The organism is Paenibacillus sp. BSR1-1 (genome assembly GCF_030403775.1).
Classification (GTDB): Bacteria; Bacillota; Bacilli; order Bacillales; family Cytobacillaceae; genus Neobacillus.
The window spans coordinates 1-52749 of the sequence record NZ_JAQMWQ010000035.1; the positions used below are offsets into that span (position 1 = coordinate 1).

General features: G+C 39.7%; 51 protein-coding genes and 1 pseudogene. 8 read left to right on the forward strand and 44 right to left on the reverse strand.

Annotation, left to right across the window (positions count from 1 at the left end; translation table 11 throughout):
* Window positions 1–96: 96 nt before the first annotated feature.
* Together PH210_RS28130 and PH210_RS28135 are read right to left on the reverse strand one after the other, a co-directional pair.
* Window positions 97–213: pseudogene (locus PH210_RS28130) on the reverse strand (NUDIX hydrolase); the annotation flags it as partial.
* A 34-nt stretch (window positions 214–247) separates the two neighbouring features.
* Entirely contained in the window at window positions 248–1042 is a 795-nt protein-coding gene (locus PH210_RS28135; protein ID WP_289989799.1) for a carbon-nitrogen hydrolase family protein, read from the reverse strand.
* Window positions 1043–1207: 165 nt separating this feature from the next.
* Here PH210_RS28135 and PH210_RS28140 point away from each other — a divergent pair, with 165 nt between their 5' ends.
* The 4 genes from PH210_RS28140 (at window position 1208) to tatC (ending at window position 3135) form a co-directional block, all read left to right on the forward strand.
* Window positions 1208–1462, forward strand: coding sequence for a sigma factor (locus PH210_RS28140; RefSeq protein ID WP_289989801.1), 255 nt, complete (start codon window positions 1208–1210; stop codon window positions 1460–1462).
* Entirely contained in the window at window positions 1459–1971 is a 513-nt protein-coding gene (locus PH210_RS28145; protein WP_289989803.1) for a sigma factor-like helix-turn-helix DNA-binding protein, read from the forward strand. The genes PH210_RS28140 and PH210_RS28145 overlap by 4 nt, the downstream gene beginning before the upstream one ends.
* 182 nt (window positions 1972–2153) lie before the next feature.
* Complete coding sequence (locus PH210_RS28150; RefSeq protein ID WP_289989806.1) at window positions 2154–2351, forward strand: twin-arginine translocase TatA/TatE family subunit; 198 nt, start codon at window positions 2154–2156, stop codon at window positions 2349–2351.
* Between the two features lie 61 nt (window positions 2352–2412).
* Window positions 2413–3135, forward strand: coding sequence for a twin-arginine translocase subunit TatC (gene tatC, locus PH210_RS28155; protein WP_289989807.1), 723 nt, complete (start codon window positions 2413–2415; stop codon window positions 3133–3135).
* Between the two features lie 143 nt (window positions 3136–3278).
* Here tatC and PH210_RS28160 read toward each other — a convergent pair whose 3' ends face one another.
* From PH210_RS28160 to PH210_RS28270, 23 genes are all read right to left on the reverse strand, one after another.
* Window positions 3279–4712, reverse strand: a complete 1434-nt coding sequence (locus PH210_RS28160) for an alkaline phosphatase PhoX (RefSeq protein WP_289989810.1) — start codon at window positions 4710–4712, stop codon at window positions 3279–3281.
* Between the two features lie 274 nt (window positions 4713–4986).
* On the reverse strand, window positions 4987–5634 hold the full coding sequence (locus tag PH210_RS28165; RefSeq protein ID WP_289989812.1) for a copper homeostasis protein CutC: 648 nt from the start codon (window positions 5632–5634) through the stop codon (window positions 4987–4989).
* Entirely contained in the window at window positions 5631–6665 is a 1035-nt protein-coding gene (locus PH210_RS28170) for an asparaginase (protein ID WP_289989814.1), read from the reverse strand. Before PH210_RS28170 ends, PH210_RS28165 begins: the two co-directional genes overlap by 4 nt.
* A gap of 27 nt (window positions 6666–6692) precedes the next feature.
* Window positions 6693–7847: an ROK family transcriptional regulator gene (locus tag PH210_RS28175; protein WP_289989816.1), complete on the reverse strand. Its 1155-nt coding sequence runs from the start codon at window positions 7845–7847 to the stop codon at window positions 6693–6695.
* Window positions 7848–7985: 138 nt separating this feature from the next.
* A complete protein-coding gene (locus PH210_RS28180; protein WP_289989819.1) occupies window positions 7986–8867 on the reverse strand; it encodes a sugar phosphate isomerase/epimerase family protein in 882 nt (293 codons plus the stop codon).
* A 3-nt stretch (window positions 8868–8870) separates the two neighbouring features.
* Entirely contained in the window at window positions 8871–9929 is a 1059-nt protein-coding gene (locus PH210_RS28185; protein ID WP_289989820.1) for a Gfo/Idh/MocA family protein, read from the reverse strand.
* A gap of 31 nt (window positions 9930–9960) precedes the next feature.
* Window positions 9961–10836 (reverse strand): sugar phosphate isomerase/epimerase family protein, encoded by an 876-nt coding sequence (locus tag PH210_RS28190; RefSeq protein ID WP_289989822.1) that lies wholly within the window; start codon window positions 10834–10836, stop codon window positions 9961–9963.
* Between the two features lie 35 nt (window positions 10837–10871).
* Complete coding sequence (locus PH210_RS28195; RefSeq protein WP_289989824.1) at window positions 10872–11840, reverse strand: ABC transporter ATP-binding protein; 969 nt, start codon at window positions 11838–11840, stop codon at window positions 10872–10874.
* Entirely contained in the window at window positions 11833–12825 is a 993-nt protein-coding gene (locus tag PH210_RS28200) for an ABC transporter ATP-binding protein (RefSeq protein WP_289989826.1), read from the reverse strand. The genes PH210_RS28195 and PH210_RS28200 overlap by 8 nt, the downstream gene beginning before the upstream one ends.
* Before the next feature lie 15 nt (window positions 12826–12840).
* Window positions 12841–13737, reverse strand: a complete 897-nt coding sequence (locus tag PH210_RS28205; protein ID WP_289989827.1) for an ABC transporter permease — start codon at window positions 13735–13737, stop codon at window positions 12841–12843.
* A 16-nt stretch (window positions 13738–13753) separates the two neighbouring features.
* Complete coding sequence (nikB, locus tag PH210_RS28210; protein ID WP_289989830.1) at window positions 13754–14677, reverse strand: nickel ABC transporter permease; 924 nt, start codon at window positions 14675–14677, stop codon at window positions 13754–13756.
* Between the two features lie 179 nt (window positions 14678–14856).
* On the reverse strand, window positions 14857–16425 hold the full coding sequence (locus tag PH210_RS28215; protein WP_289989833.1) for a glutathione ABC transporter substrate-binding protein: 1569 nt from the start codon (window positions 16423–16425) through the stop codon (window positions 14857–14859).
* A gap of 447 nt (window positions 16426–16872) precedes the next feature.
* Window positions 16873–18150: an alpha-L-fucosidase gene (locus PH210_RS28220; protein WP_289989835.1), complete on the reverse strand. Its 1278-nt coding sequence runs from the start codon at window positions 18148–18150 to the stop codon at window positions 16873–16875.
* Window positions 18151–18203: 53 nt separating this feature from the next.
* Window positions 18204–18632 carry an RbsD/FucU family protein gene (locus PH210_RS28225; RefSeq protein WP_289989837.1) on the reverse strand — a complete coding sequence of 143 codons (429 nt, stop codon included), beginning with the start codon at window positions 18630–18632 and terminating at the stop codon, window positions 18204–18206.
* 20 nt (window positions 18633–18652) lie between these two features.
* Window positions 18653–19543 (reverse strand): fumarylacetoacetate hydrolase family protein, encoded by an 891-nt coding sequence (locus PH210_RS28230; RefSeq protein ID WP_289989839.1) that lies wholly within the window; start codon window positions 19541–19543, stop codon window positions 18653–18655.
* Window positions 19544–19567: 24 nt separating this feature from the next.
* Complete coding sequence (locus PH210_RS28235; protein WP_289989842.1) at window positions 19568–20341, reverse strand: SDR family NAD(P)-dependent oxidoreductase; 774 nt, start codon at window positions 20339–20341, stop codon at window positions 19568–19570.
* Window positions 20338–21150 (reverse strand): SDR family NAD(P)-dependent oxidoreductase, encoded by an 813-nt coding sequence (locus PH210_RS28240; RefSeq protein WP_289989844.1) that lies wholly within the window; start codon window positions 21148–21150, stop codon window positions 20338–20340. The genes PH210_RS28235 and PH210_RS28240 overlap by 4 nt, the downstream gene beginning before the upstream one ends.
* A 41-nt stretch (window positions 21151–21191) precedes the next feature.
* On the reverse strand, window positions 21192–22352 hold the full coding sequence (locus tag PH210_RS28245; protein WP_289989846.1) for a UxaA family hydrolase: 1161 nt from the start codon (window positions 22350–22352) through the stop codon (window positions 21192–21194).
* Window positions 22339–22662, reverse strand: coding sequence for a UxaA family hydrolase (locus PH210_RS28250; protein ID WP_289989849.1), 324 nt, complete (start codon window positions 22660–22662; stop codon window positions 22339–22341). The genes PH210_RS28245 and PH210_RS28250 overlap by 14 nt, the downstream gene beginning before the upstream one ends.
* Before the next feature lie 61 nt (window positions 22663–22723).
* Window positions 22724–23557 carry an amidohydrolase family protein gene (locus tag PH210_RS28255; RefSeq protein WP_289989851.1) on the reverse strand — a complete coding sequence of 278 codons (834 nt, stop codon included), beginning with the start codon at window positions 23555–23557 and terminating at the stop codon, window positions 22724–22726.
* Window positions 23558–23619: 62 nt separating this feature from the next.
* Window positions 23620–24441: a carbohydrate ABC transporter permease gene (locus PH210_RS28260; protein ID WP_289989853.1), complete on the reverse strand. Its 822-nt coding sequence runs from the start codon at window positions 24439–24441 to the stop codon at window positions 23620–23622.
* Window positions 24442–24467: 26 nt separating this feature from the next.
* The gene (locus tag PH210_RS28265) at window positions 24468–25358 is read right to left on the reverse strand and encodes a carbohydrate ABC transporter permease (RefSeq protein WP_289989854.1); all 891 of its coding nucleotides are present in this window, start codon (window positions 25356–25358) and stop codon (window positions 24468–24470) included.
* Window positions 25359–25418: 60 nt separating this feature from the next.
* Complete coding sequence (locus PH210_RS28270; protein ID WP_289989856.1) at window positions 25419–26726, reverse strand: ABC transporter substrate-binding protein; 1308 nt, start codon at window positions 26724–26726, stop codon at window positions 25419–25421.
* A 204-nt stretch (window positions 26727–26930) separates the two neighbouring features.
* On the opposite strand from PH210_RS28270, the gene PH210_RS28275 reads away from it, so the two are divergent.
* Window positions 26931–28730 carry a cache domain-containing sensor histidine kinase gene (locus tag PH210_RS28275; RefSeq protein WP_289989859.1) on the forward strand — a complete coding sequence of 600 codons (1800 nt, stop codon included), beginning with the start codon at window positions 26931–26933 and terminating at the stop codon, window positions 28728–28730.
* Window positions 28723–30219: a response regulator gene (locus tag PH210_RS28280; protein ID WP_289989861.1), complete on the forward strand. Its 1497-nt coding sequence runs from the start codon at window positions 28723–28725 to the stop codon at window positions 30217–30219. Before PH210_RS28275 ends, PH210_RS28280 begins: the two co-directional genes overlap by 8 nt.
* A gap of 109 nt (window positions 30220–30328) precedes the next feature.
* On the opposite strand, the gene PH210_RS28285 is transcribed toward PH210_RS28280, so the two are convergent.
* From PH210_RS28285 to PH210_RS28375, 19 genes are all read right to left on the reverse strand, one after another.
* Window positions 30329–30895 (reverse strand): MOSC domain-containing protein, encoded by a 567-nt coding sequence (locus PH210_RS28285; RefSeq protein ID WP_289989862.1) that lies wholly within the window; start codon window positions 30893–30895, stop codon window positions 30329–30331.
* Between the two features lie 50 nt (window positions 30896–30945).
* Window positions 30946–31251 carry an ArsR/SmtB family transcription factor gene (locus tag PH210_RS28290; RefSeq protein WP_289989864.1) on the reverse strand — a complete coding sequence of 102 codons (306 nt, stop codon included), beginning with the start codon at window positions 31249–31251 and terminating at the stop codon, window positions 30946–30948.
* A 24-nt stretch (window positions 31252–31275) separates the two neighbouring features.
* A complete protein-coding gene (locus PH210_RS28295; protein WP_289989866.1) occupies window positions 31276–32040 on the reverse strand; it encodes an SDR family NAD(P)-dependent oxidoreductase in 765 nt (254 codons plus the stop codon).
* A gap of 371 nt (window positions 32041–32411) precedes the next feature.
* Complete coding sequence (kynU, locus tag PH210_RS28300) at window positions 32412–33698, reverse strand: kynureninase (protein WP_289989868.1); 1287 nt, start codon at window positions 33696–33698, stop codon at window positions 32412–32414.
* Between the two features lie 144 nt (window positions 33699–33842).
* Complete coding sequence (locus tag PH210_RS28305) at window positions 33843–34619, reverse strand: serine hydrolase (RefSeq protein ID WP_289989870.1); 777 nt, start codon at window positions 34617–34619, stop codon at window positions 33843–33845.
* Window positions 34620–34622: 3 nt separating this feature from the next.
* Window positions 34623–35627 carry an ABC transporter ATP-binding protein gene (locus PH210_RS28310; RefSeq protein ID WP_483312152.1) on the reverse strand — a complete coding sequence of 335 codons (1005 nt, stop codon included), beginning with the start codon at window positions 35625–35627 and terminating at the stop codon, window positions 34623–34625.
* A gap of 2 nt (window positions 35628–35629) precedes the next feature.
* On the reverse strand, window positions 35630–36544 hold the full coding sequence (locus tag PH210_RS28315; RefSeq protein ID WP_289989873.1) for a C40 family peptidase: 915 nt from the start codon (window positions 36542–36544) through the stop codon (window positions 35630–35632).
* A complete protein-coding gene (locus PH210_RS28320) occupies window positions 36537–37637 on the reverse strand; it encodes a mandelate racemase/muconate lactonizing enzyme family protein (RefSeq protein ID WP_289989875.1) in 1101 nt (366 codons plus the stop codon). Before PH210_RS28320 ends, PH210_RS28315 begins: the two co-directional genes overlap by 8 nt.
* A gap of 14 nt (window positions 37638–37651) precedes the next feature.
* Complete coding sequence (locus PH210_RS28325) at window positions 37652–38575, reverse strand: S66 peptidase family protein (protein WP_289989877.1); 924 nt, start codon at window positions 38573–38575, stop codon at window positions 37652–37654.
* A gap of 97 nt (window positions 38576–38672) precedes the next feature.
* Window positions 38673–40307, reverse strand: a complete 1635-nt coding sequence (locus tag PH210_RS28330) for a peptide ABC transporter substrate-binding protein (protein ID WP_289989879.1) — start codon at window positions 40305–40307, stop codon at window positions 38673–38675.
* Between the two features lie 27 nt (window positions 40308–40334).
* On the reverse strand, window positions 40335–41333 hold the full coding sequence (locus PH210_RS28335; protein WP_289989881.1) for an ABC transporter ATP-binding protein: 999 nt from the start codon (window positions 41331–41333) through the stop codon (window positions 40335–40337).
* Between the two features lie 4 nt (window positions 41334–41337).
* On the reverse strand, window positions 41338–42291 hold the full coding sequence (locus PH210_RS28340; protein ID WP_289989882.1) for an ABC transporter permease: 954 nt from the start codon (window positions 42289–42291) through the stop codon (window positions 41338–41340).
* The gene (locus PH210_RS28345; protein WP_289989883.1) at window positions 42291–43223 is read right to left on the reverse strand and encodes an ABC transporter permease; all 933 of its coding nucleotides are present in this window, start codon (window positions 43221–43223) and stop codon (window positions 42291–42293) included. Before PH210_RS28345 ends, PH210_RS28340 begins: the two co-directional genes overlap by 1 nt.
* Before the next feature lie 13 nt (window positions 43224–43236).
* On the reverse strand, window positions 43237–44061 hold the full coding sequence (gene dppA / locus PH210_RS28350) for a D-aminopeptidase DppA (protein ID WP_289989884.1): 825 nt from the start codon (window positions 44059–44061) through the stop codon (window positions 43237–43239).
* Between the two features lie 192 nt (window positions 44062–44253).
* Window positions 44254–45408 carry a Ger(x)C family spore germination protein gene (locus tag PH210_RS28355; RefSeq protein WP_289989885.1) on the reverse strand — a complete coding sequence of 385 codons (1155 nt, stop codon included), beginning with the start codon at window positions 45406–45408 and terminating at the stop codon, window positions 44254–44256.
* Window positions 45409–46821, reverse strand: a complete 1413-nt coding sequence (locus PH210_RS28360; RefSeq protein WP_289989887.1) for a spore germination protein — start codon at window positions 46819–46821, stop codon at window positions 45409–45411.
* Window positions 46818–47906 (reverse strand): GerAB/ArcD/ProY family transporter, encoded by a 1089-nt coding sequence (locus PH210_RS28365; RefSeq protein ID WP_289989889.1) that lies wholly within the window; start codon window positions 47904–47906, stop codon window positions 46818–46820. Before PH210_RS28365 ends, PH210_RS28360 begins: the two co-directional genes overlap by 4 nt.
* Window positions 47907–48045: 139 nt before the next feature.
* Window positions 48046–48417, reverse strand: coding sequence for a hypothetical protein (locus tag PH210_RS28370; protein WP_289989891.1), 372 nt, complete (start codon window positions 48415–48417; stop codon window positions 48046–48048).
* A gap of 93 nt (window positions 48418–48510) precedes the next feature.
* Window positions 48511–49077: an N-acetyltransferase gene (locus PH210_RS28375; protein WP_289989893.1), complete on the reverse strand. Its 567-nt coding sequence runs from the start codon at window positions 49075–49077 to the stop codon at window positions 48511–48513.
* Between the two features lie 208 nt (window positions 49078–49285).
* Here PH210_RS28375 and PH210_RS28380 point away from each other — a divergent pair, with 208 nt between their 5' ends.
* Both PH210_RS28380 and PH210_RS28385 read left to right on the forward strand, forming a co-directional pair.
* Window positions 49286–50506, forward strand: coding sequence for an ATP-grasp domain-containing protein (locus tag PH210_RS28380; protein WP_289989895.1), 1221 nt, complete (start codon window positions 49286–49288; stop codon window positions 50504–50506).
* A gap of 18 nt (window positions 50507–50524) precedes the next feature.
* Window positions 50525–52516, forward strand: a complete 1992-nt coding sequence (locus PH210_RS28385) for a hypothetical protein (RefSeq protein ID WP_289989897.1) — start codon at window positions 50525–50527, stop codon at window positions 52514–52516.
* The last annotated feature ends 233 nt before the right edge of the window (window positions 52517–52749 follow it).

Genomic DNA, 52749 nt, shown 5'->3' on the forward strand with positions numbered 1-52749 from the left:
TTAGCCATTAAAAATCCCCTCCAAGTAGTAGTGTATCATTCCCGCCAAATTAGCGGGCTTTTTTACACTGTCTACTTAAAGGGGATAATATCATCCCTCTGGTCTTTTTTGTAAGAGGATTTTGCCATCCTCATCTATACCTGCCACGACAGCGCCTACTAAAATAAGCGGCCGGGTTCCGATTAATTCCCGCAACTCTTCAATATAGCCCATTTAATGCCTCCCAAAAAATCGCATCAGATGCTTGTCACTGGTAAAATTCCGGCTTTCTGTGTTTTACGCTGGGCAGCTTTTCTCTGACTCGTTCGATCCGCTCTAAATCCAAATCGGCGAGAATAAGGGTTTCTTCTTCTCCTCCGCTTGCAATAACAACCCCCATCGGGTCAACGACCAAACTCCGGCCGGAAAACTCAGGACCAACTAGGTCTGCTCCAAGGACGAACATCGTGTTTTCAATCGCTCTTGCGCGAATAAGCGTCTGCCAGTGATCCTCTTTCATCGGACCCGACATCCATCCTGCCGGAACAAGCAGGACATCCGCCTCCTGAAGCGCAAACTGTCTTGCGATTTCTGGAAACCTCAACTCGTAGCAGACCATTAAACCAATTTTTCCAAACTCTGTTTCTACTACTTTATATTTGTTTTCACCAGGGATAATGGTATCAGACTCTTTAAAGCTAAATGCATCATATAAATGTGTCTTTCGATAGGAATGTAAGAGTTTGCCCGAACGATCAATAAATACAGTTGTATTATAAGCTCGCCAGTCATCACCCGCTTTCGATTCATACATTCCACAAACAACATAGATTTCGTTTGTTCGTGCGGCATCTTTAAGAGCAGAAACAAATGGGCCATCCAATGGTTCAGCTGCTTCCGCTGGCAGCACGCCAGTCTTCGGAGTTGCCAGTACCATATAAAATTCCGGTAAAACCACAAAATCTGCGCCCATTCCTTTTGCCTTCGCAATGTATTGGATCGCTTTCTCTAAATTAGAGGCTTTATCAACGCTGGTAGATAATTGTGCAATAGCTACTTTCATGGCAGGTTCCTCCTAAATTTCACATTTTCATTTATTTTAATATATTTTGGCATGGTCTGACGAACTTTTTATTATTAAATACCCTGTCACATCTATTCCCCCTTAGTCGTCTCGAACGAAGATTACCAACTATATAAACCATTGCTCTTTTCATTAGGGTATCGGATGTTAGGTTCAGTAGCGGAAGCAGAAGATATTGTCCATGATACTTATCTAAAAGCTTATCAAATCAGTGAGGAGAACATAACGAATAAGAAAGCGTATCTCTGCAAAATGCTGACGAACCGTTGTCTTGATGTATTAAAGTCTGCAAGATCCAGACGAGAACAGTATGTGGGACCTTGTAACCCAGAGCCATTATTACTAGAGAAATTACATGCCTTTGATCCATCTGAAATGATTATCCAAAAGAAGGATTGAGTATTGCCTATTTACGAATGATGGAGCATTTGGCACCTGATGAACGAGCAGTTCTCCCTTTAAGAGAGGCATTTGATTTCTCATACTCAGAGATTGCTAACATCATTGAAAAGAAAGAAGAAAACTGCAGGAAAATTTTTAGCAGGGCTAAACAAAAGGTCTTACTTGTGGAAGGTGAAAGCATAAGCTATGAAAGGAATAAGTTAATCATTAATCGCTTTTTAGCAGCGTTTCAAATGCAAAATACAGCCGTCTTATTAGAACTACTTTCGGATAATGTCACCCTATATTCAGACGGCGGAGGAAAAGTCACGGCTGCGGTACGTCCAATAGTATCTGTATCCAACGTTCTAGCCTTATTATATGGGGTTATAAAAAAGGCCCCTGAAGACACTTATTTTGAAGTTAAAAATATCAATCGACAACCAGCAATCGTGATATACATGAATAATAAGATTCAAAGTATCCTTAGCTTTTATATTTCTAATGAAACAATAAATGAAATCTAATCACAATGAATCCTGAGAAATTACCTTTTCATTAAGAATTATTCAATACAAAACCTCCATAAATTAAATTAATAGCTTATTAACAATTCTTTACATTCCCTTAATTAACATAGTGAAGGTAGTTACCTATAATCATAGTTAAGGGAAAGAAAAAAGAATCCATTTATGAGGAGGAATAAAACATGTTTCAAAATATTGGGGTTCCGGGCCTGATCCTTATTCTTGTAATCGCCTTAATCATTTTCGGCCCTTCAAAACTGCCGGAATTAGGAAAAGCAGTAGGCTCAACATTAAAGGAATTCAAAAAATCTACAAGAGATTTAGTTTCTGACGAAGAGCCGACAAAAACACAGCCCGAAAAAGAGGAAAAAGCCATTTAATTCATATTATTTTTTAAGAGGATGTAAGAGGCTTGCATCTTCTTTTTTATAAGGAGGCCCAATGAAAACCCACGATATGGACCTTATTGGTCATTTTGAAGAACTTCGCAAACGTCTCATTTTCGTATTAGGAACCTTTATCCTGCTCTTCATCGCTTCCTTTATCTATGCACAAGACCTTTATCACTGGCTAGTGAAGGACCTGGAAGTAAAACTTGCCATTTTAGGACCGAGCGATATTTTATGGGTCTATATGATCCTTTCAAGTATCGCGGCTATTGCTGGAACGATTCCAATGGCCGCCTATCAAACTTGGCTATTTGTCCGGCCGGCATTGAAAGAAAAGGAACGTAAAATAACGCTGGCTTATATTCCAGCCCTATTCCTTCTATTTTTTACGGGAGTTTGCTTCGGATATTTTGTCATTTTTCCAATGGTTTTTCAATTCCTCCTTTCCATGTCAGAGGACATGTTTATGACCTTTTTTACCACGGAAAAGTACTTTAAATTTTTAATTAATATGACACTGCCATTTGGTTTTTTATTTGAACTTCCGGTGATTATCATGTTCCTGACAAGCGTCGGAGTTTTGAACCCTTATCGATTGCAAAAGATTCGAAAATACGCCTACTTTATACTAATTTTAATCGCAATCTTTATCACTCCTCCGGATTTTCTGTCTGACATTTTGGTAGTCATTCCGCTGATCTTCCTGTATGAGTGCAGCGTTCTATTATCCAGAGTGGTTTATCGGCGAAAGCAAGAAACGAGTCTGGCTGTATAAATGAAGAAAGAAGTCTTAGCTCCTTTGCTAAGACTTCTTTTTCTTAGAAAAAAATTATAATCGATTATAAAACATAAGAGAAAAAGAAAAGATGTAAACCCGATAAGGTACGGGTTACATCTTTTAATAGATTCATATAATGATTAAATCTTAAGTCCGTGGCGCTCAAATGCAGCCGCTTCAAGAATGGACATTCCGTTACGCTCAGCAAAAGCAGCCACCTTGTCTGAAACTTGTGGTGCAAATTGCTTTGACGGAACAGCGTAGGACATTTCCCTAGCACGTGCAGCGTTATGGCGTTGGAATGGACCCCAGATGGCAAAAGTTTTGCCCGGGCTTTGAATATTAACAAAAAGTGTGTTTCCGTCAGGCGAGAAGGTAGGCCCTGCCATTTCAGATCCATTTAGACGATTGTGGGCAAAAGGATAGATTTTGCCTTCGGGGGTAATCCCCATAAGTCGATCGTCTCCTGCTCCATCTTCTACGAACCAAAGATCGCCCCAAGGAGTCATGGCAATATTATCCGGCGACTCCATGTCTTTTGCATCTGTTGCCTCATAGAAAAGCTCCAAGGTATTGGTAGCAGGAATGTAGCGGTAAATGCGTCCAAGATTTTTTGCCCCAGCAGAACTGTCATCAAACCAGAACACACCCGCTTGGAAGAACGCCCCTTCCAGCTTTTTAAACTTTATGCAGTTTTGTGCAGCAGCATCCTCGCGGCATAAATGAGGGTTTAGTTCCTTCCAAACAATCTTAAATGTTTGTCCAGTTTTAAATGTGCTTGCTGATGGGTCCGTTACTTCTTCAATCGCAGCCGCATAAAGCTTGCCGCCTTTTTGCAGGGCACCTGGCTTTTGGCTGGTGTCATTCGGGATAAAACGGTAGAAATAACTTGGAGATGCATCCTCAGTCAGGTATAAATATCCTGTCGCCGGGTCGATGGCACATGCTTCGTGTGAAAAGCGTCCCATATCCTTGATAGGGGTTCTGGACAATTCGTTCTCCGGCTGTGTCGGATCCACTTCGAATACATAACCGTGTGTTTCGGAACGTGTTTCTTCACAAGTCAGCCAGGTCCCCCATGGTGTAGCCCCGCCCGCACAATTTCGGATTGTACCTGAAGAGGTTACATATTCCATGATAACTTCACGATTTGGAGCTACAACCAAAGCCGTTGTACCCCCGGCAGCCGCCGCATCAAAAGGCTTGGTTCCGACTACCGGATTTGCGGCACCTGGACTCAATTCATGATTCCGAACAAGAATCGTCGTATTATTAGGACCTTCAAAAGCAGCCATTCCATCAAAGGCACCTGGAATTTTTCCGCCGTTTGTCAGTTGACCGCCCTCTTCGGAGATAATTTTATAATGGAACCCTTTTGGAAGATCGAGAATTCCATTTGGATCAGGAACTAGTGGACCATATCCGCCAAAGCCGCTGGTTGGATTACTAGCAGTATCCGCAAATGCTTTTGAACCGAGTGTTAAGACCCCAGTTGTTCCAAGAGTAAGTGCAAGTGTGCTCATACCTCCCGCTTTTAAAAAATCGCGTCGATTTATACCGTTTTGATTTTCCATAAAGTAAAATTCCTCCCATTTATTTTTTTCTATCTATTGATAGTTTAATTGGCAAACATTAAGTATTAATGGAGCTATTGTATGGATTGGGTAAAAGAAATGTAAAAATAATTTGAATAAACTAAAAAAAGAGTGGAATATAGGAATTTGCTCTTCAGCATTTCCTATATTCCACTCTTACTTATCGATCAATTTATTTCTTCAGATTGATAAAATCATTAATCAAGGTCTAATGTTCATCTTAAAATATTCCTCACAGTTGAACTGTATGATTTTACTTACTTCCAAGTTCACCAACAATTTTTGTTCCATGAACCTCTCTTACGTTTACTTTACTGATAATAGCCTCCAGGTTTCTATCAGTAATTCCTCCTCCGGGAAGGATGATTATTCGACCGCCTGCAAAATTGACATATTCTTTCAATCGGGTAAGGTTGTTTTCAATTGCTGTATCGCTTGGCCCTCCATGGGTTAATATCCGCTGAACACCATGGCCTGCCAACCAATTAATAGCATCCAACTGGTATTTCGGCTTAATCTGATCAAACGCCATATGAAAGGTGATATCCAGACCACTAGCGGCTTGCAGCAATGTATGCATATTCCTCTCATCAATCCAGCCTGATTCTTCTAAGCAGCCCATCACCACTCCGTCTGTTCCCAGGTGTTTTAAATGAACAATATCTTCGTGCATAATGTCTATTTCCATCTTGTTATAAACGAAGTTTCCACCCCTTGGCCTGATAATGGACATAACCTTAATATTTTTACTGTGACAATATTTAATTGTTCTTGCAGCTACACCATGACTGACGGTTGTTCCGCCGACCGCTAAGTTATCACAAAGCTCTATCCGGCTAGCACCTCGCTCGATTGCCTCAGGTACAAGAGTGAAATTTTCTACACAGACTTCTTTAATCATAAAGCACGTTTTTCTGTCATTTCTTGTGATTTGATAAGTGAAAACGTCTCTTTAACCGCTCCTGCCTCAACCCCTGCATCATTCCTTACAATCGACGGCTTTAACTCTCTTATTCTGGCGATTGTTTCTTTGTTGTCGTAGTTAATTTGCTCAAGGATAGATGCAACAATATTTGGCCAAACCTCTTCAGAGCCATTTAATACTTTTAAGGCAAAGCCTAGTCTTTCCTTTTTCAATCCAAAGCAATAAACACCTTGTGCTCCGCCCTTTGCGACGACATTTGGATCTTGCAGCAAAACGGAGCAAATAAATTTTTCCGAAGCCACCATCATTGGATGTTCATTCATCACGCTGATCATTTCCTTCACCGCTTTTTGCAATAATGGATCTTTAATAGTGTCAGGACATGCCAATTTTAAATAGGTAATCGCCATATTTTTCAGCGGAATCGCGAACACCGGTACACCGCAGCCATCTGTACCGATCTTAATTTCTGAAACGGGTACTTCCGATAAAGTGGAGAGGATGATCAAAATTTGCTGCTGAAGTGGATGATCTGCTTCCCAGTATCCTTCAACTGGATAGCCCAATTCGCGGCAAACCGTGACAAATCCCATATGCTTGCCTGAGCAGTTGTGAAAAAGCCGTCTTTTTTCTTTATGGTTCCACAACATTTCCTCACGCGGCTTGACGTTTAATGGATAGGAGGGCGGACAGAATAATTCTTCTTCTCTAACAGGCAGCTTGCTCAACATGGATTCAAGAGCTTTAACATGGTAGGTTTCCCCTCTGTGAGAAGCAGTAAACAGGGCTGCTTCTTCTCTTGTAAGACCATATTTCGCTACGATATTAGATAAAAATACAGGGAGCGCTTGGATGGGCTTTGCGGCAGACCGATAATAGGTATAATGATCCTGATTCCCGGCATGATACACCGTTTCCAATTGATCGTTAACACCACCTATCATGCCTAAATGTACATTTTCCAACAATCCTGCTCTTGTTTCTTCCACTAATGTTACATAATTCATACAATACTCCTCTCCTTAGAAAAAATATCACTGTAATTCCAACAAGGAATTTTGAGCTTGAATAGCTGCACCAAGTACGACTCCTTGATCTCCTAACTGTGAGTAGACAATTTTTACACGTTCTTTTAACGGCTCCCAAACATACAGCTCACATTTTTGCTTAATAGAACCTTTTATTTCAGGAAGTTTTTCAATGGTATTCCCGCTTAGAATAATCATTTCCGGGTTATACAGACAAAGGATATTGCTTAAAGCGAGGGCGATGTAGGTGGCGGTTCGGTCCATAATATTAATGGCCCAAGATTCCCGCTTTCGATAGGCATCGAAAACCTCATCGATGGTCTGAATGTCCTTTACCTTCCTGCTGTCGGCAATAATTGATCCTTCAGAAATATAAGTAGCAAGGCAGCCGATTTTTCCGCAATTGCATACATTCCCCGTCGGGTCAATGACGGTATGGCCAATCTCCCCTGCATCGTTGGAATCACCGCGGTATATTTCTCCTTTAAGAATGATCGCAGCACCAATTCCGGATCCAATACCCATGAGAACAGCATTTTGCGAATCCCTTGCCCTTCCCTTGAAATTTTCTGCGATGATTTTCATTTTTAGTTCATTATCAATGATGACCCCAAAGCCAGTGAGTTGTTGAAGATCCTTAGCCAGGTTTTCATTCTTCCATTTCAGCTGTTCCGATATCTTTACCACGCCATTCATATAATCGATGGAACCAGGAAGACCTACTCCAATTCCAAGGATCTTTTCGACAGGTACTTGATTTTTATTAATTAATTCCCTTATATTCTTCCTTACTTTTTTAAGCGTTTCTTCATAACCCTCCCTCTCATCTCTGGGAGTAGTCTGCCATGCAACAATTTCTCCGACATAATTAACGATACCAATGTTGATGATTAATTTATCGATTTCTACTCCAACGGAATAAAGAACATCACCGCAAACATCCAATAAAGCTGCCTTTCTTCCTACGCCGGATGTGACTAATTCGGTTTCTCTCACAAATCCCTGTAAATGTAGTTCATTGACAATTCGCGTAATAGATGTTGGGCTCATTCCTGTTACTTTCGCAATTTCCATTCTGGAAATGGGCGATTGGTTTTTGATAATTTCAAGGACTAGATTTTTATTTTGTTTTTTCATTAAAAGTTGATCTTGCTTCTCCATTATTTACATTCCTTTTTAAAATAATTTTTTAAAGAATGGTTAAAAAATCATGTCAGCTCTCACTTTTGAAAGAACTAACATCATTTTTTAATAGGAAGGGAATCTTAAAGTAGATTCCCCTCAAATGAAGTTTGTCCTTTAGTAAAATGTTCTAATAAATTGGATTGCCGCAGAAATATCTTTAACCGGATTCGTGTCAACCTCACGTTCGATCGTTAAATACCCCTCATACTGAATTTGTTTTAATGCCTCAAAGTAATTTGGAAAGTCTACAGCTCCCTTTCCAAGGGGCAATTCCCTGAAATACTTCCCGGAAGCCACCATTTGAGCTATTTTTTCATGATCCGTACCGCCGCCATAGCCAAGTGCTCCATAAACATCACGAGGGTCTACCAGTTTCAGCTGAACCCCATCTTTCACATGCGTATGGACGATATAATCTTTGAGCAGCTTCACTCCAGCCACAGGGTCATCTCCGGTTACCATCACCATATTGGCCGGATCAAAATTAATGGAAACGCCATTAGTACTTAAACTATCCAAAAAGGATTTTAATCGTGAGGCTGTTTCAGGACCTGTTTCAATCGCAAAGTACGCATTCATACTTTTAGCATAAATCCCCAATTCCTCACAGGCCGATTGCATCGCATCATATATATAACTATCCTTTTCCTCCGGTACAATGCCGATATGAGTAGTGACAATATTTGTCCCCAGTTCAACTGCCAGATCCAAAATTCGTTTTGATTTTTCAATTTTCTCCTTGTTTTGCCGGGCATCCTGAAACCCATGACCGCCTAAATCCCCGCAAAGCGCCGAGATTTCTAATCCTAATGATTCAATATAGGCTTTTAACTCTTTACGGGAAGCCGGGCTTAAGTTTTCTGGCGCCATTTCCCCGCTGACCGCATAAATTTGGACACCGTCAGCTCCCATTTCTTTTGCAGCTTTTAACCCTTCCCTTAGAGGTAAGCAAAGACTATCGACTATCACTCCAATTTTATTGGTCACCTTTAACATAGGTTAAAAAACCACCTCGCACTTCTTTTCAGCAGCCTCGTAGATTCCGGCCAACATTTTCATGATTTCAACCCCATCTTCAACAGGGGCGATTGGTTTAGTACCTGATAAGCAAGAAGATATAAATGAATCGATTTCATTTTGAAAGGCATTGGTAAAATCAAAAGTCAAATGGTCAATCTGGGGGTGAATATTGATAATCGTATCATTTTCTTCACTAATCAAGACTAATTCCGGCTCAAGCTCCGCCCCGCCCTTTGTTCCAAACAATTTCACCTGTATTTCATCTTTCTTTGTGTGTAAAGTGAATGAAACATCTACCAGTAAAGAAGCACCATTCTCAAATGTAATGAGGGCATTGGCTAAATCTTCGACTGTATTTCTCCCTTTATCAAAATCGGCCGCTTTATAAAAACGTAGATTCTCTACGTTCCCCCGGTTTCCAAGTTGATGATAGGTGTTCCCGGTGATGGATTTTACTTTTGGACGCCCCATTAAATACCAGCATATATCAATGATATGAACCCCAAGATCGATTAATGGTCCGCCGCCAGAGCATTCTTTATCCGCAAACCATCCGCCTGGATTCCCTAAACGGCGTAAGCATGAGGCCTTTGCGTAATAGATCTCTCCTAATTTCCCATGATCAATAAACGATTTTAATACCTTCGTATTCGTGGCAAATCGTCTAACAAAGCCAACCTGTAATAGCTTGTTATATTTATGTACCGCTTCCTCTATCTTTAACGCTTCTTCTACCGACATAGAAAGAGGTTTTTCTACTAAAACGTGCTTTCCTCCTTTCAAGGCACTTATGGAGATCTCAGCATGGGTATTATTCCAAGTACAAATGCTGACAGCATCTATATAAGGGTCATTATAAACCTCCTCTAATGAGGAATACACCTTTTCTATTCCATATTTCTTTGCCTTTTCTTCCGCTCTTTCTCTTGAATAATCATAAATACCATGTAAAATGGCATTTGGATTGTTCTGATAGGATTGAAAATGCATATCAGAAATCGAACCAGCACCAATTACACAAACTCGTAAACTCTCCAAATTGATTCTCCTTTCTGCAAGCGTGTTATCGTTACTGAACTTCATCCCAAAATCTCTTTACATTATCCATTCCAATCTTGGATCCCACTTTGCAATCTTCCATACCTTCAAATTCCACGGTTAAATACCCATCGTATCCTGAGTTTTTGACTAATCTTAAAATCTCGCGAATGTTTAAATCTCCATGACCAACAATGGCCCCGCGCAAATAGTTTTCGTTGACCGTCCTGAACCAATCCCCGCCGCCCGGGTTATCATAATAAGGACGAATATAGAAATCTTTTAGATGAACAGTTGCTGCATATTTTAGATTTTTCTTTACCCCTACTAGCGGATCTTCATCAATACAAAGGAAATTCCCAACATCAAGGGAGGTTTTAAAATTGTCACGGTTCACCACATGGATGACTCGCTGGACACGGTCACTCGACTGAACATTAAACCCATGATTTTCAATTGTGGTGGTTATGTCGTATTGTGCAGCATAATCGGCAATCAGCTGACTGCCTTTAACAAATTTTGAAAAATGCTCCTCAAAATAATGGATAGTCATTTCTTCCGGCTTTAAAGTAAAGGCTGTTACATCATGACGCAAAATCCTGATACCTAAGCGATTCGCGATATCAACATGTTTTTTAATCCGTTCTACTTCTTCAAGGAATGCTTCCTCTGTCTCTTGGACAAAGTTTGCCGGCATTGAATAGGCAGATAACTCAATCCCAACCGATTCTGCTTTTTCCCTAATTTGATCAGCTAATTCCACATTATCAACAACGGAAAAACCGTATGGTACAATTTCCATATGCTCCCCGCCATGATCAGCGATCCACTGGATAACATCCAACACTGTCATCGTTTCTGCTCGTAATTCTCTCACTAAACTATACGTACTTAAACCGACTTTCATAAATAAATCCCTCCTGTTTAATGGTTAAAAAACTACTATTCTACTAAATGACAGGAAACAAAATGACCTGCCGTTTCCCCCGGTTTGACGGGAGGCTCTGTTCCTTTACAAATGTCCATGGCAACAGGACAGCGCGTATGGAAGCGACATCCAGCCGGCGGATTCACCGGACTTGGTAAATCCCCTTGCAAAATTATTCGTTCTCTTCTTAACTTTGGGTCTGGAATGGGAATCGACGACAATAATGCTTTCGTATAAGGATGCTGCGGGTTAGAGAAGATCACTTCTTTTGGACCAGACTCTACAATCGTTCCCAAGTACATGACCCCAATATGGTCACTAATGTGCTCGACAACACTTAAATCATGGGAAATAAATAAATAGGTTAAATCAAATTCAGCCTGCAATTCTTTTAATAGATTTAAGATTTGAGCTTGGATAGAAACATCTAATGCAGACACCGGTTCATCCGCAATAATGAGCTTTGGTTTCATAATAAGGGCTCGTGCGATACCAATCCGCTGCCGCTGACCTCCGCTGAACTCATGGGCGTATCGATTCGCATGATAATCACTTAAACCGACGACTTCCAATATTTCGGATACCTGTTTATACCGTTCTGCTCGGGATAGATTCGTATGAATCGTAAGGGGTTCGGCTACAATATCACGCACTTTCATCCTAGGATTTAACGAGGCGTATGGATCCTGAAAAATCATTTGGACTTTTTTTCTCATTCCTTTTAATTGAGCTTCCTTCTTTTGCGAAATTTCTTCTCCATCAAGCCAAATTTCTCCATCACCTGGTTCAATCAGTCGGGAAATTAGCCTCCCTGTTGTGGATTTCCCGCAGCCGCTTTCCCCTACAAGGCTGAACGTCTTTCCTTCCGGAATCATAAAGGACACGTCATGAACAGCTTTTAACAATTTTTTTTTCTCAAACATGCCAGCAGGAATGGAAAATGATTTTTTTAATCCAGTTACTTTTAAAAGAGTTTTAGACACGAATGCCCCCCCTCTCCTCTTTATACAGCCAGCAGCTGCAAGAACGAGCATTTTCAAGGTTCAATTCAGGCGGTTCTTGTTCATAACAAATTGGCATGACATCATTACATCTCGGAGCAAACTTGCAGCCTTTTGGCAGCTCACTTGGATTCGGGACATTTCCTTTAATAGAGTCCAATTTCTCCTTTTTTTGACCCAGCTTTGGAACGGAGGCAATTAATCCTTTTGTATAAGGATGTTTTGGACTTTCAAATAAATCAAAGACATCTGCCTCCTCAACGACTCTTCCAGCGTACATAACAACTACTCTTTCACACATTTCTGCAACAACACCTAAGTCATGTGTAATCAAAAGAACAGACATTTTTTCTTTTTGCTGCAGCTGTTTCATTAAATCCAATATTTGTGCTTGAATGGTGACATCCAGAGCAGTACTCGGCTCATCTGCGATTAAAAGCTGAGGATTGCAGGAAATGGCCATGGCAATCATAATTCGTTGACGCATACCACCAGATAATTGATGAGGAAATTCATTCATGATTTCCTCCGCTCTTGGAATGCCTACCTTTTTTAAAATAGAGACTGCATGTTCCTTCGCTTTTTTCTCCTCTAATCCCAAATGAAGGCGAATGGGCTCCAACAGCTGCTCCCCAATTTTCATAACTGGATTTAATGAAGTCATCGGTTCCTGAAAGATCATTGCGATTTGTTTTCCGCGAATCTTCCTCATCTCTGTCTCCGATTTATTAATTAAATCCTCATCACCATTAAATAGGATCCTTCCGGAGTTTATTTCGCCGCTCGTCCCTTTAAATAGTTTCATAATCGATAGGGAAGTAATGCTTTTTCCACTTCCGGATTCACCGACTAGACCCAGAACCTCACCTTGATGAATGTGAAAGTTAACACCGTGTAAAATTTTTATTTTTTGTTTATCCTTCGTAAATTGCGTTTCGAGCTTTTCTACCTGCAGAAGCTTCTCCATCCTCTTCAAACTCCCTTATTCATTCTTCGTTTTGGGATCCAGTACATCCCGCAGCCCATCACCAACAATATTGAAGGCCAACACGGTTAAAAAGATGGCAATACCAGGCATCATGACGACATGTGTAGATGTGCCTAAATAATCCCGTCCGAGACTCAGCATTGCTCCCCAATCTGGTGTTTCCGGACTTGCGCCTAAACCAAGGAAGCTTAAACTAGAGGCAGCCAGTATCGCTGTTCCAATTCTCATTGATATAAAAACAATTAAACTGCCAAGTGTTTCAGGTAAAATATGTTGAAACATGATCCGAAAATGGGAGGCCCCCATCGATTTTGCCGCCTCAACAAAAACCGTTTCTTTTGCCTCAAGAGTGGAACTTCTTACCAGCCTTGCGAAGGATGGGATACTGAAAATAGATACTGCTATCACCACATTCGTCAAACCCGGCCCCAAAATGGCAACAATGGCAATTGCCAATAAAATATCCGGAAACGCAAACATAACGTCACTTGATCTCATGATGAGCCGGTCTAACCAGCCGCCGAAATAACCGCTAAGAAGCCCTAAAATCGTTCCGCCAATCGCTCCCAAAAATACAGAGAGAAAGCTTACAGTTAATGAAATTCTGGCACCGAATAATAAGCGGCTAAAAATATCACGCCCATATTCATCTGTACCAGCTATGTGGTCTATACCGGGACCTTGTAACATGGCATTATAATCAGGTTTATAGGGATCATAGGGAGCTATAAAAGGGCCGATTATCGCAACTGTAATTAATAATAGAATAAAAAGGCTTGCCCATAACGCATTCTTTTGCTTTTTCCAATTCTTCAATAATTCTCTTAACGGGGAATACTTCTTTTCTTTTTTAATGGTGGTACTTGAATTTACTGCTTTGGATAACTCCATGATTAACCTCCTTTCTTTAAGCTGTATACCGGATTTTTGGATTAAGATAACTATATAAAATATCTACGACTAAATTGACCATAATAAATTCAATGGAGAAAAGTAATAATTCAGCTTGTATAACCGGGTAATCCCGAAATGAAATGGAATCAATCAACAAACGGCCCATTCCCGGAAAACTAAAAACCGTTTCCACCACAACTGATCCACCTAATAGAAATCCAAACTGCAGACCTGCAATAGTAACAACTGGAATTAGGGAGTTTCTTAGAGCATGTTTTGGAATAACAATGGACTCTTTTAGTCCTTTTGCACGTCCCGTTCGAATAAAGTCAGCTTTAAGTGTTTCTAGAAGAGATGACCTCGTAAAGCGGGCAAGCATGGACATAATTCCTGCTCCCAAGGTTAAGGATGGTAATACATAACTTTTCCATCCATCCGCTCCGCCGGTTGGAAACCATCCCAGCTGTACCGAGAAAATTTGAATGAGGATTAGTCCTAACCAAAAACCAGGTAACGAAATTCCGGAAACAGCTGAAACCATTCCGAGATAATCCGGCCATTTATTTTTAAATACAGCCGATAAAGTACCAATTAGTAAGCCAATGACTAATGCCCACACCATACTGAATAGGGTTAAATAGATGGAGGGCATAAAGCGGTCAACAAACATATCCATGATAGGCAGCCCTGTTTTTAACGAGGTCCCTAAATCTCCTTGGAATAAATTACCCATATAGGTAACATATTGTTCCCAAATAGGTTTATCGAGCCCAAGCTCTTCCCTAATCGTAGCAACCTCTTCGAAGGTAGCATCCTTGCCTGCAACTAAGCGAGCAGGGTCTCCCGGAATTAAGTGGGTAAAAAAGAAGATTAAGATTGAAACAATGAAAAGAATAGGAATCATTTCAAAGATTCGTTTGATAATATATTGGAGCACTGTCAATAACCCCTTTCTAAAAAAACCTTTGGCTCTATAAGACTTTAGCATTAATTTCCATAGCTCTCTTAACGATAGTTTTGCTAATAGTACTTAAGCTAAGTTGAAATTTAAGAAGAAGGGAAGAACTTTAGGAATCTTCCCTCCGCTTCTTTTAAACAACACTTCATAGTTTCTACTTACTTTAGATTTGCGTTAGTAACGTCAATCCCACCGCCTGGTTCAATGACTACACCTTCTACATTTGTTCTTTTACCCGCTAGGATTTCATCCACACCTAGAAAAATCCACGGCGTATCTTTGTAAATAGTTGACTGAATGTTACTGTAAATTTCTGCTTGTTTAGCCGGATCTACGGTTTTGCCCACTTCCTCTATCCATTTATCTACTTGCTCATTTTTATAATAAGCTGTGTTTGCCCCATTTGGCGGGAAGGAGCCTCCATAGAATAATGGTCTTGTTGCATTGGTCGTATCAGATGGATAGGCAGACCAGCTTACATACCACATTTGCAATTTTGTATCCTCAGGTTTTTGAGCACCGTAAATCTCGTCTGATAATGTACCCTCTTCCATTGATTTGATTTCGACATCAATACCTATTGCTTTTAATTGTTGTTGGATGAACTGCATTCCTTTCATCGTATCAGAGTTGGTGTTGCCCCAGATTTCAGCTTTAAAGCCTTTTTCAAGTCCTGCTTCTTTTAACAATTGTTTTGCCTTTTCAATATTTTGCTCATACACTCCCTGCTTTACATAATGAAGCGTTTTGCTAGGAATAATCGAATCTAGCGGAAGGCCAAATCCAGCATTAACAACATTGATAAACGCATTTTTATCTACCGCATAGTTCATTGCCTGGCGGACTCGAGGATCATCAAATGGTTTTTTCATAGTATTAATCGATACATAACGAGCAATAGTAGATGGGATTTTTTCAATCTTTATATCCTTATTGCTTTCAAGTTCTTTAATATTTTGACTTGGCAGCGGATAGATGACATGCGCCTCACCTGTTTTTAACATCGCAGTACGCGATCCATTTTCTGGGACTGGTTTATAAGTGATTTTTTGGACGCGATCCTTTTTATCCCAATAATCAGCAAAACGCTCCACTGTTAAGTGGTCTCCCTGTACCCATTCGACAAATTTAAATGGACCTGTTCCAACAGGCTTTTTCGCAATATTGTTATTTCCTTCTTTTAGTAACTTAGGGCTAAGAATCTTAGCGGATACAAATCTTGTTAACATACTAGGATAAGGTTCTTTTAATGTAATCTTTAGTTCGTAATCATTTATAACATCAATTTGGGTAATTAAGCTAAAACCTCGGCTGTTTAAACGTAAGCTGTCATCCTTCATAATTCTTTCATAGTTGGCCTTTACTGCTTCTGCATTGAAGGCTTCCCCGTCATGGAACTTAACACCTTGGCGTAGTTTAAAGGTATATTCCAAGGCATTGTCACTAACACTATAATCTACCGCAAGTTTTTTAATAATTTTTCCATCTTGGTCAAACCCCAATAGTCCTTCAAGCATAGCTGATTGTACGGAGTTAGAATTGGTATCCCCTGTATTGTGCGGATCCATTGAAATAAAATTTTCATTTACAGCAATAACCATTTCCTTGCTCTCCGTTTTACTTCCTGCACTCTTTTCCCCTGAACTTTCTTTGCTGGAGCATCCAACAACTAATACTGCCGAGATGATAACTAATAGCAGTATTTTCCAATAACGTGCCTTTCTCAATTGATTTCCCCCTTTGATTATTTTTTACCTAGGATATTTTAGTCCTGTTGTCACTTTTTTTTCAGCAATACCCTTGAAGTATATGATTTTGATTACTTCTGGCTATTATTTAATTGGATATTAATAGAAAAAAGTAATCTTAAATCCGCGCTAATATTTTTCATCATATTAATAATGATTTAATAATTAATCTAAAAATCTATGTATTATGGTCATTTACCCATTTAATTTCTCCACTGGTGAAATTAAATGGGTAAAAAAAATGAATATTAACTTTTGGGAATACTGGTTTTTTCTAGATTTCAGATTTAAATCTAATTATAACTTCCTTATAATTCCTAATCAACATTTTTGTAAAATTTTAAATTTTTTAATTACTAACCTCCACTTTTCTTGGTTAATGTTAATTTTTCTCACATTTCCAATCTACCAGTTATATGAAAATGCTTAGTCTATTAACTCTAGTTCAATAACCGTATCCTTCTCATCCGGCAATTCAGCACCGGTTAACGTGATAAAGGCACCATTCTCAATATCAGAATACTGCTCCGCCATCCACGGAACCTCCACTTTTAGCTCACTTCCATCCGCTAACAGCCTTGCCTTTTTGATTCTGTCTTTTAACCCCGCAAAATAAATCGGACCAATGCCGCGGTCAAACACATGGGCATATAAAAACTTGCCCTTTTGGGTATACCGGCCCCATTCCGGCTTTGGCAGATCAGCAGCTGTACAGCCATAAATACTTTCCCCATTCTGCCCCATCCATTTACCGACTTCTTGTAAAATCACAAGCGACTGCGGAGGAATGATTCCCTTTACATTCGGACCAACATTTAACAGCAGGTTCCCGCCTTTACTTACACATTCTACTAATGTGCGAATCACTTGTTTCGGAGATTTATAGTTTAAATCCTTTGAATGATAACCCCAGTGATCATTTAAGGTAATACACGCTTCCCACGGAATCGGCTGATGATTTGCATTGACAATCCCTCCAGGCGGAATAATTTGTTCCGGAGAAAAGAAATCACCCGCATAAATTTCCGGTTCAGCTGACATGATATTGCCGCCCAAACGGTTATCGATAAGAATATCCGGCTGCATTGAGCGAATCATCTCCACGAGTTTGGAAGCTTCCCATTTTTCTCCGGTCATCTCATCATAAGAAAAGTCAAACCACAAAATATCAATCTTCCCGTAATTCGTCAGTAATTCTTTAACCTGCCCGTGGAAATATTCAATGTAGTTGGCAAAATTGGTTTCTTCGCCCTTATATTCTTCATTGTCCCGCATCGGATGATGGCGGTCCCCGTATTTCGGATAATCCGCATGATACCAATCAATAATCGAATAATAGAGCCCAACCTTTAATCCTTCGGCTCGAAATGCCTCGACATATTCCTTAATTAAGTCACGTCCTGCCGGGGTGTTTGTTGCTTTATATTCCGTCAATTGACTGTCAAATAGACAAAACCCATCGTGATGCTTGGCCGTTAACACTGCATATTTCTGCCCCGCTGCTTTTGCCGCTTTAGCCCATTCCCGAGGATTATAATGGGTTGGATTAAATTCCTCAAAAAATGGCTGATACTCTTCAATACTCAAACGTTCAATACTCCGGAGCCATTCTTGTCTTGCCGGAATCGAATAAAGCCCCCAGTGAATAAATAAGCCAAACCGGTCCTCCATGAACCACTTTACCCGTTCTTCTCTACTGTTCATTTTGTCCACCACCATATTTTTTTGATTTATTCATTCTACATACGATCAGCAAACTATTTAATAACACCTTTTTTTAAAATAATATTGGCATAAAGTGCCGTTTCACTCGTGGCAACTACCGCAAAAGCCTTTTTTGAACGTTCATAAAACTGAGACCGTTCGATATACTCAAATGGACAGGAATGTTCAAATTGACGGTCGACAATATCTTCATAATCTTTCCATATGACCGGCTGAATGGTATCGACAGGAACAACTGCCATACATGCAACTGGACATTCTACATACGTGTCTAAAGGGAAAAATTTAAGTATTGCCGTTAATAACTCAGGGATACCATTACCATCACACCTAATAAGGCGCTGGGCATGACTTACAGCCGGAAAGTTCCCGTCTGACAGGACAATTTCATCACCGTGTCCCATTTCCATTAACGTCTTCATTAACTCTGGTGAAATAATCGAAGGAATTCCTTTAAGCATTTTTACTCACACTCACTTGTTTACTTCTCTTCTACAAAATAGTTTGTAAGTGAACCTAATTTTTCTATTTCCACCGTAACCTCGTCCCCAGGTTGAATATATATTTGCTTCTCTTCCGGGTATCCTAAAACGACTCCTTCTGGTGTCCCCGTTAAAATAATATCTCCAGGTTCCAAAGTCATGTGCCGGGATATATAACTAACAATTTCACGGCAGTAAAAGATCATATCTGACGTGTTCGAATCCTGGCGCAGTTCTCCATTTACATAGGTTTTTAATGCTAGATTATTAGGATCTCCCACTTCATCGGAGGTAACGAGATAAGGACCGATCGGACTGAATTTGTCACAGTTTTTCCCCAGTAACCATTGGTGTGTTTTCATTTGTAAATCGCGTGCTGAAAGATCATTGACTGCACAGTAGCCAAAAACATAATCAAGAGCCTTATCCTCTGCTACATTTTTAGCTTTTTTACCCATCACAATGCCTAATTCAACCTCATAATCTAGTTTTTCGGTTACTTTTGGAACAGGAATTTCACTTTTATGTCCCGTTAATGTGTTATCAAACTTATTAAACAAGATTGGGACTTCTGGATACGGTGCATTTGTTTCATCTGCATGCCTGCGATAGTTCAATCCAACACAAATGATCTTGTGCGGCCTTGTGACACATGGCCCCCACGTTAGTTTTTCAGGATCAGCAAACACTGCTTTTTCTTCATCTAATGCACGGTTGATAAAATCCTGAAGCTTAGATAGTTCTTGTTCACTATTTGAAATAACAGACATCACATCTGCTTCGATATCAGCATTTGCTTTTTCGGCAGTAGCAGCGATATCCATGATGCCATTCTCCGTTTGAATACCTAGTTTTTGTATTCCATTCTCTTCTATTGTTAATAGTTTCATATGTCATTCCCTTTCTTACTCTTTTTAAGCATTCTTTCCGAATACAACGCCGCCATCAATATATACAGGTGAGCCCATCATAAATCTAGCTTCATCCGATGCTAAAAATAAGGCAGCGCTTGCAACATCTTCGGGTTTTCCTAATTCGCCGCTTAGCTGTCTTGTTTTAATTTTTTCAATCGCTTCTTCTGGGTCGTTATAGGAGGTTCTTAAATAATTTTCAACAAATGGGGTAAAGATCGTTCCCGGCAATAAAGCATTGACCCGTATATTGTACGGTGCATAGTCCACTTGCATCGCCTTTGTCAGAGAAAGAATCGCCCCCTTGGTCGCTGAATACAGCGCACGTTTTATTAACCCCATTTCCGCGGCACATGAGGACATGTTAATAATGCATCCGTCCATTTGTTCCATCATATAAGGGACGATATACTTGCTTGGGAGGTAGATTCCTTTGACATTCACACTCATCACTTGATCCCAAACTTCAGGCGCTACTTCATCTACCCGGCCAACATTACTGATTCCGACATTATTAAATAAAATATCAATCTTTTTGAATTCTTCGATGACCCATGCTGCCATCGCTTGTACCGATTCCGGTATCGTGACATCGGCATAATAAAATGAAGCATTTCCTCGCTTCTCTTTAATTTCCTTAACCGTATTTTCACCATTTTCCTTGTTCACATCATTGACGATAACGTGGGCGCCTTCTTGCGCAAAAAGGAGAGCAGCGGCTCTTCCAATCCCGCTTCCTGCACCTGTAATTAATGCTACTTTGCCTTGTAATCTCATATGATCAGGTTCCTTTCTTGTTCCAAATGGTCTTCCGGTTGGGCTGCCTTTACTGTAAGGCCCCCATCGACCATTAACAAATGTCCGTTGACCTGCATGGCTTCTTCAGATGCTAAAAACACCACCGCATCACCTATTTGTTTTTCGTTGCCAAGCCGTTTCATTGGGTTGGCTTGAATTTCCTTTTCTAAAATTTCCGAATCTTTTAGATAATCATGGCACATATCCGTTGCGACTGTACTTGGACCTACGGCGTTTACATTAATATTGAATTTCCCTAATTCAATCGCCAGTGCCTTCGTTAAATGGCTGGCTGCAGCTTTTGATGAAATATAGTGCGGAATGACAGGACTTGTCACTAGGAGGCTGGCGGTTGATGTAATATTGATAATTTTACCGAACCTTTTTTCAATCATTTTTTTAGCCACTCGCTGTGTCGTTAGAAAAATAGATTTTACATTCGTTTGATAGGTTTGATCCCAAGTTTCTTCCGTTAATTTTAGAAATGGCTCGAATGGGGCTACACCAGCATTATTCACAAGGATCTCGACTGCTCCGAGTGTGCTTTCAACTTCAGCAATCATTTGCTCGACCTCTTGTTTGATGCCGACATTAGCTTTTACGATCATGGCACGAACATGAAATGTTTCGATTACTTTCTGCTTTAATTGTTCAGCCTTTTCTTTGGAACCTGGAGAGGTGTAGTTAATCGCCACATCTGCCCCTTCTTCAGCCAGCCTCTCGACAATGGCCGCTCCAATCCCTCTGCTTCCACCTGTTACTAAGGCAATACGATTTTTTAATCTCATGAAACCAATTCTCCCCTTTTCAATCTAGTAACGTTCTATCATTACAAGCTGATCCCTATTCTGCTAATACTAAATTCTTGATGGCCTAAAATCTCCGCTTTTGTTTCTTGACCGTTCGCAACATCGATAATCGCTTCATAGATTTCTTGCCCGGATTCATCAAGTGTCTGCTTTCCTTTTAAAACGGAACTTGTATCAATATCCATATTGTCAGCCATACGTTTCTCCGTTATTTCGTTCCCTGTTATTTTGATTACTGGCACAATCGGATTACCCGTCGGAGTACCGCGTCCAGTTGTAAAACAAACTAAATGGACACCCGCTGCTGCCATGCCTGAAACACATTCAATATCGTTTCCTGGTGAGTCCATAAAGTAATATCCACTTGCCGGAATTTCATCGGCGAAATCAATTACGTCCTGTAATGGGGCTGAACCAGCTTTACTAATACATCCAAGCGATTTTTCTTCAATCGATGATAAACCGCCCTCAATATTTCCTGGACTTGGATTTCCACCGCGCATATCCACACCCATCCGTTCAACCTCTTGTTCAAACTGTTTAACACATTGGAATAGTTTTTCCCTTACCTGTTGATTGACGGCCTTCGCGGCTACAAGATGTTCCGCTCCAATGATTTCAGTGGTCTCCCCCATCACAATGGTTCCGCCCTCATGAAGAAGGATGTCCGCTGCCTTTCCTAGTGCTGGATTGCTGCACAAGCCAGAGGTAAAGTCAGAACCGCCGCATTTGACGCCGACAATTAACTCTGAAACAAGTACATCTTCTCTTGGCGCTGCAGCAATTTTTTGCAAAAGCTTGTTTGCCTCATCAATCCCCTTTTGGATCGACTTAACTGAACCGCCTTCACCTTGAATATCAATCCAGCTGACAGGTTTCCCCGTTGCTTCAATTTCTGCTTTTACTTGTTCTGCATTAATCACCTCGCAGCCAAGACTGACGATTAATACAGCTCCTACATTAGGGTTTTTCCCCATCCCCACTAACACTTTGTGCGTGCGCTCCTTATCTGCACCGACTTGGCTGCAGCCATGTTGATGAGGAATCGCAACGGATTCAGCCACCTTTTGTTGAATCCGTGAACAGACTTGATTGGCACATACGACCGTAGGCAGGATTAATAGATGATTTCGAATGCCGACTTTTCCATTTTCCCGGCGATATCCCTTAATTACTTGCATTTTGTTTATCTCCTCGTCCTCTTATTCCTTCGATATTATGAACATGTACATGGGTCCCCATAGGGATTTCTACACTTGCTGTCCCGATTGCTTCACCATATTTCATGATTACTTCATTTGGACGAATAGAAGTAATCGCTGCTTTATGTCCAAACTTGATGTCTTGGATCAATGTAACCTGAAATGATTCGCCTCCCTTTATGTATGTGATGACTTCCCCTTTGTTAACATCTTTTAGAAGTGTGGCAACATTATCCCGTTCATGCATCACAATGCAAAGTAGACCTTCTTGAAAGGTTTGTTCTGCCATAGAGCAGTCCCTCCTCTAACCTTTTTAATAGATTAAAACCCATTTGCCAGCCGTATATCATTTACGGTAATTGATAAAATCTTTTAGCATTTCCTCCATATAACAACTCTTTTTCTTCTCCGGCCATTTCTTCCGGCAGGTTTTCATCTAAAATCCTTACAACTTCATCATATTCTGCAGCCAGCAGGCATACTGGCCAGTCACTGCCAAACATAATCCGGTCGGTACCGAAACACTGAATAATATGATGAATATAGGGTTTGAACTCATCCAGCTGCCATGCTCTAAGATCTGCTTCAGTTACCAGTCCGGATAATTTACACATTAATGTTTGATAGTGAGAAACTTCCTTTATCCAATCTGCCCATGATGCCCATTCTTGATCTTTAATTGCAGGCTTTGCACCATGATCAATAACCGCTCGTAAGGTAGGAATCCTCTTAAACAATTCAACAATATACGGTAAATGTTTTGGATAGATTAAAAGGTCAAGCGGGAAATCGTTTTCTGCTAAAATCTGAATATTCTCCAGCACCTCAGGCTTTAAAATCCATTGATCATTTTGCTTATTTTGCAGCATCGGCCTTAGGCCAACAAATTTGGGATGTTTTAATAATCGCTCAAATTGAGCAGGAAATTGATCGGATGACAGGTCCATCCAGCCAACTACCCCGCCAATAAACTCATTCTGATCGGCTAAACCCAGTAAAAATTCCGTTTCTTCCATGGATTCAGCCGCTTGTACGACGATTGTTTTGGTTACTTGATTTCGTGTTAAATGCTCTATTAAATGTTCCGGTAGAAAATCCCGATAAATGGTTTTTAAATCAGGAGTTGGCCATTCACAAAATGGTTTATCCAATTCCCAAAAGTGTTGATGGGCGTCAATTTTCATTTGATTCATCCTTTATCAATAGAATAAGCATGACTACCTACAGCACGAATAAATGACGGCTCCTATCCTTTGACAGATCCTGAACCAAGTCCTTTTTCAATTTTTTCTTGGAAGAATAGATAGACGATAATCGTCGGTATAATGGTAATGAAGATACTTGCAAACATTGGTCCCATATCAGAGGTACCCATTTTCCCCACAAAGGTAAGGAGACCCATTGAGATGTTATACATATCGTGATCGGTTATAAAAAGTACATTCCATACTAGATCATTGTAGATACTAAAAAACGCTAAGATTCCCGCTGTCGAGATGGCAGGCATGGTTAATGGCGCCAGTATTTGAAAAAGCAGACGATATGGTCCACATCCATCCATAATAGCTGATTCATCCAATTCTTTAGGTAAATCCTTCATGTAACCTGTAATTAAGAAGATAGTTAATGGCAGTTCAAATACCGCATATAAAATGATCATCACGAAGTAATTATTAAACCCATTAACAGCTGTAATAATCCGTGAAATAGGGATCAACATAGAGAACACTGGTATCATTAATCCGAGGGTGTAATACAAATAAAGCGGAGTATTCAGCTTGAAATTAAATCTCGCAAGCGGATAAGAGGCAAGCAGCCCTAAAATTAATGCCAGCATAGTTCCAAACGTAGCATAAATAAGTGAATTAATAATCGAGATATGGATTTTGGCCGATTCAAAAGCGGCAACAAAGTTTTCAAACCTCCACTTTGTAGGCATTGCCAGTATTTCGTTATAGATTCCTTCATTATCTTTAAAGGATGAAATCAAATTAAAGAATAGCGGATACAAGAAAACTACGGAACAAAGGATAGCAAATCCATAAATACTAATTTTTCCAATTTTCATTTTTACACCTTCCTTCTTAACCTCCGTTAGGCGGACCTAGCTTTTCCTTGGAATAAACGATTCAGTACAACGGTCGAAACAAGTGCAGTGACAACAATAAAGGTAGCAATGGCATTACCGCCGCCAAAGTTGTTATATACAAAGGATTGATTGTAGAGCATCGTAGTGGGAACTTCCGTTGCTCCGTTTGGCCCGCCGCCCGTCATGACATATACTTGCGCAAATACACGGATGGACTGGGTCACGGCCAAAATTGAAAAGATTTTAAAGATTTCCTTCATTAAAGGAACCGTAATGTATATGACCTTTTGAAAACCATTGGCCCCGTCGATGGTCGCAGCTTCATAAATTTCTTCGGGGATTGATACTATACCACTGGCAAAAATAATCATATTTAACCCGCAAAAAATCCACGCATTGACGGCCACAACGGAGAAAATAGCGATATCAGGATCTCCCAGCCAATCCATGGCCCAACGATCTAAGCCGATGGAGACTAGAATATTATTGATTAATCCGCCTTTCCCTTTTAACAGAAACTGCCATAATAGCCCTAATGCTGTCAGCGGCAAAATGGACGGGATGAAATAACTGATACGAAAGAAGCGTTTTCCTTTGATTTTCGAAGTAATAATTAAAGCAAGAATGAAAGAAAACGGCATAATTAAAATAAAGGAACCAAGGATAAAAATGAGCACGTTTTTTAAAGATAAGTAAAAGGTCTCATCTTGAAATAAAAGGTTAAAATTGTCCCAGCCGGTATAAACTATCGGCGAAGATTTGATCCCATTCCAAGAAAAAAAGGACAGATAAAAGGTTTGAAAAATCGGTACGATAAAAAAGATAGAATACAGAATAATAGATGGCAGTAAAAAGACAGATATGGTCACTGCTTGTTTTTTATTAAAAATTTTCAATACCCCCCTTTTAAAAATTGAGGAGATACCGCCCTCCAGAACCAGAGCGGTATCATTGCGTTATTTTAGATTATCTGAGAATTTTTGAATATTTTCAGCTGTCTTTTCAGGAGAGTCTCCTGCAAACATTCCTTGGATTTCGTTTCTTAATTTATCTTGGAATTGCGGGCGCGGATCGTACGCCGTAATTTCCATTAAGAATTCTTTCGAAGAATCAAGTGCTTTCGTATATTCCTGTGTAACCGGATCTACTTTTAATGAACCCATATCCATTTTGACCGGATAAACACCGCCGCCTGATTTTTCAAAGTAGTATTTAAATGTATCAACTGATGTTAAGTATTTTAGTAATTTAATAGCAGCATCCTTCTTTTTGCCTTTGACTTCTTTGAATACAGAGTATCCGCCTGCGCCTCCATGCCATGTATTTAGGTGTTCTGGAGCATCCTTGAATCCTGGGAATGGAATGACGCCAATTTTATCAGCAATATCTGATTCAGCAAGAGATGAAATTCCCCAGCTTCCATTAAATAACATAGCGCTTTTGCCGCTAGTGAACGCAGAAGTAACTTCATTATCATCAGTCGTTACGATGTTATCTCCGAAGACACCAAGATCAGCCCATTGTTTCATAATTTTAAAGACCTCGAGCATATCTTTGTCAGTGTATTTTGCTTTGCCGCTGACTAGATCTTCGGTTTTTTTCAATCCAAACTTTTTCATTGTGATATTACTGATTAAGTGACCGCCACGGAAGTTTTCTTTATCACCCATTCGAAGAAGGGTAATGCCTTCCTTCGAGAATTTCTTTTGCAATTCCGGAATATCTTCAATATACTTTGGAGGTTCTGCCCCAATCTTCTCAAACAGCTCTTTATTGTAAAATAATGCAATACTATAAAACTCCGAAGGAACTCCATAAATTCCTGGCAGATCATCATATTTCCAAGTATCGAATAATGGTAGAAACGCTTCCGACCATTGTTTATCTTCATCTAGGACTGGAGTTAAATCCATGGCAATGTTCTTTGCATATTCTTTAAATGCTTGTCCGCCATAGTTCACCCATATTTCCGGGACATTCCCAGTGGCAACGGATGTTTTAAACTTATTATTGAATGCAGACTCATCGTTAAGGGATTCATCAATAACCTTAATATCAGGATTTTCCTTCATGAATTTAGCTAACAGCTCATTAAATGCTTTTGATTCAGGATCATCCCCGCCCATGCGTGAAAGAATACGGATAGTGGTTTTACCTGAATCCTTTTCTTCTTTTGAAGAAGTCTTGTCACTTGAACTGCACCCTGCTAAAACAATGGACAATAGGAGTGCGGCAGCCATGAAAATTGTAAACGTTTTCCTCAATTCTTATACCCCCTTTTGAAATATAACTTGAGTATAGTTGGAATCAATCCAATGGAACATGGAGAAATTTTACGTCATGTTCAAATTTTTTTCTATTCTGAATATTAGTATTTCTATTTTTTGCTCGATAGAGTATATTTTGCTTATCCAGTATGATACAAAAATAATAATAGTTTTTATTCTATAAAAATTCAGGTGATAACGATGAAGGCATGCAGGAACATCATTTCATATGTAAAGAAACGTAAACCTATTCCCTTTTCCATAAATGCTAAAATAACCTTTTTCCTGCTTTGCTTAATAATTGGTTTTTTATCACTTTTCATGATTATTGCCTATCAAATCTCCTCTAAAATTCTAGTTCAAGAAACAATCGATAGCACAAATCAAAATTTTAGCCAAATATCAAATAAATTAGAGTTAATTTTTAACGAAACAGAAGAATTGTCGGAATTAGTCGTGACAAACTCTATTATTCAACAATATACCTCCGTGCCTGTTCCCAGACATTCACTGGAGGAACACCGAAATTATCAGGAAGTTAAAAATGTCTTAAGTGAAATTAAGGGAACTAAAGATTATATTGATTCCATTATGATTTTTGCAAACAATGGCCTGGTGTATGACTCGGGAGAGATTTCTGTTCTGAGTAAACAATCCCCCATTACGCTAAAGCAAAACTCTGTAAGAGCTACGGCATGGAAAGGTGTCTATCAAAGTAACTATACTTTATATCGTAAACAATTAAACATCGTTTCCTTTTTCCAGCGCTTTAATTCTGAAAGGACAGCACTACCTTTAGGGACTATTCAAATAAATCTAAGGGAAAGCTGGATTCGAAAGCAATATAACTCTATTGATTTTGGTCAGAACGGAAATATTTTTATCGTCAATCATGACGGAAAGATTGTTTCCCATCATAACCCTTCAAACCTTTACCAATCCATAAAAAACGAACCCTATTTTTCATTTATTAAACAAAGGAAAAACGGACAAAGAGTTATTCTTGATGACAGAGAGTATCTAGTAGTATCCCAAGAACTGCCTAAATTAAACTGGGCCCTTGTCGCTCTGGTTCCTATAGAAAATATTTTAGCCGTAAACAAGCCCCTCATGAAGTCGTTCCTTCTTATTGGGTTCATCATGATGGCGAGTGTCGTTTTAATCACTCTATTAATATCTAATCTTGTATCCAAGCCTTTAAAAAAAATCAATCATGTTGTGAAAGAGGTACAAAATGGGAATTTAGATGTTTCTCTTGATATCAATAGTAGAGATGAAATAGGGGTGCTGGCCAAAGAATTCAATAAAATGGTGAGAAGAACAAAAAGGCTGATGGAAAAAGTGGTAAAGGAACAAGAAAAGAAACGAAAATACGCACTTATTAGTGTACAATCCCAACTAAATCCCCACTTTTTATACAATACACTGGAAAATATTTGCGGACTTGCAGAAATGGAACAGAAAAAAGAAGTAATTGAATTAACCCATAAGTTAGCTGACTTTTATCGAGGCGTTATTAGCAAAGGAAATCAGATTATCTCCATGGAAGAAGAAATGCTTATTTCTAAACGCTATTTAGAAATCCTTAGCATTAGATATAAAGAAAGACTTGCTTATAAATTTATTTTCAACCCTGAAATCTTTAATTATCAAATTGTTAAACTTTCCCTTCAACCCATAATTGAAAATGCTATCCGTCATAATTTAAAAGATGAAGAAGATCACATTTACATCGAAATTATCGGTGAAAAACACGGAGATAAGATTCATATCTTTGTCAATGACCACGGTGAAGGCACGTTTTATAAGTCAATTGAATCATTGTTAAAAGAAAAAGAAGAAAAAGGGACTATCGGTTTTGGGCTATATAGCTCGAACGAACGAATCAAACAATACTTTGGTGAACAGTTCGGCATCAAGATTCATAACAATCCTGGAAAAGGTACATCTGTTGAAATTATCATTCCTGCTATTCGACAAGGAGAGATTGCATATGTATAAAGTTCTTTTAGTTGATGATGAACAATTCATTCGAGAAAGATTAAAGGGCTGCTTAAATTGGGAGGAACTCGGCTTTTCCATTATAGGTGAGGCCGAAAACGGGGAAAAGGCATTACACTTTATCTGCAACAATCAAGTCGAATTGGCGATTGTTGATATTAATATGCCGCTAATGAATGGAATAGAGCTCGCCGGCTTGCTTCATAAGGAACAGAAGGAACTGCAGATCGTATTTCTAACAGGATACGATAAATTTGAATATGCGCAAAGGGCTGTTCAGCTTGGGGTTTTCGATTATTTATTGAAGCCTGTTCGTTCAGAAGACCTGACTGAAATGCTTCACAAATTTAAAGAAAAGAAAGAAAAAGAGAACTTAACATCTGTCGTTCTCGATCATAAAGAAATGAATTCTTATATTGCTTACCAATTATTAAATGGGCCTGTTACAAATATGTTGAATCAAGCTTATCAGGAGGTTTTTTCAGATGTTGCTAGAGAACCTTCTTGTTTTCTATTAATTTCGTCTGATGTTGAAGTAGAAGAAAACCTGCAAGGACAAATAGCGAAATTTGTTTTACAATACTTCCCTAATTCAATTTATCATCTTGGGCTAAATCACCAACTGTTTTCTTCTTTTTTAATAAAGGCTGATGATATCGAAAAAATCAAGCCATTGCATTTCGCATTGAAAAGCCATTTCCAACGATCGTTCTCGATTGGTATAGGACCAAGAATGGATAGGCTCCAGATGTTTGGCGAGGCTTTTCAAAAAGCAAAATTTGCATTACACAACCGGCTGACGAAAGGTACCGGAAACATGTATCAATTCCTTCAAGAAAAGGATGATAGCCATAGTGCAATTCTAGAAAAAATTGAAAAGTTCTCCGTTCTAGTAAAGTCAGGGAATGAAGACCTTTCCCTAAAGGAATTGGAGGAAATTATTCTTTTATGTCAACGGAACAAAATCTCGTCTGCCAAGTTTTTTGTTTTAACAAGAGAACTAATTACCAGCATTAACAAGGGGGTTCATGATTTTCAGTTAAAAAAGGACTACTTTACAGAATTAAATCAATTTGAAAGATTTACAGAGCAATTTCGCAACCTCGAGGAAATGAAGGAATTTTTAAGCACTTTATTAATAGAGGCTATCTCCATCTCCCGTCAAACACTTTTGGAATTAAAATCTCTCTCTCTTCAGGCTATTGCATTTATGGAGAGTCATTATCAAGATGGCGAAGTGGGATTACATTCAATTGCAGAACATTTACATACTAATCCCTCATACTTAAGCAGAATTTTTAAAAAAGAGACAGGAATCACAGTCATAGAATATCTAACGAAAATTAGAATGGAAAATGCTAGAAAGCTGTTGATGAATGGATGCAAAAATATTCAATTTGTATCCGAAATGACCGGATACAACGATCCGCATTATTTTAGCAGATGTTTTAAAAAATATTTTAAAGTCCCACCTTCAAAAATTATCTAATTTTAAATAATCAGCGTTAAGACTTTTAATAATGTGTGGGGTCAATTTATTAGTAAATTTCCAAAAGACCCCTTCCATTCTTTTGAACTACCTATGGATATGCATTTATTTATTGCATCGGATTGGTAAAATCATTAACTAAAATCTGAACTTCATCATTTTCATGAATTTTTCCGGGCCTTTCTACTGCACAAACGATTCCCCGCCGCTTATAGCCAGCGCGTACAAATCGGAAGGACAACTTCTCGTGATCTTCGTAATGCTTTTGGATTTCATCTCCAGGCAAGGTACAAGGCATATTTTCCCCCATACATATTAGCCCTGCACCACTAGGAAATAGGATGCGCGAACCCATCGTGAGTTTCGTTAGATCTGGAAATCCTTTTATAAAAAGATTAGCCCCCAGCCACTCCGGCAGCACCGATTCTACCTTTAATTCTTCTGCAATCCTGTCTAATTCTTCTTCGGACACAATCGTTATTTGACGGCGGTTCAAAATTTCTGTCCCTCTTGGATACATCGGCTGTCTCGAATCCGCCTTGCTCGTTACGCCAAAATGACGATCCCCGCGGATCCCGCCGAATTCCAGATTTACTTCTTTAATCCTTCTGGTAACAAATGTCTCTGGTTCATCTGCTATTAATATGCCATTTACGGTTGCCCAAACTTTTTCCAAAGGTAAATCTCACCTTTCCGTTTATCTATTAGGTTGAATACCGGAGGGAACTAAAGAATACACTCGCTCTCAACGATTTCAATTAACTGCTTCAATTGTTTAACACTTTGGTCTAATGAAAGTGAATAATAGCGCTGAGTCCCTTTCTGTTCCAGTTTAACAAGGTGATTGTCGCGCATGATTTTTAAATGATGGGAAATGGCCGGGCGTGAAAGGTTCGATTGCTCAGCAATTTCGTTTACACTTAACGGCTCCTGTTCTGCCAGCATTAGGATAATGTCCTGTCTTGCCGGATCGCTTAAGGCGTTAAATAATGGGATACATGACCTGAAAACATCAATAGCTTGCTGTGCCATATTAAGAAATTCCTCCAACTATCATTACTTTTCCTCTGCAACATACTTGGCAACCTTAGCAGCTAGACTTCTTGGCATAAATTTAGCTCCAACTGCACCTGCCTTATTGAATCCCCCCGTAACCACCACGCGCTTCCCGCTCATCAATGCTTTATATCCGCTCTTTGCCACCTGATCAGATGCCATCGCGCGACTGAACATTTTGGTGCCCTCAACATTGGCCACCGCTCCAAAGTTGGTTTTCGTTGGTCCAGGGCAGAGGGTTGTCACAGTAACCGAACTGCCAGATAGCTCTTCCACCAGTGCTTCAGAAAATGAAAGCACATAAGCTTTGGTTGCATAGTACACGGCCATTTGCGGTCCTGGCTGAAATGCCGCAGTACTTGCTACATTCAAGATTCTGCCAACATTCCTTTGTTTCATTTTTTGTAGACAGTAATAGGTTAATTCCGTTAGTGCAGTTATATTTAATTGAATCATATTTATCTGTTTTTGAATATCCAGTTCAGCAAATGTACCCAATAACCCGAAACCAGCATTATTAACAAGAACATCAATGACAATCCCACGATCCTCGATTTCTCTAAATACTTCTTTTGCAGCCCCAATGACACTCAAGTCCTTCGGAATAACGGTTACTTCTACTTGGGAATAGGATTGTTTGATTTCCTTTAGTTTCGCTTCGTCTCTAGCCACTAGAACTAAATTGTATCCATCGTTGGCAAACAGTTTAACAAATTCATATCCTAAGCCGCTTGTTGCTCCTGTAATTAATGCCGTCTTCTTCATTGTATATAGTCCTCCAATAGTTTTAAATGTTTATATGTTTAAGTGTTTAAACATATGGTAATTTAAATTACAAAATTCGTCAACTATCTTTATCAATTGGTATCGTTGACACACAAATAGGTGCCCTAATTATTTGGGCACCCAATCGAATATATTGATATATGAGGACAGTTTTTGGTTTTCCTGCCTAGGTTTTGTCCTCATGAAAGCTCTATGAGGACAGCTTTCGGTTTTCTAGTCTAGGCTTTGTCCTCATGAACACTCTATGAGGACGGTTTTCGGTTTGCCTTCCTAGGTTTTGTCCTCATGAACGCTCTATGAGGACAGTTTTGTGTTTTCCAAACTATTTTTTGTCCTCATGTTTACTTAAGTTAAGCTACTACTTCACGTTCATTTTTAAATTTTTCATATTGCTTTTCAGTCATGATTTTTTTAAGAATCTGAACGACTTTCCAAACTTCCTCATAGGAAGTATAAAGTGCGACAGGTGCAAGGCGAATAATGTTTGGCGCCCGGAAATCAGGGATGATTCCATTTTCCTTTAAGGACTTACAAATTCTTGCTGCTTCATTATGCTCTAGGCTTACATGCCCGCCGCGGCGCGCGTCTTCTCTTGGCGAACCAACGAAAAATCCCATTTCAGCCAGCTCAGTGTCAATTAAATCTACTAAATACTGGTTAATTTTAAGAGACTTCTCGCGAATATTTTCAATACCGGCTTCTGTAAAAATTTCTAAAGAACCAATCAAAGGAGCGATGCTAAGGACATGAGGCGTTCCAATTTGGAAGGCTCCTGCTGAATGTGCAGGTGTTAAGGTATGCTCCATGTCGAATTGTTTCTCTTTATTCGAACTAAACCAGCCAGCGAGACCAGGCATCTTACCAAAATGTTTGCGATTAACATATAAACCGCCAACACTGCCAGGTCCGCCGTTTAAATGTTTATAGTTACACCAAAAGGCAAAGTCCACATCCCATTCGCTGAAATAATGAGGAATGGCCCCAGCCGAGTGGCAGGCATCAAATCCGATTAAAATACCTTTCTTATGAGCTTCTTCTGTTAAGCGTTTGATATCCAATATCTGACCGCTGCGGTAAAGGACGGTTGGCAGGACTATTAAAGCAACATCATCGGTCATTGCTTCGATAATATCATCCTCTTCTAAAAAGCGGCCGTCACGGCTTTTTACGCGGATGAGATGTGTATCTGGATCAAATCCATGGGTACGCAGCTGACTTTGCAGGGCATAAATGTCAGATGGGAAAGTTAGTTCATCTGCCAGTATTTTCGTACGGTTTCCGTCCGGCTGATAAAACGTTGACACTAGCTGGTGCAGATTGACGGTTGTGGAACCCGTTACAATGACTTCCTCAGCGGAAGCTCCTACTAACGGTGCAAGCTTCTTGCCCAATTCCTCCGGCATAAAGAACCATGGATGGTTCCCCTGTGTCCAGCCGTCGATTCCATAATGTTTCCAATCGTTTAACGATTCTAAGAGAGCCTTTTCTGCTCGTTTCGAAAGAAGCCCTAACGAATTTCCATCCATATAAATGGAACCTGGCTTTAAATAGAACTCTTCTCGAAACCGTGCAAGTGTATCCTCATTATCTAATTGTTTAGCAAACTCTAAAGTTGGCAAAAAATTCGATGCCATCATAATCCACCCTTCCCTAAATTGAAATCGTTTACAAAATCATAACAAAGAATATGACATGGTGTCAATATTTTAAAAGGAGTCTGCACCATCGCTCTTTACGAAAAAAAAGAGAATCCTTCAAGGGATTCCCTGCCAATTCATTCTTTATGCTTTTTCCACTAAATAATCAAATATATGCTTACCAATTCTACTAATTTTCAGCTTTGCTGCAAATACATCATCTAGCTGATCCATTAGGACCACCGCATAGGCTGTTTTCTCATTATTCGTTACCACTGCACAATCATGTTCAATGTGAGGAAGACTGCCTGTTTTATTTGCCACTTTTACCATATCGAGTTCCATCATGCCTGGAAGTCTATCTTGAAATTGCTGATAACTTAGTATTCTTAATGCCTCTTCACGGCTTTGCTTTGCTAAAAAGTCGCCTTCTTTGACTATCCTCAAACATGTCATCATATCCAAAGGGCTTGTGTAGTTATCGAGTCCTTGTTCAATCGCCTCAAAGTCCATCATTTTCCTATTAAGGGCGGTATGCTGCAATCCCATTTTTTCAAAGGATCGATGAATGGTTTCCATTCCTAATTTATCTATGAGCAGGTTGGTGGCTGTATTATCCGAAACCGTAATCATTAACGTCATGAGATCTTTAATTGTCAAGAGCGCATCACGGGAAAATGCCTGCAATACGCCTGACCCGCCTGCATGATTTGTAATGGAAACCAATTCATTCTCGTTTAGTTTTCCCATCTCACTCTGCCGGAATGCCTCTATTAAAATTGGTAACTTAATCAAACTTGCGGATTGGAATACTTCTTCACTATTTACACAAATACTCTCGCCCTCAATTTCGATAGCCAAACCGATTCTGCCGTTCGAGCTGCGGAGTTCTTCTTCGATTTTTGCCTTTAATTGTTCCATCAGTTACCTCGTAACAGCAACCTGAGAATAATCATGGTCACCGGCTTTGTTTTTATCATAAAGATGACAGGCAATATAATGGCTATCCTCAACTTCCTGCCACACTGGTTTCTCCTTGGCACAAACATCCATGGCCAATGGGCAGCGGGTTCTAAATACACATCCGCTAGGAGGATTAATCGGGCTTGGCAGTTCCCCCTTTAATATTATCCGTTCACGTTTGTCCTCAATATCCGGGTCAGGAATCGGGATGGCCGAGAGCAAAGCCTGAGTATATGGATGCAACGGCTTCTTATATAGCTCACTGCTTGTCGTTAATTCCACTAATTGCCCTAAGTACATGACACCAATACGGTCACTGATTTGCTTTACCATCGAGAGGTCATGGGCAATAAATAGATAGGTTAATCCCTTTTCCTTTTGGAGTTTGGTCAGCAAATTAACAACCTGTGCCTGAACGGATACATCCAAAGCAGAAATCGGCTCATCAGCAATGATAAAATCAGGGTCAAGGGATAAGGCCCTGGCGATTCCAATCCGCTGGCGCTGGCCTCCGCTAAATTCATGCGGATACCGATTGGCATGTTCTCGATTTAAACCGACATCTTCTAATAATTGATAAACACGATTTAACCGTTCTTGTTTGTTGGGATACAAGCCATGGACTTCCATCGGCTCAGAAATGATTTCACTCACGGTTGACCTTGGATTTAACGACGCATATGGATCTTGGAAAATCATTTGCATTTGCCGATGAAATGCAAATCGCTCTTTCGAATTAAAATTGTGTATATTTTTCCCTTTAAACACAACCTCACCATCGGTTACGTCATAAAGCCCGATAATCGTTCTGCCAGCCGTAGACTTCCCGCATCCGGACTCACCAACAATTCCGAATGTCTCCCCTTTGTTAATATGAAAGGTTACACCATCAACGGCTTTTAAAACTTGATTTTTTCCTAAGTGAAAATGCTTTTTAAGATTGTTTACTTGTAATAACTTTTCCATAGTTATGCCTCCGTCTTAACCCAGTAGCGTCTTGCTGCACATAGTTCCCGCTCGTATATCGTTCCTTCTAATGGTATAATTTCCACCGTTTTTCCTGTCTTTGGGGAATGAAGCAATTTTCCTTCTCCATAATAAATGCCAACATGATGGATTCTTCCTTTTCCTTCTTCATAGGCAAAAAATAATAAATCACCTGGTTCGATATCTGTTAATTCAACTTTTTCTCCTGCTGCTGCTTGGTCACTGGCATCGCGGGGGATGACATACCCATTTGCCTTACACATCGAGTAACTAAACCCTGAGCAATCATAGCCGAAACTGCTCATTCCTCCCCACAAATAAGGCAGGCCAAGAAACTGTTCGCCTGCGGATACAATCGCCTGTCCATTTCCCCTTGCAGGTGAATCGGAGACAACGACATTCTCTGTATCTAGCACAGCAGTCCCATATGGGGTTTTGACGTACACCTTGCGAGCCTGTTCCTTTATGAAAGGCAGTGTCGTTAGATAGGAGAGTTCTATACTAAAAGGATCATTCTCTTTAAACAACTTTGCCCTTTGGCTGGTCACAACAGCGACTGGGCCATCTGTTAAATTCCAGCCATCAGGAGCCTCCACTAATTGAGCTTTAGGAACCCAGCCTGGATAGCCGCGGTCTTCCTTTTTGGTGGATTGGCTAGGAATAATCACATGTGCCCAATCACCATTTTCCTCTAAAACTAAAACTTCTTCACCATATAAAACTTGGGTTTGAACAAGGTTTTCGTTACATAATTCAAGCCTGGTTTCATATGTCAATCCCTCTAACCACGATTCAATCCTTCCAGGGTTGGTTACTGCATCGTTATCGATTTCCCGTGGTGAATCAAAAGACGTCCATACGGTTGCGACCGGAACATTTACAATCCATTTAGCCAATTAAGACCCCTCCCTCAATGTCAATGCACTTAATTCCAAGTCCTGGAGACTCCGGCATTGTTATTAATCTATTATTATATTGGATTCCGCCTTCCACGATTTCCTTTGCTAGCATTAACGGTGCATCAAAATCAAAACGGTTAATATTTTGCTTACTTGCGGCAAGGTGAGCTGCTGCCGTGATTCCAAGACGGGTTTCAATCATACTGCCAACCATACATTCGACACCGCATGTTTCAGCGAGTTGGTTGATGATTTGGGCTTGATAGATTCCGCCAGCCTTCATCAGTTTAATATTTATTAAGTCAGCACTTCTTGTTTTTAATACTTGGAAGGCCTGCTTCGGGGTAAACACACTTTCATCTGCCATAATGAGTGTGTCGACTGCATCCGTTACTTGCTTCAAACCTTCAATATCATCTGCTTTTACCGGCTGTTCAACAAGCTCAATCCGCAAATCATTGTCTTCCATTTTACGAATGGCCCGGATGGCATCCTTCGCTGTCCATCCCTGATTCGCATCCAAACGGATCTTAATATCTTTTCCTACCCGCCTTCTAATCTCCAAGATCCGTTCTATATCGGCAGCGATATCGTCCTTCCCCACCTTTACTTTCAGGACATTGAAGCCTTTTTGAATATAGGAAACCGCATCCTCGCCCATTTCCTCTGGTCCGTTCACGCTAACAGTGAAATCTGTTTCCATTTCCCTTTTATGACCGCCGAGGAATTGATAGAGCGGCAGTTTGCAATATTGAGATAGACAATCATAAATTGCCATATCTACAGCTGCCTTCGGACTCGGATTTCCAACCAACAGCGTCTTAAGTCCCTGAAAAATCACCTCATACTGAAGCAAGTTTTTCTTCTGTAAAAATGGTTTGATCACATGATGGATTGCCGCTTCAATACTCAAGAGGCTATCACCCGTAATAACAATAGTAGGCGGGGCTTCACCCCAGCCAACGATCCCATTATCGCAGGTTATTTTCACAAAAATGGATTCAGCTGTCGTCACTGTTCGAAGGGCCGTTTTAAATGGTTTAATTAACGGAACAGCAACTCGGAATGTTTCAATTTGCTCAATAATCATGGGTTATCCATCCTTTACAAGATGCCGCTATCGACAATTAGTTTTTTTTCATACGTATTCATGGATGCTTGTACACCCAAGGGAATAGCGATTTGCGGGTTGCAATGCCCCATCATGAATCCCTTCATCGCCGGCCTGTCTGCGAGCTGAACATAATGGGCAATGACTTCTTCTAACGATAAGGTAAGATTCCTTTGTGGTGTACAATCACAAAAATCTCCTACAAGTATGCCGCTTACATCCTTAAGTTTTCCAGCCATATAAAGCTGATTAAGCATTCGGTCCACGGACCGGGGTTCTTCATTCACATCCTCAATAAGCAGCAGCTTACCCTTCGTATCAATTTCGTATTCTGTTCCAAGAGTGCTGACTAGAAGCGACAAATTCCCACCGACGATTTCTCCACTTGCCTCACCATCTACTAAAACTTCTAATGGAGAAATCTGTTCCGTATAGACGAAAGAGGCAGGCTCAAATAATTGCATAAAACCTTTTTTAGACATTTGGTGTGTGTCCTCTTTCCCTATATCCGAAGCAAGCATCGGTCCATGAAAGGTCACCTGCTCCGCTTGTTGCCGAATGGCCGTATGTAAAAAAGTAATATCGCTATAACCCCAAAAAATTTTGGGATTCCTTTTAACTAATTCATAGTCAATTTGCTCGGCAATTCTTCCTGTCCCAAAACCTCCGCAGGCGCAAATAATAGCTTTAACATCTGAGTCAGCGAACATTTCATGGAAATCTTCTAGTCTTTCTTGATCGGAACCGGCTAAATAACCATTAATACGGGATACATGTTTTCCAACCTTGACTTTTAGTCCTAAATCCTTCAAAAAAGTGATTCCACGTACTAGATTTTCTTGATTTGGCGGGCTTGCTGGAGCAATTACTCCAACTGTATCTCCTGCTTTAAGACGATTTGGCTTTACTGCATTCATTAAAAAACCCCTTTCTAAACCATTTATTAGTCTATGATTCTAGGATAAAAGGGATGTTCGGCTGAACATCCCTTTTATTCAAAATTAAGGCCTTTTCTTATTTCTTATCAGCCCATTTTAATTCTAAATATCCAACTGGATGACGAACGATGCCTGTTACATCCTTATTTTGTAAATAGACTTGGTTATAGAAATGAATAGGAATAATTGGGGCGGCATCAAATAATACCTTTTCAGCCTTATACATCATGTCAAAACGTTTCTTTTCATCTTTTTCATTCTTTGCATCTTTTATTAATTGGTCAAATTCTTTGTTGCTCCAGCCTGTCCGGTTCATTGGAGAGCCGGTAATAAAGTTTTCTAAGAAGTTGATTGGATCTGCATAGTCAGCTAGGAATGAGCTTCGTGATAACTGGAACTTTAATGCCTTTTGATCAGTTGCAAACACACTGCTTTCCATATTGGCAAGCTTTACGTCAACACCTAAATTTTCCTTAAACATTTGCTGCAGGGCTTCAGCGATCTTTTTGTGTGCATCACTTGTGCTATAAGTAAGCGTTACTTCAGGAAGTTTCGTGTATTTTTCCTCTTCCATACCCTTTTTCAACAATTCTTTTGCTTTTGCAACATCCGTTTTAAGTAGGTCTCCGTTTGTTTTTCGGAAGTCTTTACCTGCTGCATCCTTAAATCCGTAGGATACAAAACCGTATGCTGGCTTTTCCTTATTTTTTGTTACAAGGTCAACCATTTGCTCCTGGTTAACAGCAAGCGCGAATGCCTTACGAATATTCTCGTTTTGGAAAGGCTCTTTTGTAAGATTAAATCGGTAGAAATATTCACCAGCTTGGTCTTCTACCTTCACATCGCCTTCTTTAAACAACTGGTCAGCAAGTTCTGCAGGAACATCAGACGTATCTAACTCCCCTGTCTTGAACATTTGATATTCTGTATTTGGGTCATCAACCATTGCCCAATGAACTTTGTCTAATTTAACATTTTTAGCATCCCAATATTTTTCATTCTTTGTAAAAGTAAAATCACTATCATGGTTCCACTCCGTTAGATTGAAAGGACCATTACCCACGAATGAACTTGCTTCAGCAAACCATTTTGGATTAGCTGTTGCTACTTTTTCATTAATTGGGAAGAACGCAGGATTAGCAATAACACTTAAGAAATAAGCCTGCGGGCTTGTTAAGGTTACTTCAAACGTCTTATTATCAACTGCTTTTACTTTTACATCATCAGCGGTTCCTTTTCCAGTGTTGAATGCTTCACCGCCTTCGATGAAATATCCTAAAAAGGCAGCAGAGGATCCTGTTTTTGGATCTAAAAGACGTTTCCAAGCAAATACAAAGTCACCGGCAGTAACGTCGTCACCATTTGACCATTTCGCATTGTCACGAATATGGAAGGTATAGGTTTTTCCGTCCTCTGAAACATCCCAGCTTTTAGCGGTTGCAGCTTTGGGTTCATGGGTTGAATCCAAACGAGTCAGGCCTTCCATAATGTTGTTTAATGAATTCCAAGAAACAGCATCGAATCCAATGGCAGGATCCCAAGATGTAGGCTCTTGACTGTTATTGAGGTTAAGAACTTTTTCTACCTTTTCCTTTGACTTTCCTTTTCCATCATCCTTTTTTGGCTCACTTCCGGCATCCTTATTTGCTGTACAAGCTGCTAAAGCAAAAACTAGCAAACAAGTTACCAACATTGTCATAAACTTTTTCATGACTTACCCCCTCAGTATTTTTTATAGTTAAACAAATGTTGAAACCAATTTTTTAGCCCGTTCGTCCTGGAGCCAGCAATCTACTTGATGATGGCTGCTCAGCTGGGTTTTAAACGGGTAAACTTTATCACAGACTTCCATCGCATAGGGACAGCGTGCCGAAAAGGCACATCCAACAGGCGGAGAAAATAAGTCAGGCGGTGTTCCTGGAATTGGAACAAGATCTTCTTTTTCCATGTCCAGCCGTGGTACAGATTGAAGTAAACCAACCGTATATGGATGCTGCGATTGATAAAAAATTTCCCGCCTTGTCCCTACTTCAACAATTTTCCCCGCGTACATCACGGCAACGCGGTCAGCAACCTGCGCCACTACACCCAAATCGTGAGTAATCAGGATAATCGATACCCCTGTTTTCTTTTGGATATCTCTAAATAATTCCAGAATTTGTGCTTGAATGGTAACATCAAGTGCGGTTGTAGGTTCATCGGCAATTAATACATCTGGCTTGCACACAAGCGCCATGGCAATGACGATTCGCTGCCGCATACCTCCGCTAAACTGATGGGGATATTGTTTTAACCGCTGCTCCGGACTTGGAATTCCCACAAGAGTAAGCATATCGATGGCTGCTATCTTTGCCTCAACCCGTGATATCTTTTCATGTTGGATAATTCCTTCCATAATTTGCTCACCAATTGTAAGCGTTGGATTTAAAGCGGTCATTGGATCTTGAAAAATCATCGAAATATTAGAACCGCGAAGTTTCCGCAACTCTGGCTCTTTTAACTTAATTAAATCCGTGCCTTTGAAAAGGACTTCTCCGCCCGTTATTTTGCCGGGGGGACTAGGAATGAGCCTCATGATGCTTTGAGAAGTGACGCTTTTCCCACAGCCTGATTCACCAACAATGGCTAACGTTTCACCTTTATGCAGGTCAAAACTGACACCTCGGACAGCATTTACTTCGCCGCCATAGGTTGAAAAGGATACTTGTAAATCCTTAACCTGAAGAATTTTCTCCATGATGTTACCTCCTCAACTTTGGATCAAGGGCATCCTGTAATCCATCACCTAAAACATTAAACGCAAACATGGTTAATGAAATGAACAAGGTTGGAAAGAACAAACGCCACCAGTAGCCTGAGAGAATAGTAGATAAACCATCATTCGCCATTACTCCCCAGCTTGCATGCGGCGCTTGGATACCGAGGCCGATGAAGCTTAAAAATGCTTCTGCAAAAATAGCAGATGGAATCGTAAGTGTCATTTGAACAATGATTGGACCCATCGTATTCGGCAGCAAATTTTTCCGGATAATACGTGCTGTTTTCGTGCCAAACGTTTTCGATGCTAAAACAAATTCATAGTTTTTTATTTGCAGGACCTGTCCGCGGACAATTCTGGCCATCCCGACCCAGCCGGTTATCGATAATGCAAGAATAATAGTTGTCAATCCCGGTCCAATTACGACCATGACCAAAATGACAACAAGTAAATACGGAAGTCCATAGAGGATTTCCACAAATCGCATCATTAAGTTATCGATTCGGCCGCCTTTATATCCGGAAAAACCGCCATAAACAACGCCAATAACAAAGTCTATCAGGGCAGCCATCAACCCAACAAATAACGAGATTCGCGCACCATAACAGGTTCTGGTAAAGACATCGCGGCCTAAATCATCTGTACCAAACCAATACTTACTAGATGGAGGCAAATTCTGCAGTGTTAACGATTGTTTTTCCACCGAATGGGGTGAAATGATTGGTCCAAAAATAGCCAATAATGTTAGAAAGGCCAAGAATACCAAACCTGCCATCGCCAGCTTATTTTTTACCAGCCTGAGCCAGGAATCCTTCCAGTACGACAGGCTCGGTCTTATGACAGCCTCTGCTTCTGTTTGATTTCGTGCTTTTGGCACAAACCATTCATCAGGAACATCTGGCGAAATATATCTGTTTTCCTGTTTTCGCAGCTCCATTATTTCGCCTCCTTTTTATGGAGTTTAATTCGTGGATCTAATACCCCATATGCGAGATCGACGATTAACAGCATAAGAATCAAAATGGCACTATAAAAGACGGTTGTTCCCATAATGACTGGATAATCACGTGTATTGATACTGTCAACAAAGTATTTCCCCATCCCGGGAATTGCGAATATCTTTTCAATAACGAACGTACCGGTTAAGATACTGGCAGCTAATGAACCCAAAACCGTTACAACTGGCAATAGAGCATTTCTTAAGGCATGTTTAAAAACAATTTTTACTGGGGATAGTCCTTTTGCCTTCGCCGTTTTAATGTAATCCTGGGTTAATACTTCGAGCATACTTGTGCGTGTTAAGCGGGCGATAATCGCCATTGGTCCTGTTGCCAGCGCTAAAATCGGCAATACCATATGTTTCGGGCTAGTCCATGTAGCGACTGGGAATATCGGGAATCTTACAGCCAGCTCCTCAATCAAAAAGGTAGCCATGACAAAGTTCGGAATCGAAATTCCCAGGACCGCAATGCTCATCGCCACATAGTCGATGATGCCGTTATGGCGAAGGGCTGCTAATACACCAAGTAAGATGCCTGAAAAAATGGCGACTAAAAGTGTATAAAATCCAAGTTCAAATGATACTGGAAATCCTCTTCCCAGCATGTCGTTAACAGTCTGGGATGATTTTTTTATCGAAGGTCCGAGGTCTAATTTGACGAGTGCTGTTAGGTAATTCCCATATTGGACTAAGAGAGGCTGATCTAGATGATAATAGGCTTCGAGGTTCTTTTGTACGGCTTCATTGGTTGTTCTTTCCTCATTAAATGGTGATCCTGGTACTGAATGCATTAAGAAAAAGGTTGCTGTAATGATGAGCCATAACGTAATAATCATCGCGGCAATACGTTTAATGAAATATGTATTCATGCTTGTCCACTTCCTAACAGAATGTTGTTCTCATCGCCAATTCCGTCATTACCAGCATTGCTTGGTATGCTTCTAATATATCTTTCGCCTGGAAACGAACAATCGTCGTTTCTGGGATGATTTCTGTTCCTGGCATTAAATTTGCCCATTCCGCTTCCCCATAATTGGTAAATTCAATCGCTAGAAGAGGCTTATCTGGTGGTGTAAGCGGTTTCACTTTACCTCTATTGTTTAGTGCGATGGCCGTTTTTTCACGAAGCAGCTGCCCTGCTTTTGCCGGCGTTAACGATTTGACTGCAGACCTTGAAATAGATTCCTTTACAACTGCGGTTGTCACACCCGGAATTAGTTGCTCTGCCTCAAAGGCCGCACGGTCATCACCTGCTGCCATTAGAAGAGGAACATCGTAATATCCTGCGACATAGGCATTAAATCCTAATTCGCCTACCGCTACATCATTGATGTACATATTGCGAACCCCAAAGATCATGGAATGGGACATGACCCCTTTTAAGGCTGCACGGGCATGGTAGCCAACAAAGGCCGCTCCCGTAAAGGTTTTATCTAACCCTTGGACCATTGAAAATGGTTTCACATCGCCAGTTATCAGTTGTGTCTCAGGATGGAGCCTCTCAATTAATAGATTATTCATTTTTGAATGGCTGTCATTTACGACTACTTCTTCACATCCTGAATCAAAAGCAGCTGTAATGACATGGTTTGCTTCATCCGTCATAATAATCCGGCTGCGCTCATAGTTATGTTTGCCAGAATCAACTTGGGTATGGTCAACCATGCCAGTGATTCCTTCCATATCCACGGAAACATATAATTTCATCCAAATACCCCTTTCTATTAAAATATTATTTTAATACTATTATAATTTAAATTTACTAAATATTACAAACATATTAAAAATATGGTATTAAAGTACTATTTATTACTTAAAATTGATCGAAGATTGATTTTACGAAAACAGACAAATAAAAAGACGTCAATCAAGTTTGACGTCTTAATGGCATCAATCTCCCTATTTTAAGGGAAGATGAATCCCGGCGTTTATTTTATTTATACTTTTTAGAGGTTTTACTTTTACATGAATGTCTGTTTTATCCAAGATGGGGAATTTCCCGCTTTTTTGATACCTAATCCAATCATCATACATAAATCGATACATATAGTCCTCGAATTGATAGATATCTCCCCCGATATTATCGCTATTTACATAGGCTTCATATACATAATCTCTAATTTTCTCTTTAATCTCTCTTTTAATTCTTGGAGCAAGAATGGTATGGTCGGATTCTCTGACTATAGCTGAAATCTTTATATCCAATCCAACCTGAACCTCATTTTTGTCCTTATTCATGATTCTTTTGACCTTAGGATTTAATAATTCTATTGTAACATGTTTATTTTTCCCATTTTCCCTTTCACTAATAGTTACAGGCGAACGTACCGCCTTATTGTTCACGCGGATAAAACCCTCAAGTTCCTTGTTTGTTAATAAACCCTTCATTTTTTCATCTTTCATAAGATACGCACCGGTAAATGTGGTCACAGGTATTTTATCCAGATTCTGTTTTATACTCTCGTCATTAACAGTGATGCTTGGCAGCAGTATCGTTTTCGTTTTTTCATTAAATTGATAAATCAGGTCTTGCAGGGAAATAGCAGGAACCGCAGATTCTTGCTGCTGCATATATTCTGGCTGATTGATCCGGGCATTAGAAAAAGGATAATCGAAAGGAACCTGTGAAGTAAAAATTTTATCAAGCGGTTGATCGGTACCATAGACCCTTCCCGTTTGACGAATGTTGAAATTAGTATCTAATGCATTTATGGTTTTTCCTAACCTATGTTCCAATAAAGATTTTCCAAAAACGAATAAACTTATCTGATCATAATTTACAGGAATTTGTATACTATGGTAGACTTCAACAATCGCATCTTCAACCGTCTTGCCTTTTCCAACTCCTAACCAGATTGGGCTAGGCTTATCACTTTTACCTTGCTCCGTTTTAGCTACGTTCGAGAAGTCTAAGAACTGCATAACCACGTGATATACATCATCTTTATAGTCAATTCCTATCCCCACTGCATAGGCCTGAAATTGGATTTCATTGATCTTGGAACAACCTGTGAGGAGAAACAGGGCATAGGTAATGTATAAAAGTTTCTTCATCTATTCACCTGTTCTTGTACCATCTTTAATATGTAAAGCGGCATTTCGTTTCTTCATAAAAGAAAATGGGATTCTGAAAAACGTAAACATGATATCTTTTCCTTCTGGCGAAGAGATTTCTGATAAAACTGGAACCCCAAAAGATTTCAACCTTGTTAAATAGAGCAAAACGAACATAAAACTTATGAAAAACCCATAAATCCCCATGCTGTAGCTAAAGATCAAAACAAATACTCTAATGAAAAAGATATTTCCTGATAAAGACTGATTAACAAGTGTAAAGCTGGAAATTGCTGTTACACCGATGACAACGAGCATCGTAGGAGAAGTAATCCCCCCGCGAATAGCCGCATCACCAATAATCAAGCCGCCTAGAACGGCAACCGTTTGTCCAATTCCCTTTGGAAGACGGGCTCCACCTTCTTTAAATAACTCAAACATGACCAGCATGAGCAGGACTTCAATCAATGGCGAAAACGGCAGGCCTAATCTGGAAACCGTAATAGTGGCAATAAGCGGAAGAGGTAATTGCCCTACATTATGTGTTATCAATGCGGTATAAAAACCCGGCAGGAAAGTTGTTGTAAATAGCCCTATAATGCGCAAGATTCTTTCCAACGATGCGAAATAAAAACTGGTATTATCGTCTTCAGGTGTCTTAAATAGGAAAGAAAGATCCGTAGGTGCAATTAATACCGTTGGAGCACCATCAACCACAATGGCAAACCTCCCTTGATTGATTGATTCTGCGACGAAATCAGCCCTGCCAGAATAGTCGATCGTTGGAATGAGGGTAAATTTATTTTCCATTAAATATTCCATCAACATCGATGTGCTTGTTACTATATCGACGTCTAAGGCAGCAAGCCGGCCTTTGATATCACTCAATATCTGTTCGTTAATAATATCTTTAATATAAAGAAGTGAAATCCTTGTATTGGTTCTTTTGCCGATCGTGTAATCTTCAATGACCAATGAGGATGTACGCAGCCTTTTACGAATTAAACCAAGATTGGTGGTAATATCCTCAACAAATCCATCCTTTGGTCCTCGAATCGAAACTTCCGCAACAGATTCATCCGGCTGTCTGGTGGGAAATTTACTAATATTATAAAAATAAACCTTTCCCCCCGGAGGAATAACCATTAGTTTTCCTGAAAAAATGGCTTCCTCGATTTTTTCAGGAGAAATTTCACTTTTACCCATAGCCTCCATCTGAAGCGATTGATATATGGAGTTCGAATGTTCACTAGAGGGCATGATGACAGATTGAATTAGACTAGCATCTGTTATAGGGATGCAATATACATAGATGGATGGATTTGGATGACATTCATCTGCCTTAATTTCTATATCAGATGAATAGTTAAATAGCTTTTGTAGATTTTCAACAGAGAAAAAATGTTCATTCATGATTTAATCCCTCCTCCGAACCACTTCTGTTTATTCTTCACAATATATATCGTTATCATTGATATTTGTATGATTAATAAAAAGAAAGAGAAAGGCCGAAAATACCCATAGATGATAGTCGCAAAAGGGCTTTGGTCAACTGGATAAACACATGCTATAAAAAGGAATGCGTAAATAATCCTTACTATTTTTACAGTCTCTAACCCTTTTGTAAGAATTCGGCTTGAGATAAAGACAAATAGACTTATTCTGATAACTCCTCCTGAAAGCCATTGAAAAATTGCAAAAAAATCAGTATGGGAAAAATATCTTCCAATGGAAATTATGCGCCACTGTTCATAGGCCGGATATCGATATTGAGCGGCCGTTGCCGGGCTAAACTCAACAATCGCCCCAACGGTAGGTCCCAGCATTAATCCAATAATGATCACCCCGACAATGAATAGCTGCTTCCTTGTAACCGCTTTTTGTAAAACAGGAGTTAAGAAGATTATGATAAATAACTCTAAAATTGGTAAGGAAGTATACAGGAGACCCTTTGTGACAGGCAAAAAACCATCAGTAAACAATGGGAATAACAGTTCATAATGTTTTTTCTTCATGTTCGCAAATGAAATAAAAAAACCTAAGAACAGAACGATTGGGCAAAGAATACTGCTTAAGAGACCAAGGGAAAACAATCCAGCTTCAGTGCAAAACAAACAGAAAATGAGCAGGATAAGAGCCAGCGTAAAACTGTTAAAGCCTTGCATATAGCTCAATTGTGACCAATAAATAATTTCCTTTGCCGCCACAAAAGCATCAACGAGCATATATAAAGCTAAGGGTAAAAGCAGGATGGAATAACTGAATACGCTCCCATGATCTTTTAAAAGAGAAATAATTGACCGTTTGTTTAGGATGGAAACAATCTTATATAAAACATAAATCCATAAAGGCAGAATGATAACCGTTAATAGTATGCTGACCCAAGAATCTCTTTTTGCTGTATTCAATATGAACGGGATAATTTCAACATGGGCAAAAAGACCAACAGATAGTAAAATGACATACACAATGGAAATAAATCTTAACTTATTCTGCATTTGTACATTTCCTTTTTTCCATATTATTCTTTTTACTTGTTTAAACTATTCGTTGAATATTCATATTCCTCTTGCATTCAGCACGAAAAAAACCTTTGTTTAGACCCTTTAAGGGCAAAACAAAGGTTTTCACATCTCACTATGAATTTGACAATTCCTTAATTTTTCCAACCCAATCCTTGAAACTTCCAAATTCACTGGTATTAAAGCCGAAATGCGCCTTAATTAAGTTAATGGTTTCGCTTTCTTCGTTTTGAAACACTCCATCTGAGTAGATTAGTTTAAAGAGCTCCGCTAACACGATATTTCGTGCGCGTTCCGTTTGGAATTTTTTGAGAATCTCCTCCATTGCGAGGCCCTTTAGTTGATAAACTTCAAGTCCCGTTTCGTTTCTGTATTTGTTAAGAATAGAATTTTCATATATAGATACATTTCCATCGATTGTGGCAATCATGTGAGCCAGTTCAAGAAAAGCCTCTTTTTCCTCCTGATGTAGTTCTGCTAGAAACAATATTCAACTCTCCTTAAAAACTTAATACTATTTATACGGACAAGCATGGTTTTAGTTTCAATTATATTCATTTTAAAACACTTATCTAATTCATTAACTAATCATAACTTTCGTAAATTCTCTCAGCCAAAGGACCTCAGAATCAGACTGAGGGTTACGCCCATATATTTCCATGGCTTTAAAAGCATGGACCTCCGTATAAATTTCTCTCATTTGGTCATACACCCATAGTTCTGTTCTATGTACTGGCGACCAACAAAAAATGTCCATCTTATTCAACTCATTCGTGACCATATGGATTCTTTCATAACTAATTGATTCCATCTTCAGGAAATCATTCTTTTCATAAAATCTTATTCGTTTTTCCGAATCGGGATCTATAGGAGTAACTGGTTCAACCTCAAGTATGATGGCTTTTCCTTTTCGTTTCAATTGGTCAAGGATCACACTTCCTCTCCCAGTTCCTCTGGTGTTCCGCGCCACTAGTATATAATCTATGAAGATATATTCCGGCTTTTCAAAATAAACTAATACATGGTCCTGTCTTTCCTCTACTTGGTAGATTCCCTGTTTTTCTTGCAAAAGGATTTCAAAATGCTTTTTAGATTTCATTTCTTTTTCTGGAAAATAATCAGTCAATCTCGCATACCAGTTTCTCATCCTAATACCCCTTTGCCCGAATATTTGAAGATAAAATCATCAATTCTAATGTCTCCTCCATTTTAGTTACCCATTGTAAATCTTTTGTTAAGCAAGCTTGAAGTGTTTGTACTATTTTTGTAAATCTGAAAATTACAATATTAAATTTTGCTACTATAGGGCTGTTAGGATCTTTTATATATTTCAAAAATGGGGAGAGTTAATTCAAATGAATCAGAACAAGGGTAAATTAACGGCATTACTTGGCTGGAGCCTGCAAGCAATTGAAGCAATTGACAAAATGAATAGACCATTTTTGGTCGTTGGTCCACCTGAATTTCAAAGTTTTGCTGACTCCCATGGCATCCAGTTTGTCCCATGGGTATTTCGCCACTTAGAGGAACGGGCGGATGAACTCTATGAAAAATTAAAGGATCTTAATACAACAGTAGCAGTACCGATTTACGAAGAAACGGTCGAGTGGTCTGGTGCCATAAATGCCAGGCTCTGGAATAACCCGCGCATTTTCCATAAATCTCTGCTGCTCCGGGATAAAGGCTTGATGAAGCGTAAAGCCCAACTTGCCGGAATCCGTGTTGGAGTTTTTGAAGAAGCAAACAACAAGGAAGATATCCGTTATTTTTTAAAAAGAATTAATGAGGCACTTTGTAATATAGATGAAGATGACTTTGCCCCTATTCACGTTAAACCATTTGATAAGGCAGGCACAGTCGGACATTACATGATTCGAAAACTAGAAGAGATTGACCAAATTGACGATTCAGAATTCCCGTTACTAATGGAAAGTCACCTAGAAGGTCAAGAATTCTCTTGCGAGGCCTTTATCCATAATGGAAAAGTAAGGTTCCTCAATATTACGGAATATGTAAAGTTAGGTCATTCTAACTTCGTCCCTGCTTCTCCTTCATTAGAAAAATGGAGACCCCAAATCAAGGAAGCGATTGAGAAGCTTGTGGATGCCTTTGAAGTCAAATATGGCATTATTCATCCTGAGTTTTTCATTACTCAAGATGGGGTCCTAAGTTTTGGCGAGGTAGCGAACCGTATTCCCGGCGGCCATATTTTTGAACATATTGAAAATGCATACGGGTTCAGCCCTTATCAAGGCCAAGTGCTTTGTTGTGACCCAGATACAACCGAAGAAGAAATTGCGGCATTTTTCCCTGAGGAAGTGGTATCCGCAAAAGGGTATTCTGGTAATCTCATGGTCTATCCTAATGTAAAAATCGTTGAAAAGCTGAATATACCTAATAATCTCAAAAACCATCCTTTTTTTGTAAACCATAATATGTTCATTCCTGTTACATCCAAAGTGGCAGAACGGGTAGGATTTGGTAATCATTATGGAACCATTTTCTTTTTTGGAGAAGATGCTGACGAAATGAGATCCATTTTGCAAGATTATGAAAAATATAATTTCTACCAATAAGAAGGGGCGAATATAAGGATGAGTACTGTGACGAAAAAGAAAAAAAGAATGGGTAAACAAACAGTAGCTTTAAAGGGTAAATTTGAAGATGCTTTAGACAGGCTTGAACAGGCGAAACCATTCGCAAAAAGCCTCTATCAAACAGACGTGTACCAATTAGCGATCGAACTTTCTTACTCCTACGATGGAATGAATATACTTTTTGAAAATGCTCATCGTTTTGATCAGGCTGGTGTCTTCCTTGGAGGTCAGTGGGAGGATTCCACTAAAATGCAGCCTCCACTCGTTGGCGGTTCATTGAGGTCTAAGCAGGGCGTCAATTCCATTATCGAATTGTTAAGTGAAATGAGAATGCTGGCCATTGCGAAAGGAAATTACATCCATGAGGGCCTGAGCAAAGAAGAAGCCAATGCCTTTTTAAATGAAGTCATGGCTTTGAATCTCGATCTTTTGTTCACACCAGAAACAGAAGAAGGACGTATTTTAGAAGATCATACGATTCGGGCTCAAGGCTTATTCCAGTACTTGGGTGAACAGCTTTCTTTTCGAGCAATCGGTTATCAAATTGTACAGGAATTAGAACGCCTGTCTGTCCAGCGTCCTATTATGACAGGTCGCATATTAAGCATGATCAGCCTTTCTAAACAATTAATTAAAAGCGGTATTGATGAAATAACGAGAGAAGCACTTGAAAAATATATAGATGCCGCAAATGCTCCAACCCCTTTAAGTAAGGATGCGGCCAATCAAAGGGAATATAGACTCAATCTAGAAAATGCCAATGAAGATGAGCTGGAGTTAGAAGTGAATATTTTTGCAAAATCGATGAAAGAAATTGGTCTAGTATCACCCTATCACCCCGTTCTCCTTCGGTTTCTTAACCGGAAGAGTTCTGATAAAATCCAGGCAGCCCTTGATCTATCAGAAACAGGGATTGCAAGTTTCAACACCAATCAACAACTGATCCATGACATCATCCAGATTTCGATTTATCCTGAAACACGTCAAGCTGTATATGGTCTTTCAAGAATGCTAAACCGAGGAGTGCTCACACAGGAACATGTACTTCCTGCCATTCGCCGTCTATTTGATCTCCCTATTCATGCACATGTACGCGAAGCACTTACAAAGTTTAAGGATGAACAAAGCGCGATCAGCCTAAACGGTCTTCTTATTGCTGGAGTTATGAGTATTCTTGGCCAGCCTCTTGGTGTCGGGCAAGGGAACAATCCAACTTGCCAGTCAGCTAGAGCCATTTCCCTCTGGAGTCAGCATGGAATCGGTCAACTGTTGGAATATATTGCTCGGGCAGCCCGTGACAATGATATAGATATGACATTTGAAGGAGAAACCATTCATTCAAGCCTCCTTATTGGAGGGGTAGCGGGGGAAATCGGGCAGGATTTGGATCCAATATCTATGGTTCTCGTACCACACCTGGATAAAATCTATAACGAAATGATGAAAAAAACACTGCTTCGCGGCGAGGACGGACATAAGTGGGTCAACCCAGAATTCTATGGTGCATGGATTCCAAAGGGCTTTATCAATGCGATTGATCAATTGACACTCTATGTAACAAACTATTCTGCTTTTGTTAAGTTATTCTATGCCACTCATCATCCTGATTATAATGAAGGCTATGAGATGATTTATCCGAATCCTGTTGGCATTCTCATCACAAACGTCCATGGGGAACTGCTCGGCCTGCATGCTGTATCTATTCAAAGAATTAAAAAAGACCAGCAGGGAAATGTTCGAATCTATTTTTACAATCCTAACAATGACAGCGGTCAGAATTGGGGGCAGGGCATTATTGCAAGTGTTTCAGGATTTGGCGAACTTGAAGGAGAAGCATCCCTTCCATTTCACGAATTTGTATCGAGAATGTACGCCTACCACTATAACCCTTTCGAACAGGGTGACACCTATATGGTTGAACACAGTCTTGTTGAAGAAGTGGAAGCACTGGCAAGAGAAAGCTGGGGCAAAAATTATCAGTGGGTATGATTATATCATCCCTTTAAATTTAAGCATTTTTCGTTAGGATTAGTCGTTCTAGTTACTTTCATAATCCGATAGAGTCTTACTTATTTGCCAAATTACTCGATTTACTTATTTAAATATGATTTATCAGCGGATTTCTTATGTTTATCAGCGAATTCGGTTTGGCCCCCTAATTCCGGACACAAGCTTTCTTTTTCTCTTGTTTTCTCAGTTTTTCATTTTGAGGTCAACCTTCT

Bases quoted from the DNA above. Each gene is read 5' to 3' on its own strand.
- PH210_RS28160 (WP_289989810.1), bottom strand. From the start codon at position 4,712: ATGGAAAATCAAAACGGTATAAATCGACGCGATTTTTTAAAAGCGGGA.
- kynU (WP_289989868.1), bottom strand. From the start codon at position 33,698: ATGATGGCATCGAATTTTTTGCCAACTTTAGAGTTTGCTAAACAATTA.
- PH210_RS28170 (WP_289989814.1), bottom strand. From the start codon at position 6,665: ATGAATTATGTAACATTAGTGGAAGAAACAAGAGCAGGATTGTTGGAA.
- PH210_RS28200 (WP_289989826.1), bottom strand. From the start codon at position 12,825: ATGGAGAAGCTTCTGCAGGTAGAAAAGCTCGAAACGCAATTTACGAAG.
- PH210_RS28240 (WP_289989844.1), bottom strand. From the start codon at position 21,150: ATGAGATTAAAAAATCGTATTGCCTTAGTAACAGGTGGAAGCAGAGGG.
- PH210_RS28275 (WP_289989859.1), top strand. From the start codon at position 26,931: ATGAAGGCATGCAGGAACATCATTTCATATGTAAAGAAACGTAAACCT.
- PH210_RS28255 (WP_289989851.1), bottom strand. From the start codon at position 23,557: ATGAAAATTGACGCCCATCAACACTTTTGGGAATTGGATAAACCATTT.
- PH210_RS28135 (WP_289989799.1), bottom strand. From the start codon at position 1,042: ATGAAAGTAGCTATTGCACAATTATCTACCAGCGTTGATAAAGCCTCT.
- PH210_RS28345 (WP_289989883.1), bottom strand. From the start codon at position 43,223: ATGAATACATATTTCATTAAACGTATTGCCGCGATGATTATTACGTTA.
- PH210_RS28150 (WP_289989806.1), top strand. From the start codon at position 2,154: ATGTTTCAAAATATTGGGGTTCCGGGCCTGATCCTTATTCTTGTAATC.
- PH210_RS28180 (WP_289989819.1), bottom strand. From the start codon at position 8,867: ATGTTAAAGGTGACCAATAAAATTGGAGTGATAGTCGATAGTCTTTGC.
- PH210_RS28305 (WP_289989870.1), bottom strand. From the start codon at position 34,619: ATGGAACAATTAAAGGCAAAAATCGAAGAAGAACTCCGCAGCTCGAAC.
- PH210_RS28295 (WP_289989866.1), bottom strand. From the start codon at position 32,040: ATGAAGAAGACGGCATTAATTACAGGAGCAACAAGCGGCTTAGGATAT.
- PH210_RS28360 (WP_289989887.1), bottom strand. From the start codon at position 46,821: ATGAATGAACATTTTTTCTCTGTTGAAAATCTACAAAAGCTATTTAAC.
- PH210_RS28175 (WP_289989816.1), bottom strand. From the start codon at position 7,847: ATGGAGAAGCAAGATCAACTTTTAATGAAAAAACAAAATAAAAATCTA.
- PH210_RS28365 (WP_289989889.1), bottom strand. From the start codon at position 47,906: ATGCAGAATAAGTTAAGATTTATTTCCATTGTGTATGTCATTTTACTA.
- PH210_RS28280 (WP_289989861.1), top strand. From the start codon at position 28,723: ATGTATAAAGTTCTTTTAGTTGATGATGAACAATTCATTCGAGAAAGA.
- PH210_RS28250 (WP_289989849.1), bottom strand. From the start codon at position 22,662: ATGGCAGAACAAACCTTTCAAGAAGGTCTACTTTGCATTGTGATGCAT.
- PH210_RS28140 (WP_289989801.1), top strand. From the start codon at position 1,208: ATGTTAGGTTCAGTAGCGGAAGCAGAAGATATTGTCCATGATACTTAT.
- PH210_RS28235 (WP_289989842.1), bottom strand. From the start codon at position 20,341: ATGAGATTACAAGGCAAAGTAGCATTAATTACAGGTGCAGGAAGCGGG.
- PH210_RS28320 (WP_289989875.1), bottom strand. From the start codon at position 37,637: ATGATTATTGAGCAAATTGAAACATTCCGAGTTGCTGTTCCGTTAATT.
- PH210_RS28245 (WP_289989846.1), bottom strand. From the start codon at position 22,352: ATGCAAGTAATTAAGGGATATCGCCGGGAAAATGGAAAAGTCGGCATT.
- dppA (WP_289989884.1), bottom strand. From the start codon at position 44,061: ATGAAATTATATGTTTCCGTGGATATGGAAGGAATCACTGGCATGGTT.
- PH210_RS28290 (WP_289989864.1), bottom strand. From the start codon at position 31,251: ATGGCACAGCAAGCTATTGATGTTTTCAGGTCATGTATCCCATTATTT.
- PH210_RS28335 (WP_289989881.1), bottom strand. From the start codon at position 41,333: ATGGAGAAAATTCTTCAGGTTAAGGATTTACAAGTATCCTTTTCAACC.
- PH210_RS28260 (WP_289989853.1), bottom strand. From the start codon at position 24,441: ATGAAAATTGGAAAAATTAGTATTTATGGATTTGCTATCCTTTGTTCC.
- PH210_RS28325 (WP_289989877.1), bottom strand. From the start codon at position 38,575: ATGAATGCAGTAAAGCCAAATCGTCTTAAAGCAGGAGATACAGTTGGA.
- PH210_RS28230 (WP_289989839.1), bottom strand. From the start codon at position 19,543: ATGAAACTATTAACAATAGAAGAGAATGGAATACAAAAACTAGGTATT.
- PH210_RS28355 (WP_289989885.1), bottom strand. From the start codon at position 45,408: ATGAAGAAACTTTTATACATTACCTATGCCCTGTTTCTCCTCACAGGT.
- PH210_RS28220 (WP_289989835.1), bottom strand. From the start codon at position 18,150: ATGAACAGTAGAGAAGAACGGGTAAAGTGGTTCATGGAGGACCGGTTT.
- PH210_RS28165 (WP_289989812.1), bottom strand. From the start codon at position 5,634: ATGATTAAAGAAGTCTGTGTAGAAAATTTCACTCTTGTACCTGAGGCA.
- PH210_RS28190 (WP_289989822.1), bottom strand. From the start codon at position 10,836: ATGAAAGTCGGTTTAAGTACGTATAGTTTAGTGAGAGAATTACGAGCA.
- PH210_RS28385 (WP_289989897.1), top strand. From the start codon at position 50,525: ATGAGTACTGTGACGAAAAAGAAAAAAAGAATGGGTAAACAAACAGTA.
- PH210_RS28225 (WP_289989837.1), bottom strand. From the start codon at position 18,632: ATGCTTAAAGGAATTCCTTCGATTATTTCACCAGAGTTAATGAAGACG.
- PH210_RS28380 (WP_289989895.1), top strand. From the start codon at position 49,286: ATGAATCAGAACAAGGGTAAATTAACGGCATTACTTGGCTGGAGCCTG.
- PH210_RS28310 (WP_483312152.1), bottom strand. From the start codon at position 35,627: ATGGAAAAGTTATTACAAGTAAACAATCTTAAAAAGCATTTTCACTTA.
- PH210_RS28375 (WP_289989893.1), bottom strand. From the start codon at position 49,077: ATGAGAAACTGGTATGCGAGATTGACTGATTATTTTCCAGAAAAAGAA.
- tatC (WP_289989807.1), top strand. From the start codon at position 2,413: ATGAAAACCCACGATATGGACCTTATTGGTCATTTTGAAGAACTTCGC.
- PH210_RS28330 (WP_289989879.1), bottom strand. From the start codon at position 40,307: ATGAAAAAGTTTATGACAATGTTGGTAACTTGTTTGCTAGTTTTTGCT.
- PH210_RS28205 (WP_289989827.1), bottom strand. From the start codon at position 13,737: ATGGAGTTATCCAAAGCAGTAAATTCAAGTACCACCATTAAAAAAGAA.
- PH210_RS28340 (WP_289989882.1), bottom strand. From the start codon at position 42,291: ATGGAGCTGCGAAAACAGGAAAACAGATATATTTCGCCAGATGTTCCT.